We start from the raw sequence: 48767 nt of genomic DNA, 5'->3' as shown, positions 1-48767 counted from the left end.
ATCTGTTAATTTAACTCGCAATGGAGCAGACATCTCGTAGAACCTGTTTTTTAGACCTTCTCTATCTTATATTTAATTATAACCACCTACTTATCTAATTATCAATGGAGCTTCAAACTGAAATTGATAAAGCGATCGCAGCTGTTGATTACCAGAAACTTCAAGCTGAGTTTCAAACTCAGAATGAATTGTTGGTGCTTGAGAACTTTCTCCCTAACTCCATCATCGAGCATTTCTTGGCGCTGTTGCCGTCTTTGCAACCTGCTATCAACCGCAACTATATTCCCAATCATAAAAAAGGCGGTAGTATCAGCCGCTATAGCTTAGACAGCCTTGCTCCGATTTTCGGAGAGTTTTATCAACTCAATACCTTTTTCGAGTTCCTGAACAAAATTACGGCAGAAAAACTCCTTCCCTGTCCTGATACCGATCCCCATACTTACGCGCTGTACTACTATACTGAGCCTGGAGATCACATCCAGTATCATTATGATACCTCTTATTATCACGGGAAACGTTATACAGTGTTGCTTGGTTTGGTTGACGACTCCTCCAGTAAGCTGGAATATCAACTCTACAAGGATATTCCTGAACGGGAAACTCAAACGCGATCGCTCTCTTTAACCCCTGGTACTCTAGTCTTATTCAATGGTGACAAACTTTACCACAGAGTTACTCCTTTGGGTGAAAATGAACAGCGCATTGTCTTAACTTTGGAGTACGTCACCGACACTCGCATGGGTATGCTAAAACGTTTTATCTCGAATATGAAAGATGCGATCGCCTATTTTGGTTTTCGCCAAGTGTTTCGCTCTTAGTACAGCATTTCATTAATTCGTAGCGAATTAAATTTGGCAATATCTTGCAATGCCAATGTTTCCCCTTGCATTGTTAATGTATCTCCCTACAATGCTAATGTTTCCCCTTGCATTGTTAATGCGTCCCCCTACAATGCCAATGCGTCGGCTACATTAAAAGCGCTACGTTTTTACGCAAAACTGTACTTAGCACCACCATATTGCATCTCTTCTTGTTTGATAAAGTGCTGTTAGGGATTTCCAAGAAATAAATTATCCCAAAAAACGAACCACAGAGACGCAGAGAACACAGAGAGAGGAGAGATTAAGAGGATTTTTGCGTCAGTTTTGGAATATTTTTTTATTTGGAAGTCCCTTAGCGGATAGCTAAGGTTAAGCCAGTGCTGAGTAAAAATACTCGTCCCTAGTCCCTAGTTCCTTTTTCATGTATGGCGGTGAAAAATTTTTTATTGGTACACTGCCTTGTTCGCTGTGTTAAGAATTAATTAACAAATATTGTCTTGAGCAAAAAACAGTCATTATAAAATACTGGGAAAATTTCCAGATTTTTTGGTATCTGAGCTACTGTTGGTGACTTGACGATGAAGGCAATTATCTTAGCTGCTGGCGTTGGACGACGCTTAGGTAAAGATGGGCAAATCCAACCCAAATGCTTACTGAAATTTAACGGTAAATCTTTATTAGAGCGCCATTTTAACTATCTCCGTCATTACCAAATTGATCGAGTAGTGATTGCTGTGGGTTATCAAGCACAAAGAATTCAGGATGAAATCAAAGCATTAGGAGCGGAAAATTGGGTCAGTACAGTTTATAATCCTGACTACACTAAAGGCAGTACGATCAGCCTTTGGACTGTACGTCAGCATTTAGTTGCTGGCGATGACATATTATTAATGGATGCAGATGTATTGTGCGATCGCCGCATCATCGAACGACTGGTGAACACAAATATCGCCAACTGCTTCTTACTAGATCGTGATTTTGAACCTGGGGACGAACCCGTGAAGCTTTGTGTCAGAGATAATTATCTAGTAGAGTTTCGCAAACAAGTAGCTCCTGGTTTATCTTACGATTTTGTCGGTGAGTCGGTGGGATTCTTTCGCTTTGGAAGTCCTGTTGCTCACCGTCTTGCTACTCGCACAGAACAGTATGTTGCAGACGGACGCGATAATGAACCTTATGAAGAAGTAATTCGGGATCTGCTTTTAGAAACTCCAGAAACATTTGGCTACGAAAACATCACTGGATTACCTTGGCTCGAAATCGATTTTCCCCAAGATATTCAACGTGCCCAAAACGATATTTTACCTCAGATAGAAGTCGCAGAAAATGTTTGAAAATACAGCAGTTTTCGTTTGGATGAAGTACAAAGTCACTAGTTTTGAGGCAGGAGGCAGGAGGCAGCTATGCTGGAGGGAGAAGAATAATTTAATTTTTGAGTCCTCGGTTTTGTACCTCACGCTTGTTGCAAACTGCTGTATCTTAAGAAAGAATTCAGGAGTCAGGAGTCAGAATTCAGGATGAATTAACGCATTTAAGACCTCAACTAAATATCCGATTTAGTGTTTAACAAGATAGTGGCAGATTTGAATCTTCTACTAACTAATTGATTCTGACTTCTGAATTCTGAATTCTTATTTTTATATAGGTTGAAAAAAGCAGAATAGATGCATCAAATATTTGCACCCATTAATACCGCTGCAAAATTAAATAAATGTGCCCAATTCCGGGTACTACTAGAATCGCCTCAACTCGACTTCATCATGGAAGCTCACAATGGGATTAGCGCCCGGATTGTGGAAGAGGCTGGATTTAAAGGAATTTGGGCGAGTGGACTAGCCCTTTCGGCTCAATATGGCGTTCGAGATAATAATGAAGCCAGTTGGACTCAAGTTGTAGAAATGCTGGAGTTTATGTCTGATGTCACCAGCATCCCGATTTTATTAGACGGGGATACTGGTTATGGCAACTTTAATAATATGCGTCGCCTGGTCAAAAAGTTAGAACAGCGAGGTATTGCTGGAGTCTGTATTGAAGATAAGCTTTTTCCCAAAACCAACAGCTTTATCAACGGGAGTCGCCAAGCTTTGGCTGATATTGATGAATTCTGCGGCAAAATTAAGGCAGGTAAAGATAGTCAGACAGACCCAGATTTTTGCATCGTCGCCCGACTCGAAGCTTTGATAGCCGGATGGGATCTCTCTGAAGCAATGCGCCGAGCTGAAGCTTACCACGCCGCCGGAGCAAACGCCATTCTGGTTCACAGTAAATCATCGCGCCCCGATCAAGTGCTAGCCTTTGCTAAAGAATGGGCGGGTCGTTCCCCGCTAGTGATTATACCGACTAAATATTACAGCACGCCTACTGATGTTTTTCGCAAAGCTGAAGTTAATTTGGTCATTTGGGCAAACCATCTGATTCGAGCTGCTGTTGCTAGTATGCAAGCGATCGCTCGTGAAGTTCAAGCCAGCGAAACTTTAATCAACATTGAAGATGATATTGCTCCCGTAAAAGAAATTTTCCGGCTACAGGGGGCGGATGAACTCCAAGAAGCTGAAAAACGCTATTTTAACAACGGACGACAACATACTCAAGCGATCGTTCTGGCTGCTAGCAGAGGCCAAGAATTAGCAGGATTGACGCAAGATAAACCAAAAGTAATGTTACCCCTTGGAGGTAAACCCCTACTCAGATTGTTGGTGGACAAATTCAAGAAACTTGCCATCAATGATATTACCGTTGTCGCCGGTTACAAAGCAGAAACTATCAATGTTCCGGGGACTAAAGTTATCCGCAACCCAGATTATGAAACAACGGGAGAATTAGCATCCTTAGCCGTAGCTCAAGCCAGCTTTGGCGAAGAAATGCTGGTGCTTTATGGCGATTTACTATTTAGAAGCTATATCCTGCGAGATTTATTAGAATGTCCCGGAGAAATTGTGGCTGTAGTTGATTCTGTGGCGAACAGCAAGTCTGTTAGCGGTTCGCCTGACTACGCCTATTGCTCAATTCCAGACGATCTTTCTCTGTTTGGACAGGATGTCAACCTGTTGAACGTTTCTAAAACAAGACAAACGCAATTTGAAAAGTCTAGCGGACGCTGGATTGGGATGCTGCGGTTGCGGAGTCAAGGTAGACAGTGGGTGAGTGAAGCACTCAATGAATTGCAAAAACGACCAGAATTTAACAGTCTGGGTTTGCCAGAATTATGCAATTATTTAATCGAGCAAGGCAAACCGATCAAGGTGCTTTATATTCGCGGTAACTGGTTAGATGTTAATTCTTTAGATGACCTTGACCTTGCTTTTCAATTAAAACAATAGGAGTGGGGTATTGGACATTGGGCATTGGGCATTGGGCATGGGGAATTGTGAGATTGAAGTTTCGAGTTCTGAAGCTCAGATTTTGAATTTAAAGCTCAAATAATAATCATTCCTCTTTAGTGCCCATGCCCAATGCTCGTCCATCGGTGAGCATATTTTATGCTCAATTCAGTAAATTTACTATTTGAATTTGATAGACTAAAAAATAATTAAGCTTCTAAACGAACTAGGATAATTATGGGTGGTTTAATACAAGATAAGCTAACAAAGCTAGCCTATGGGCGCATATTGAAAAACTCACGAAATAATATAATTTGGTCACAAGATAAGTTAGCTGAAAAGTGTTATATCTGTCGAAGGACTATAGTAGCAATTGAAACGGGAAAAACTCCTCCTAATCAAGCTCTTCGAGAGGCATTTGCCAAAAGTTTATCTAATCCTCTGCTAGAATACTTTCCACAGTACTCTATTAAACAATTTGAGCAGCGTTTAAAAGTAAGATTTAAATATGAGAAAGAAGCTATAAAATACTTTTTAAAAGTGTTACAAGCAAAAGATTTAATTAGTTTTAAAAAGGTTTTTTATTTATATAAAAAAGCATATCAGGAAAAAGATAATTCATTAATGATTGTTTTGGATGAGTATCTTCACACGCGTATTATGAATGCTCATCCTAATGAATATGCAAGAAGGTTAGTAGAACGATATAGACAAGATTATATGGATTTTTTCAAAATTTGGATTCCTCAACTAAAATTTAATATAAAAATTGGACAAAATGCAATTCATTTGGAAATTTTTCAAGCCATACTTGATCTAAACCAAGAAAGATTAAGTAACGCTATTGATTTACACTTAAATAATTCTCTTAATGATATTGAGCAAATTACAACAAAATTGCTTCAAAAAGAATAAAATCCTAGCTCTGAGTAGATTTTATTCTCATTTAAACCTTTTTGAAACTTAAATCATTTATTATTGTAAAAAGGTGAATTAGCTCGGAGTTATTATGAATAATCAAACTCAAAAAACATCAGTAAAATACAATAATAAAATTCAAAACTTTTTAATATTTCTACAAATTATTTTTTATTTAAGTGCAACAGGAAACGCTATATTGCAGATGCGAATTAATGCCAATCAGGATTCTAATGAAAATAGTCCCAAAAGTAGCGAGCCTGTCACCAGCAGCCATACAAGGTTTGAGATTTTTAGTAAGGAAAGGTTACAAAAATAAAATTGAGCTTTGACCTGAAAATCACTGTAAATTTTTAATTATGATCCAGGCAGAAGAATTTGTAGAAGCTGCGCGTCATCTTGGCTTTGGGTGGTACACTGGCGTACCCTGTTCTTTTCTCACGCCTTTTATTAACTACGTCATCAATGACGTTCAACTTAGATATATCTCCGCAGCCAATGAGGGAGATGCTGTGGCGATTGCAGCCGGAGCAGCAATTGCTGGTAAACCAGCTGTAGTAATGATGCAAAACTCTGGTTTGGGTAATGCAGTTAACCCCCTAACCTCCCTCACTTACATCTTTCGGATTCCACTGCTGCTGATTTGTACTTTAAGAGGCGATCGTCTATTGCAAGATGAACCGCAACATCAATTAATGGGGCAAATCACAGATAAATTGCTGCAAACAATGACTATACCTTGGGAATTTTTTCCCACAGACGCAGCAGAAATAGAACCCGTTCTACAAAGAGCCACAGCCTATATGCAACAAGAACGCTGTCCTTATGCTTTAATTATGCGTAAAGGAGCGATATCTTCGATGGGCTACGCCAACGCTCCCCATGCACTCACCCGTTCTTCTATCCCCGAACGAGAAAATAGTGCGATCGCTCATATTCAGCAAAGCTTTTTTTGGGATAACAAAGAACAACGCATTTCTCGCAGCGAAGCATTGGCTCGGATTGTGGAACTTACCGATCCAGAAAACACTGTAGTAATTGCCACCACCGGATACACGGGACGCGAACTCTTCGCCAGTAAAGACAGCGCCAATCATCTTTATATGGTTGGGTCGATGGGTTGCGCTTCCTCAATGGGATTGGGACTATCTTTAGCACGTCCAGACCTCAAGGTAGTAGTAATTGATGGCGATGGCGCAGCACTGATGCGAATGGGTAATTTTGCGACTATTGGCACTTATGGCGGTGCTAACTTGACCCATATTCTTTTAGATAATGAAGTCCACGATTCCACAGGCGCACAAGCCACCGTTTCTGCGGGTATCTCCTTTGCTAAAATTGCCGAAGCGTGCGGTTACGGCGTTACATTAGCCGGAGATGACCCCGCCCTTTTAGATGCCTTATTTACCGCAGATAGCGACACTAGACCTAAATTCGCTCATCTGAAAATCCGTCCCGGAACTTTAGAAAAGCTACCCCGACCCAACCTCACCCCGGAAGAAGTTTTGCAACGCTTCATGAAACACATTGGTAATTCGTAATTCGTAATTAATAAATTTAAAGCAGAAACTCTTAATTTATTAATGACAAATGACAAATGACCAATGACCAATGACAAATGACCAATGACAAATGACAAATGACCAATGACCAATGACAAATGACAAATGACAAATGACAAAATGATTTTACTAAATCCCGGCCCTGTTAATTTGAGCGATCGCGTCAGAAATGCCCTGTTGCGTCCCGATTTGTGTCACCGTGAGGTGGAATTTTCCCAACTTCAAAACAGAATCCGCGAACAATTACTTCAAGTTTATGGTCTTGGAAGCGTAGGCGTAGCCCGCCGTAGGCATCGCTGGGCAGCAGTTCTCCTTACTGGTTCTGGAACCGCAGCAATGGAAGCGATGATCAGCAGTTTAGTACCCACAGATGGGAAATTACTAGTAATTGAAAACGGTGTATATGGCGAACGACTATCTAAAATCGCCAAAATCCACGGCATTGATTACATTACACTTTCCCATCCTTGGAATGCCGAAATAGATATCAACACTTTAATCAAACTCCTGGATGAAAACACCGACATCACCCACCTTGCGATCGTCCATCACGAAACTACTACCGGTCGGCTCAATAATTTAGCGGAACTTGCGCCAATTTGCCAAGAACGCAGTATCAAACTATTAGTAGATGCAGTTAGCAGCTTTGGTGCTGAGGAACTAAATTTTGCAGATTGGGGAATCACCGCTTGCGCTGCGACAGCGAATAAATGTCTGCATGGTGTCCCCGGAGTGTCCTTTGTCATCCTGCAACGGGATGCACTGCCCTCAATAGACACCATCCCCCGCACCTTATATTTAGATTTAGCAACCTATTGCCAGCAACAAGACCGAGGTGGCACACCTTTTACGCAATCAGTACAGACATTTTATGCCCTAACAGAAGCTTTGCAAGAAATGGCAGAAGCCGGAGGTTGGCGTGCTAGACACAGCCATTACAACCAACTTGCTAGCTTAGTTAGAGACGGGTTAGCCTCAATCGGAATTAAACCCCTACTTCCTCTTGGCAGTTCATCCGTTGTCTTGAATGCCTACTATTTGCCAGACGGTTTCAGCTATGAAGAATTTCACGACCAACTGAAAGCACGGGACTATATAATTTATTCTGGACAGGGAAATTTAGCTCAATCTATTTTCCGAGTCTCGACAATGGGAGCTATTACCCAAGCCGACATGGAACGCTTTGTTGGCGTTGTTAAACAAATAATTCGTAATTTGTAATATCGTGTCTGCTTGATTACTTCTGAAGAACCCCACCCCGCCAAAGCTACGCTTTGTCTCCCCTCCCGAAAAGCCTACGGTGTACACACAAGTCTGAAATAGCTGATTATCCAAGGTTTTACCCCACCCTAACCCTCCCCTTAGAAAGGGGAGGGAACTAAATTTCCTATTTCCCCCCAATAAACGGGGGTATTAAGGGGGGTAATTCGACTTGTGTGTACACCGTAGCCCGAAAAGCGGGGAGCGGATTAAGGGGTGGAGTCTAATGACTGTGGTGTGGTCAGCATAACTAAATTATGCGGACATGAACGATATTACGAATTATTTTAACAGGGCATTAAAGCATCAAATCTCCCTAGTACTGCCATATCTTCTTCATCTAACTCCGTCGGAATCCCACTGCGAATTAGTTCCGAAAAGTCTTCATTGGGAATCATCACAGTTAACGTGTACAAGCGAGTGGAACCAGTATTTTTAATCAAATGAGTACCAGTGGGAGGCACTAATAAACTATCTCCAGCTTTGATTGTGGCACTCTTACCGTCACATATAGCGATCGCTTCCCCTTTGAGGACGAAAAACATTTCCACCGCCCACTGATGGCGATTTGGGGGTGTTTGTCCACCAACATCAAAAATTTCTATGCAGCAAGTCAAAGAAGTATTAGCATTTGTCGAATCAAAGATAATTGCTAATCGATTAGAGGCGTCGGGACTGATACGATATACTTGGTAATCTTTGCTAGATTTGATAACCGGAATTACACAACGAGTAGTGTACATTTATTTATCCCCTCTGAAGTTATCGATAGGTATGAAAATTCCTAAAATCCGAGTCCTGAATATTGAATTGTTAGTTGTATCTCTAAATCACAAAATCACTAATTATTTTTAACTCCTCACTTCTCACCATTTTGCAGCGCTGTTAAAATTCCTTGCGAGTTAGTGACAAAACCGAAGCATTGTTTGACATTATACAATGTCGCCTGCCAACAATATTCAGGAGAAGTGGTAGCGGCGCAATCTTTAACCAACACGCAGTCATATCCTAAGAAATTGGCATCACATAAGGTAGCTAGCACACATTGATCGGCATTAACACCAGCAAAAAATAATGTTGTCCTTCCCAAATTCCGCAAGATACTATCTAATGGAGTATCCCAAAACCCACTCATGCGGTATTTATCCACACGAATATCTTCGGGAATTTGTTCTAGTTCGTCTACTACTGCCGCGGCCCAACTACCTGCCATGAGTACTCTAGCACCATTGCTTGGTAGTGGATCGCCCAATCCCACACCTTCTCCTGTGGGATTATAGACATGGCGCGAACTAGCACTAATATTGAGCAAGTCGGGACGATTCCCCCAATTTACCCAAATGACTGGAACACCAACTTCACGCAGTTCGGGAAGTAAGTTGTTCAAAGGTTCAATGGGCTGACGCGCCGGAGTTACATCCACACCGATATGCGCTAACCAGCCATCAGGGTGACAGAAGTCGTTTTGCATATCAATGACGAGGATAGCAGTTTTTGCTAAGTCTAGGCGCAGGGTTTTAGTTTCTGTTGATAAAATAACGGGTTGTGGGGTCTTTTGAGGACGAGTGATATCTGCGATCGCATCATTCACTGTCCACGCATTTGGTGCAACTCCCAATGTCCGTAATGGTAAATTCATAAAATCGCAATACCCAACACCATTTTCTATTTTGTAACTTGAAATTCAGTTGAGAATACAATTACTTAATCAAGGTTAAATATGCTAGATTTCACCATCCAGAATGTTTTGATTGCCGTTGGTGATGATTATGCAACGGTAGATGTACAGATTGTAGATGGTGCGTTAGCGTTCGCGAAGCCTCTCGTAGAGAAGGCATCGCTGCTATTGCCGCCCTGCCATAGATGGCAAAAATAAGCTATTGCTACCTGGCTTTTTCAACGCCCACACCCACTCATCAGAGATGTGGCAGCGAGGAATCATGTCAACGTTACCTTTAGAATTATGGTTGGCAAAACTGTATGATTTTGCTCCCTTCGATCCCGAACAGGTTTATCTCAGTGCTTTGGGTACTGCGGTGGAAACTTTACTTGCCAGCGGAACGAGTGTGGTAGATTGTCTGGTGTTAATCCCCAGACTTGAGTTAAAAGCGATCGCCATTGCAACTCGCGCTTACACAGAAGTGGGAATTCGCGCCTTTATTGCCCCCTTAATTCAAGATGAATCCCTCAGCGCAGGTATCCCATCTGGGGAATCAGTCCAAAATCATGAACCTTCTTTTCGTTCAACTGCGGCAACATTGGAAATTATCGAAGAGGCGGTACGACAATTTTATCGTCCAGATGAGGGTGTAAATATTTTAGTTGCACCAACGGGGATACAATTGTGTACTGATGCTTTATTTGATGCGTTATGTGCCTTTTATATGGCTGTGCTTTTAAAATAATTGGGTATTTGAGCGATGTCTATAACGGGCGTAGCTGTGGCGTAACTTTTTAACTACTTATATATGAATTTATTTGACTTTTTTCAAGCCTAATTTGACCTGCTTAATTTTATTTCTACAGCATTAGCATTTACCTATGTAAAAATAAATCGTACTTTATCTGTCTATCGATATGGACTTTGTACGTAATTTAATTCTGTTTCTGAATCAAAGTGGGTGATGTATCAAAAAAATTATCTGTCATCCAGGTTATGTAAATAATTTTTTCTTACAAGTGATAAATCCGGGTTTATCCAAGCTAAAATTAAATTGCATAGTTTTTGATACCCTATTTTATTAAGTAATATTAATGAGTTATAATCTGCTATAAAAAAGCAATTACGTAGATATCCCGTATAGATGAACTGCATAAGGCAACAAAGAATGGCGAATAAATCTAATGTAAGACTCACGTTCAATTTCACCGATCTAAATTTAGAACCTAGAGAGCAAGATGAGCAGGTTCAATGGTTTATATCTGAACTGAAAGAGATGGATGAAATAGAAAATGTTGCTCGTGTATACGATCCCAATCCTCCAGAAGGCAATAAAGCTTTAGGTGGTTTTTTAATAGGAATGTTAACAGCAGAATTCAATGTAGAGAGTACAAAGAAATTATTCAGGTTTTTGGGCGATCGTCTTGGCGGAAAGTCTATTCAGCTAGAGGTAGAGGCAAATGGTAGAAAATTGAAAGTATCTGCTTCTAGTCGAGAAGAATTAGAACTTGCTATTAAAGCTGCTCAGGAATTTATAGCAGATAAATAAAAGTACTATGGAAATAGCGAAGAATTTTGATTTTTTTACCGCAATATAAAGTTATTAAAATGGCAAAAATAGCATTGCTAATTGGAGTAGATGAATACGAATCTGGGTTAAGCCCTCTTCCAGCAGCTGTGAAAGATATTGAAGCATTGCGTCGGGTTTTACAAGACCCTGACATGGGAGATTTTAACGAGCTAAACAGTTTAAAAAATCCTGATCCCCAAACAATGCAGTACGAAATTGAAGCACTTTTCTCAGAGCGAACTAAAGAAGATTTAATACTTTTCTATTTTTCTGGGCATGGTATTAAGGATGACACTGGTAATTTATACTTTGCAACTCGCGCAACAAAGAAAAACTCAAAGGGAGAATTAGTACGGTCAACTGCTGTCCCTGCAAACTTTATTCATGAAGTAATGAAACGTAGCCGTGCGAAGCGGCAGGTAATCATACTCGACTGCTGTTTTAGTGGAGCATTCGATCCAATTCTATCTGCTAAAAATGACGATTCCGTTGATTTACAAGGACAACTAGGTTCAGAAGGACGAGTAGTTCTGACATCCTCAAGTTCTACTGAGTATTCTTTTGAACAACAAGGTTCAGAACTATCTGTCTATACTCGTTATTTAGTAGAAGGCATCGAAACAGGAGCAGGCGATCTTAATAAAGATGGACAAGTATCAATATTAGAGCTTCATGAGTATGCTACTAGCAAAATCCAAGAAGTGCTTCCTAGTATGACTCCTAAAATCATTGTCCTAAGAGATAAGGGCTTTGAAATCATATTAGCGAAAGCAAAATCTATGCCCATTCCAGTTTTAGAAACGATTCAGACCAAGATTAACATCGGAGAAATTAAATTAGAATATTCTAAAAAGTTAAGTAATACTAGGTACTATAATCCTATCCCAAGCTTATTACAACCTTTTGAATCCTTTATTAGCAGATTAGTAGAACGATTAGGAGAATATTCTGTTAAATTTTTATCTAATAACGCTGGAGATAGAGCAGCTACAGTTAAAAATTTTATTCTTGAAGTTATTAGACAAACTTCAGACGCAGACTTAGTGTTTGTAATGCATCGCGTCGAAAATCAAAATAGTTGGAAGATAAAGGCACAAAGCAATTTCAGTGAAATTATTGATGATGATGCTTATGCCAATATTCTCAAAAACAAAATACTTTCTAATATTCCAATTAATTCTATCTTTACTTCAGATCATCAGGGAATTTACAGGATTCACTATGATGAGCAAGAATCAGCATCTAAAGCTTTTGTATTGATACCTTTAGATACGTTAGATAATGAGTTTATATTAGTTTGTGGTTTGTTAAAAGATTCTTATTTACTTAGTGATGCATACTGTACAATCATATCTAGTTTCTACGAGGCTAGCCAGGATTTATATCTCCAACCTGCAAGAGTTGAGGCAACAATTCTTGACAATTTGAAAAAGAATTATGGTTTTGTACCTTTTTCTTTTTATGAGAAAAGGTTTAATCTTTTTTGTGAGCGTCTAGCTAAAATTATTATATATTTTGAACCTATTCTTGATTTAGATACATTTTCAATTAGTGGTTGGGAAGCTCTTGCTCGTGATCCAGATAGCTTGATAGCTCCTGTTGATCTATTCTATGCTGCTGAGTTATGGGGACGTAAATTTACAATTGAATTAGATCAATTTCTTCTCAATCTTGCAGTAGATAACTATAGACAAGCATTGATTAAAGCAAAACAAAGTAGGTCTCATGAAATACTTCCTCTATCAGTTAATGTGTATCCAGAGTCTTTGATGCGAACCGCCTATTTTGAGACGGTTCGTGAGATTGTTAAAGAAGGAACAAGCAATCATTTTACAGCAAAAAAACTAATTTTAGAAATTTCCGAAAAATCTGATCTGCCAATTTATCAGGATGGAGTGAAGCTTCAATCTCCTTTAGATACATTTAAAATTAGATTGTCTAAATATGCTCAGGAGTTAAAAATTAAATTTGGGATTGATGATTTTGGAGTTGGTTATGCGTCAGTCTCTCGATTAGCAGGACTTAATCCACCTTATGTAAAAATTGACCGTGAAATTCTTTATCACGAACCAGTTAATGTTATTATTCAGTTTGTTCAACAAATAGTTGCAACAACGAATCCATTAAACCCAGCAAGTATAATTGTTGAAGGATTAGATGAAAATTCACCCGTTAGACTAAATCAATTAAAAAAATTAGGTATTAGCTATGTACAAGGCCATATAATTGGAAAAGCAGAACCTACAATTTATCGTTTATCTCAAGAAAAAAGTGAGTTTTTAAGAAAGCAGATATTAGGAGAGTAATTCTGAGATGTGCTGCTTGTAGAGCCAAGATGGAGAAACTGAACCCGATCGCCTAGAAGTTATATTCTGGGTATTCAATATTATCTGCCACCAGTTATCTTGGTCGTTATGTCGTTGTGTGTATCTTTACATAGTGAGTACATTTCAAGATTGGTTCTGGGAAATCAAAGAGTGTGGCCAAGGCCCTCATTACTACTTCAGTGCCACTTTTGCTCCGTCTGATGCTGAACGCCTTGCGGCTTTGGTACGCCAGCATCCACTGTCTGGCTTTGAACACTGCCACTTTGTTGGTAAATTAATCAATGCGCCATGTGGAAACTCCAATACTTCAGGTTCTTACGATTTGTATGTTGACCAGAGCAACTATGCTGAAGTAGTGTCGGGTATACAAAGAGATGAACCTATAGTTAGTGTTGCACACTATGTCTGGCAAATCATTGGTGTTTGCGATCGCAATTTTGGCATCGAGTGTGGTTATGGTGGGATAACTGGCACAGATAACCAAACTGACACCTCACTGATTGTGGCGCTGGCGCAGTCACCAGAACTTACCTTAGTTGATTGGAGAGTCATTTCTGGAGGAGACGGTTATGCATCGGTGTTTTTTAGAACTGGCACATCAGCCGCCCAATTGCTTGCTTATTTGCAGATGCAGCCAGAAAAGCCTGACTTCATACAAATCGAAAGGGAGTTACGTATAGCTTTATCAGATCCAACATTGTCTAAAATTTATCGCTTGGGCGAGTGCAAAATTAATGGTTGGCGGTTGGAAGCGATCGTTTTGCATAATATTGAAAAAACCACAAGCTATGGTGGCGAAGGATGGGACATGACACCACACACCACCAAGCTTTACAAAGTCGCCCAAACTGTTAGCGATAAGTGCAAGGTTCCGGGTTGTGCAGGGGGTGCTGCACACGCGCCAAATGACTTCTACACACTCATTGGCAGCCATCTTAGCTTTGGCTACCCGCGCCAGGAGGGGTAATTTTAAATTGGAATTTGAATCACAAATTCTGTACCCTCTCCCTGTACAGAATTAACCTTTAGAGTGCCGCCATGTTTTTCGACAATAATTTGTCGGGCGATCGCTAATCCTAATCCTGTACCTTTACCTACAGATTTAGTTGTAAATAAATGGTCAAAAATCTTTTGTTTTACTTCATCAGACATTCCCATACCATTATCTTGAATATAAATTAAAACATGATGTTTGTCTTCACTAAAACAAGTTTTAATCTCAATTTTATTATTAATGTCATGAAAATTACGTCCAATATTAGACTCCTCTAAAGCATCAATAGCATTTGCCAATAAATTCATAAATACTTGATTTAGTTGCCCAGGAAAACATTGGAGTAAAGATATATCCCCATATTTTTTCACAACTTTAATCTCTGGATGTAGTTCTGATGCTTTTAAGCGATGCTTCAGAATCAAAATTGCACTGTCGATACCATCGTGAATATTAAAAGCAACTTTGTTTTCTGTATCTGCCCTGGAAAAGGTTCGCAAACTGTTGCTAATACTCCGAATTCGGTCAATACCTAATTTCATCGAAGAAATCATTTTTGGCAAATCTTCTCGGATATATTCTAGGTCAATTTCGGCAATTTCTTCTTCAATTTCTACACCTGGATTTGGAAACTTTTCCTGATAAAGCTCGATGAGGTGAAACAAATCTTCAACTAAATCAACAGCAGGTTGGATATTACCTGCAATAAAGCCTACAGGATTGTTGATTTCGTGAGCTACACCTGCAACTAAATTACCTAATGCTGACATTTTCTCACTTTGCACCAGTTGTAGTTGCATCTGCTTTAAATCTGTAAGTGAGTGTTCTAATTGTTGGGCATTCTCTTGCGATCGCTGATAAAGAGAAGCATTTTCTAAAGATATAGCAGCTTGCGAACATAATAGGTTTATTACTTGCAGTCTATCATGGGTAAATACTCCGGCAATGAGATTATTTTCTAAGTAAAGGATGCCGATTAACTTCCCTTGATGGAGAATGGGGGTACATAATAAACTCTTGGGTTTTTGTTGGATAATGTAGGAGTCGGAGGTGAAGGAATTTTTCACAGTCGCATCATCAAGTACCAATGTTTCTAAAGTGCGTTTTACATAGTTAATTGGAGTTAGAGGAATATCTTGGCTAAACTCAATGGGAATAGATTGCAGAATAGTTGGTACTTTATCAAATGTTGCGTAGGCGTAGCCCGTCGTAGACATCGCTTCGATCGCCCAAATATTATCCTTGAGTAAAATTAAAGCAGATTTTTTCGCTCCGGTATTCTCCATCACCACTTGCATTAATGTAGAGAGCAACTTCTCTAAATGAATTTCGCTAGACAGTGCTTGAGAGGCTTTGAGAACACTTGCTAAATCTAAAGCTTCTGAAATGCTGCTGCTACTGGATGAAATTGTCATACCAGGATTAAAACTAGACAGAGGCATTTTATGGAGAGTAGATGCTATTTCTGTGGGATTGACGCGACTTGTTTCCCATTGGAGAATTGGGGCGAGTAATTGAGGATAACGTTTTTCTAAATCATAAACTTTGGCTTTAGCACCCCAACGAACATAGCAGTAGTAAGCGTTTGTTAGATAGGTTTGGGCGATTTGCTCTTTACCCCATCCCAAATAAAATTTGGCGGCGAGTTCGTTAGCTAGAGCTTCTTCTTGGATATATTCATTTTCTTTGGCTCCCTGAATGGCGCGATCGTACATTTCCATTGCTTGAATATATTCACCCAATATGCGATCGCGTTCAGCCTCCACCAAATAAAACTTATGTAAATGATTCATTGGTGCATGATGCGCCCAGTTCTGCATTTTTTCCTGGTTGGCTATAACCCTTTTCAAAATGAATGCTTGCTCGTCTTCAGCAGCATCATAATATACGGCTAATTGGCTCAGAGAATCATAAAAATGAAATAGAGGAACAATAATACTTCCAATCAGACTATCTAAATAATTCAGTGCTATTTCAGCACTTTTAATCGCATGAGTATACTCACCAAATAAATAATAGAGAACCAATTTATTAAAATACAATGAACAAATCATGCTTTGATCGTGACTTTGGTAATGAAGCGGTAACATGGTTTCTTCATTGTAAGCATCACCGATTATACGGCAAGGATTTTCATTTTTTGAAAGTAAGTTAAGGACTACTTGTCGATACAGTTCATTTCTAAGTAGCGATGGTTCTTGACGAAGCTGCGCGAGTCCTTGACTATAATTTGCTATTATCTGTACTACAGAAGATAATTCTTTACCAGCTAAATATGAATTCAAGGAATAAATAAATGCACAGTAACCAGCAAATTCTAAATCTCCTGTTTCTAGCCCGCTAGAATAGCCTGATTGGATAGGATGCAAAAGTTCTCTAATGTGATTCTTCCAAGAATTCAAAGAGCCATAAACAACCGAATATGTCTTAGCTATGAGTTCTTTAACATTCAATTTATCTAATAACCTGAGAGTCAGTTGACCGAATTGATAACCAGATTCAACATCTCCAATAAAAGTATACAAAATCAATCCATAACATGAATAACCATAGAGAGAATTAGCAGTATTTCCATACTTAAGGGATAAAATAACTTGTTTAAATAATATTAAAGGATAGAGTTCTGGGATAACTAAATAAGCAGCAGCAGCTATATTTGTCAAGATATTCATAGCTGCTAACTTATCTCGCTCAGTCATTATTTTTAACTCTAGTAAGTCTTCAATGGATTTACCCTCTAAAGCTAATTGTGTCTCCTGTAGTCCACGGGAAATATCTTCTGGTCTTGGCTGTTCGGGTAGTTCTATCTCCAATAATTTGAGAACTTTGAGTCCCGTTTTTATCGCCTCCCACATTCTATTTTGTGCTACTTGAGATAAGATTTTGACTTCGTAAGCTTTGACTCGATCGAGCAGTGTTTTGCCATTTTCTAATATTACTTGTACTGATTGCTCCATCTGTTCAAAAGCACCGTTAAGATGAGCTAGCTCGGCAGATGTTGAGTACAGTGCCAAAGCCAACTCATACTGACACTGCCAACAATCTTCTGTGAGTAACTGAATTCCAAAATTTGTGTACTCTATAGCAACTTCATAAGCAGTCGAAATCTTCGCTTTATGACTTGCAGCTAGGTTTAATTTTGCCAGTTCTTCTCGTTCCTCTGGCTGAGTAACTAGTTCAACTCCCAAATTTAAGTGATTGACTAATTTAAAGAGATGTTCTTCGCGCTGCTCAAGGGAAATATTCCTCAAAATTAATCGCCCAATTTTGAGGTGTATTGTCTGTTTTTGATCTTCAGAAATTAAAGAATAAGCAGCTTGCTGAACGCGATCGTGCAAAAACTTGTAGGAACAGGAACCGGAATCCAGCATCCAGGAATCAGAAGCAATCACAGATTCCCCTGACTCCTGTTGATAAAACTTGTAAACTTCAGTTCTAGGTATAACCAAACCTTCTTGCAAAGCTTTCCATAAGTCTGCTGCTGTCTCCGCTAGAGATTTTTCATGGACAATTGCCAGAGTTGCTAAGTCAAATTGATTATCAATAGAAGCTGCAAGCTGCAAAGCTTTTTGAGTTGCTTCTGGTAACTTCTGCAACTGAAGTACCATAAACTCTACCAAATCATCAGTAAATGCTAATGCTCTAATCTGAGCAATATCACATTGCCAATGACCCATATCAAAGTTATAGTTAATTAACTTCTTTTCGTGCAGTGATTTAAGGAATTGATTGGCGAATAAGGGATTTCCTTGAGTTTTCTGATAGATTAAATCTGTGAGATTTTGGACAATTGGTAAGTTACATTTAAGAGTATCAGCGATTAGATGATTTAAGTCTGCATGATTGAGATTAGCTAAAGTAATGGTATTAATAAATGCTTGGTTTTTATAAATTTCTTCTAATGTCAATATTAACGGATGTCCTGGATAAACTTCATTATCGCGATAAGTACCAATAACCAACATATAATGAATTTCAGCTTCATTCATCAGCAATTGCATCAACTTCAATGATGCTGAATCTGCCCATTGTAAATCATCGAGAAACATCACTAAAGGATGCTCTTTAGTTGTAAAAACTTGGATAAATTTCTGAAACAGTAAATTGAAACGGTTTTGTCCAGCAATCCCTGAAAGTTCAGATACTGGCGGTTGTTGCCCAATAATTTTTTCTAGTTCGGGAATAACTTCGATAATTACTTGAGCATTCTCACCCAAAGCTGTGAGAATTGCGGCTTTCCATTGTTCGAGTTGAGTATCGGTTTCACTAAGTAATTGCCCCATTAAATCTCGAAATGCTTGTACAAAAGCTCCCAAGGGAATGTTGCGTTGGAATTGGTCATATTTGCCTTTGATAAAATAACCCCGTTGTCGCACAATGGGTTTATGGACTTCATTAACAACGGCAGTTTTACCAATACCAGAGAAACCTGCTACTAAAATCATTTCTACCCCCCTTAGTCCCCCCTTACCAAGGGGAGATTCAGGGGGGTTAGCTACTCTATCAAATGCTGCGAGTAAGCTTTCTACTTCTGCTTGCCGACCATAGAGTTTTTCTGGGATGATAAAGCGATCGCAAATATCTCGCACTCCTAACTCAAAGACATCAATGCTGCCAGTTTCTCGCCACTGACGCCAGCAAATTTCTAAGTCATACTTCAACCCCAATGCACTCTGATACCTATCTTCGGCGTTTTTTGCCATCAGTTTGCTGATAATTTCAGACAGAATTGGGGGAATGTTGGGATTGAGACTATCTACCTGTGGAGAAAGCTTTGCCAAATGACAATACACCAACTCCATCGGTTCATCAGATTTGAAAGGTAACTCTCCGGTGAGGAGTTCAAAAAAAGTGACACCCAAGGAATAAAAGTCGCTGCGGTAGTCAATTCCCCGATTCATTCGTCCGGTTTGTTCGGGAGAAAGGTATGCTAACGTCCCTTCCAGAATATTTGGATTAGTCAGAGTTTGCGTTTCTCTGGAAAGTAAAGAGGCAATACTAAAATCAATCAGTCTTATATCTTTGGTGGTGGGGTTAATCAAAATATTGGCAGGTTTGATGTCTTTGTGAATCACCCGATTGTGATATAGTCCATCAAGAATTGAGACAATTTGCAAAGCAATGTCAAAAAATGTCTGCAACCCATCAGCAGTTCTGCCCATCCCCTTATCTCCCCACCTGGCCATCTCTTCTTGGAGAGAAATGCCACCCAAGTCTTCCATAACTAAGGCATAGCTGTTTTGATAGTTCTCCAGGCTATAAGTTCTGATAATTCCATCAATATCTAGATTTTTCGCAATGGTGTACTGATTGCGGAACCGCACGAGTTCATAAAATGTGGGATACTCACGCCGTAACAGTTTAATTACTACCGGCTTTTTATCCGATTCTCTAATAGCGCGATGTACTAGGGTTTTAGATCCCGAATAAATTAGCTCATGTATTTGATAACCGGTCAGTGCCACCATAATTCTCTTTTCCCTCCAAGGTTAATTTTTTTCCTGTTTATATTGATTGTTTCTATTAATACAAATGTGCTTAAGATTTGGGAAGACTATATTTGTAACAAGATATGAATGTGCGATCGCTAAATTCTTATTGGCTGCCCTGAATGCACTTTTGGGATAGTTGGGGTCATTTGTGGGCTTACAGCAACTCTCATTGCAGTGGATTTTGTCTTTTCTCATGGCTCCCGTGGCGTGGCTAATGGGCGTACCTTGGGCTGATTGTCGGCAAGTTGGGGCTTTATTGGGTACAAAAACAATTTTGAATGAGTTTATTGCTTTTTTGGATTTAAAGGCACTAATTGAGAGTGGTAAAATCTCCCAACGTGCAGTAATTATTACAACTTATGCATTATGTAACTTTGCAAATATATAGGACTCATATTTGATTGCGTGAAAAAAACTCAGTACACCTTTATTCCTTCTTCCCAGTCCCCAGTCCCCAGTCCCCAGTCCCCAGCCTCTACGAGTAATTCAGGAATCAAATCGGATTGCTATAGGTTCAATTGGCATTACCATTGGCAACATTACTGGCATAGCACCTAATCGCCAGCATGACTTAGCTCGTATGGGTGTAAGGTCAATGATTGGCGGATTGTTAGCGGGTTTTATCACCGCTTGTATTGCTAGGGTGTTGATTTGAAAAAGAATTCTCTAAAATAGATTTTATAAAATGAGCGAACCGACAATAATTTGGCAATGCCTTATATCATGTCCGCTTGATTAGTTATTATTCCAGGCATCTATGCAAAAATCTTAAAACCCTCTTTCCCCCAGCTAAGAGCTCCCAGCAAGAACTGCGCTCTTAATGATAAGTCTTTTACCGAACATGATATTACTCATCTGTAGAGTAGAACTGTTGGGCGTAAAAACGGGCATACCGTCCTTCCTGAGACAGGAGGGAGGTGTGAGTACCAGCTTCAACCACCTGTCCTTGTTCTATTACGAGAATGCAGTCAGCCCGACGAACGCTGCTCAAGCGATGGGCGATAATAAACACGGTACGGTTTTGCATCACTCGTTCCAGTGCTTCTTGAACTAGTGCTTCTGATTCAGAATCTAGGGCAGAGGTAGCCTCATCCAAGATGAGAATTCGAGGATCGTTAGCAACTGCTCTGGCGATCGCTAATCTTTGGCGTTGTCCTCCCGATAAGTTAACTCCACGCTCTCCCACCCAGGTCTGATAACCCTGGGAAAACTGGGTGATAAAGGAGTGAGCGTTGGCAATCTTTGCTGCTGACTGAATCGCTGCTAAATTTAATTCTTCCTGACCGTAACCGATATTTTCAGCGATCGTTCCCGAAAAAAGAGTAACATCTTGGGGAACAATGCCAATTTGATGGCGCAGGCTGGTGAGTGTGACATCACGGATATCAATATCATCAACCAGAATTTGACCCCTCTGAGGGTCATAAAAACGAAGTAAAAGATTAATTAACGTTGATTTGCCTGCTCCAGAAGAACCAACCAAGGCAATGACATCACCAGGAGAAGCGTTCAGGCAGAGATCCTTAAGAACTGGCTGGCTGGGATTGTAGGCGAAATCGACATGACGATACTCTACCTTGCCCATAACTCGTGGCATTGCCTGAGCATTCGATTTTTCGCTGATGCTAGGTTCCTTCGCCATCAGTTCAAAGATGCGTTCAACAGAAGCTTCGGTCTGTTTGTACTCGTTGTAATTGCTAATCATCATGTCGATTGGCTGAATTAGTAGAGCCACAGCAGCTAAGAAACTGATAAACCCTTGAGTGGTCAGTTGCCCCTGAGAAATCTGCCATCCTCCTAATAAAAACAGCAGTATAATACTAACTGCTTCCAAAAAACCGACAACGGGAAACTGAATGGATTTGAGTTGTAGAGCGCGATACTTAGCTTGGCGATTGATTTCTGCTTCTTGATTGAATCGCTTCACTTCATATTCTTGGGCTGCAAAAGCCTGAACAACGCGAATCCCGCTAAATACTTCAGTTAGCATCGCCGACAAATTGGAAACCTGATTTTGGCTCTGGCGAGATAGCACGAGTAATCGCTGACCAAATTGCCCGATCAACCAAGCCATTAAAGGAGCCAAAATCAAACCTGCAAGAGTGAGCGGCCAATTCAGGTAGAGCATATAAATGGGAATTGCAATTAACTGCAATAAATTGGAAAGAAACTGATGGGATAACTTATCCACAATCTCGCCCACGCGATCGATATCTTCGGTCAGGCGATAAGTCAGGTCTCCCGTCTGTGTGGTTTCAAAGTAATCTAATCCGAGTTTGTGCAGGTGAGCATAAACGCGCTTACGCAAGTTTAAAACCATGTTCAGAGTAGCAGCAATCATAAAGACATTCTGCCCGTATTGACAAAGCCCTCGAACCAAAAATACTAAAGTGGCTAGTCCGAGCCAGTAGGCAATCTGGTTAACATTTCCCTGGCCAAGATAAAAAGAGACCTGACCTGCTAAATAGGGCACTGCTAGGGTGAATAACACAAATCCTAAGATACAAGCTAATCCCCGAATTAACAGCGGCCATTGGGGCCACAGATAAGGCAACAGTTGCCAGTAACTAGAGCGGACTTTCATAGTTCAATTCTGTAGTGTTATCAAGTCAGGCAGGAGGCAGGAGGAAGTTGGGTTAAAAAGAATAGTAGGTTGGGTAACGCTTACGCTCAACCCAACAAAGCTTTGATAATGTTGGTGTTGGGTTTCGTTCCTCAAACGCCACTTGCTTCAAGCCGGGAAACCCGTCCAACGCAGTGGCTCCCCAACCTACACCTACACCAGTTTTAGTTTTTAGCTTTAACCAAGCGTATTGGCAGTTAAGTAAGAATTCAGGGGTCAGAATTGAGAATTTAGAATTAAAGTGCATTACGGCGTTAGCCTACCACACCATGTTACCCAACCGTGCTGACTCCTGAATTCTGACGCAATTTCTACTCAGTTTCTCCTAGAGAGTTTAGTAGAAAGCGAGCAATTCTCTCAGATGCGCCGGGTGGCCCAAATCGCTCAGGGCCATTTTCTTTGCACTTAGCGAGGTAGTCTGAATCTTCTAAAGTTTCAACTACTCGTTTAGCTGCTTGCTTGAGAATCTCAGGGGTTGCTGGCTTAGTGCCGATGGTTTGGGCATTTCTGCCCAACAGCCGTGTTTGCGCTTCTGCAAATTGATAGGTATATTGAGGGCCCTCTCCGGGAATCATGATGATAGGTTTCCCGATCGCTACAGCTAAATCCACTGCCAACCCTGCCATGCCAATGACGAGGGTAGAGTAATACAAGATATCACTGAAGGCATCTGAGTAACATCTCACTTCCACAAGCGGCGATTCCTCAGCAGAAGTTCCTGGAGGAGAATAGGTGAGTATGCCTTGATTCAATTGCCAACCTTGACTTTTAGCAATGTCGTCTAATTGCTCCATCAAATTTGGTACTAAGGCGGCACGAAACTGGAATCCTGACTCAGGCATCACTTTGGCGATTTCTACCACCAGTTGCAACTGCAAACAGAAATTTCGTGCGGCTTCCGGCATCCGCGATCCTGGTAAAAGTGCGATCGCAGGAATATCCGGTTTCAGGTACAAGTCTTTGCCAGTGGGGACAAGGCGATCTAAAGCCGGAATCCCACCAAACTGAGCCTTAGCTATACCTTGTCGTTGGAGATCCCAAGCCGTATAGGAATCTCTGGTAAAAACTGCCAGACATTGAGAAGAATTAAGGTCGTGCCACAGCAGTGGATTGAGACGCAATCGCCCTTCATAAAGGGCAGAAAGACAAGAGATAAACGAAACGAAGGGACGCTTTGTTAAGTAAGCAAATGTCTGGGAGACAAAATCCCCAGTAGACATAATTAAATCGCAGTTGGGAGCATACTGCAACACTGCTTGTAATTGTCGCCACGTTAACCCAATCAATCCCGATTGAAAATCTTTGAGCAAATAGAGGCGCTTCATGTAAAAGAATCCCCCGGAGGGCATTGTTTGTGTGGGCCCAATAATGGGAATGTCCAAGCTACGGTAAGCTTTTCCTTCTCCCACAATCGGCATTGCCGCCATCTCAATAGAAGGACACAATTGGCGCAGAGTCTGGATAACATGAGAGGTGTGGTTGTCCTCTCCGTGGCCGTTACTGATAAACAAGATTCGCTTAGAAGGCATCTTGGGTTTGGATAGGTCTAAAATGCTTGTTTGGTGAGATTTTTAACCTACATTGGGTGAGTAGGCTAAGAGATTGATAGTATTTTTACTCTTGAGAGTTTGTAATTTTATAGACAAATCTACAAAGTTACTTTTTCAGGTATAAACCGGAATGGAATTACTGCTAATCCCTGTTTTTGCAAACGCTAATCTATCAGAGAATACAGTATTAGGAGTGCAAGCGCTATGGGTACATTGATCTGAGTTCAATTCCAATATGCAGTCATTGTTGCAACTTCCGCATTATGCAACTTCTTTGCAAATATCGTTTTAACTAATTTTCACTCTTTTAAGTCCCCTGCCTCTATCAAGCAGCACGTTTGGGGTCGGCGTCTAAATCCCCGTCACCAAACGACGTAATTACGAATTACGTTAGCGTAGCGGTAGCGAGTCCGCGAGCATCATTACGAATTACGAATTATTTTAATATTCTGTTTTGTTAAAATTCAAATTTTTTGTAGATATTCAGGTGGCACGCTATCGACTAACCAAACACCATTAGCAGAACAATAGAAGATGTAACCTGCTTGATGCATTGCCGCAGTATTTACAGCAAAAACCACTGGTTTTCCATGCCTTGCACCAACAGTTTGTGCTGTTTCTATATCCTTTGATAAATGGACATGATGTCGCGACATTTTGCAAAGTCCTGTTTGCAAAATTAACTCTACAGATTTGCGTCCTGTGCCGTGATAAAGCTCATCTGGAGGAACAACAGCTTCTAATTGTAAATCGACTTTTACACTATGTCCTTGGTTCGCACGAATAAAATTACCTGTAGAATCAAAAGAAAAGCGCTGTTTCTCGTTGAATTCAACTACCACTTGTAATTCCTGGCGGGTAATCGGAAACTTGTTTTGAGTACAAGCGGTAAGTAAGTCCTCAACAGCAACCCAACCACCAGGAGCAAGTTTAATTCCAATGGCATCCGGTGTATGTCGCAGATATTTGCTGAGATATTTGCTGATTTTGACGAGGCGAGAATCACTCATTTGATGAAGTAGTCATTGGTCATTGGTCATTGGTCATTGGTCATTGGTCATTAGCTAATTCAAACTATCTTAAAGAATTGGTGTAGTATCTTAAGGACTAATGACTCTCGCGTTGCAGTTTAATTATGGTTAGCATTTTTATACTACAAATAGATTTTCTTATATTACATTATAACTTTTATTGATGGTTTTATTTGGTGTAAATTGACAGAATTTGTCTTCCCATAATGGCTAATGCCACTCCAAACATCAAAATGAGTGTCACCTTTCCGCCAGGAACGAGTGGTTGATTTGTGCTATCTGAGTTTTCTTGTTCTTGACGTTGCTTCCAACTCATTAATGCCGGAATAATTCCACCTAGAACTGAAATACTAAATGTTCCAGTGTAATCTAGGGCAGTAAAAAAGATGCTGGGGTTGAGCGTTCCGAGAGTCATCGGCGGGAAAAGAACCAGCGAATAGAGGGGTAAGCGGCTAGAAAGTCGCCACTGTGTAGGCAAGAAAATATCTTTAAACAAATCCAGTAACCCGTACACAAACCCAATGAATGATGTGACGATCGCAAACTCTGAAAAAATGGATACTAGCACTCCTAACCATTGCCCCGCACTACCTCCTCGGAGAATTTGTAGTGGATCGAAAACACTTGTATTATCAGAAGTGCTATGTAGCATATCGGGACTGACGCTTCCTAAAATTACGGCATTCCACGCCAAGAACATAATTAGAGGAATTACAGAACCAATAAAGATGGACTGACGAATTTTGCGGGCATCCCCTTCGAGTTGCTTCACAACTAGCGGCACAACGTTTTGGAAAAACAGCGCCACAGACATCACTGAAATGGCACTGCCGAGGGCACTCCAGTTTTGAAATAATAGTTGGGCACTCTGAATATGTCTTCCTCCCAAAAATAATAGTCCTAAGAAGGAAACGATGACAATTCCGACAAAGGCGCTGTTTAATTTCTCAATAAATTTTTCTCGCCCAAGATACATAATCCCACCAAATAAGAGCGTGAAAGCCATTGTGCCCACCCATGTAGGCAATATCTGCATACCCCAGACTTTTGCCGCCGCCGCTCCTAAAATCTCTCCGCCTTCGGTGATGTATGCCACCAACAGAGCATAGTGCATGAATAAATATGCACCGCCAGCAATTCGCGCTCCCAGCTTACCAAGGATTTTCTCAACAACTCCCAAAAAACCTATACTCGAATGCCCTTCTGTTCGCATCGTGTTTAAGGTAACTTCTGCAACCAATAACCCTGACACTAAAGCGTAGAGCCAAACAGCAATTAGTCCAGATGTGGATGGCACAATACCAGATGGCAGGGTAACGGCTGGTAGGGCGAGAATCCCAGCCCCAACAGTGGTTCCTGCAATCAAAGCAGTACTCCCAAATACACTACCTGGTTGATGATTGAGTTTTTTTCCATCAAATTCGAGATGAGAAAACAACCGAGTAACTTGCTCTGAATCTTGGAGAACAGTCTTTATGGGAACCATAGTGAATATCCACACTTAAACCAAAAAGTTAATATTAACATATGTAAATAATATGTAAATATTCTTTAAGAAAACCCTGATAGGTATCTCGTTTTAAAACCCTCGCTCGTTGATGGCGGCAATGACTGTGAGCCGTTCATGCAGTGGGTGATAGAATGAGTGCGGTTGGATTATGCAGTGGTTCTGCGACCAGAGCAAACCAAGGTCTTTGTGTTGCTTAAAAAAAACGCCCTTGTAGTCGAGCGTACTTATGAGAAAGCTGATGGGGTGTCATCGATTCGTCAGAGACTATAAGTTATTGCCCGAAACATCACCGAAACATCAGAGACCTTTATCTACCTTGCCATGATCCGTCTTATAGTGAGGCGACTGGCATAAAAGTTGACTCCTCAAAACTTTTCTAACACACTTTTATCACTATTTATCCAAGATTTTATGCAACTAGATAGAAAAATAATTCATTCAATATCAATAAATAAATCATTGAAGTTGCAAATAAAAAAGTTTATCCTAATTTTTAGGAGTTATTAAAAAAGTGTATTAACTCACATTGTAAAAAATTTGTTTAATCAATATTAGAGGCTATTTATCAAGTAAATCTATACTTTGTAACTTGCTCTGAGGGTGGCAATACGCACCATCTCAAGGTGTTCAGGGTATTACCCACCATAAAATACTTATATTTTTTTAAAGTTAAACCGAATTTTTACATTAGGTAACTTTGTTATTTTAATCAAAAAAGGACAAATATGTTTGGTTCACGTATAGGCTGGCTGATTACTGCGACCTTAACTATAGTCAGTTTAGGCTCAAATATGCAAAGTGCAAAAGCACAAGATAATTATAATAATTATACGTTTAGTGTTGACTACAATACATTTGTCACTTTTGACCCAACCTTCAGACCAGACTTAGGAATTATTAGAGCAACTATCAAAGGTGAAAGTACCAAAAAGGCTCCTTATGGGTTGGATTTCTTTGTTAGTAATGACTATGGTAAACTTGAGCCTATTGAAAATCCATCGATTAATAAATATACTTTTAACTCAAACCCAAGCGTGTTTGGTTTAGAGGACGAACTCGCGTTTTCTGACAGGTATTATGGTGGTGCTAATGAATTATTTGGCAAAGCAAGTGACAGCGCTGAAATTAATTTTGCCGAAGGCTTTATCAAAGGTGGTGGTACTATTACCATCTTTGGAGGAACAGGTTTATTCCAAAATGCTACAGGCACAATCACTTTTACTGAACAAGACCAAATTAATCCCTCTGGAACCCCTTCTCAAGGTTTAGCCAAACTGAATTTTACCTTGCAAACTCCTCAAGAGGTTCCAGAACCAAGGGCGACTACAAGTTTAATTGGTATCGGTTTAATTGGAGCAAGTTTAGTAATTAGCCAATACTATAAAAAAAGTTCTTTATCCAGGATAATCAATTAAATATGGGACTATTTAGAAGCCCCATCTATCAAATTCACGACAGAACCATACATAATGAACCTGGAAACAATGTTTTTAATTACAATCCTACTGAGAAAATAATTTACAAACTTGCGCCAAATCTACATTTCCACCACTAATGATGACACCAATCCTCGCCTCTGGTGCTGTCACCACACCTTCGAGTAAGGCTGCTGCTGCAAGTACCCCAGTGGGTTCAACTACAATTTTCAGACGTTCCCACAAGAAAAACATGGTGCGAAGAATCGCTTCTTCAGATACCGTCACCATATCATCGACGTAATGTAGCACTAACGGGAAAGTAATTTGACCAAGGCTAGGAGTCCGCGCACCATCAGCGATGGTATCAGGATTTTTGACTGTTTGCAGAATTTTGGTGTGAAAGGAGCAGGTAGCATCGTCGGCAAGGGCTGGTTCTACCCCGATGACTTTACAATTGGGTAAAAGTGCTTTGGCTGCAATCGCACACCCTGAAAGTAATCCGCCACCGCCACAACAAACTAATACCAAGTCCAATTCACCGACTTCTTGGATCAGTTCTAAAGCAGTTGTCCCCTGTCCAGCGACTACATGAGGATGATCGTAAGGAGGAATGAGTGTGAGATTGCGATCGCGTGCTAGATTTTGAGCTAATTCTTCCCGGTTTGTTTCTTGGCGATTGTATAAAATTATCTCTGCACCATAACCACGAGTAGCAATTTGTTTGACAACAGGTGCATCATCAGGCATGACAATGGTGGTGGGAATATTGAGTAATTGTCCAGCTAAAGCGATCGCTTGGGCATGATTTCCTGATGAATAGGTGAGAACGCCTGTTTGTTTTTCTGCTACTGATAGTTGGGCTAGAGCGTTGTACGCACCTCTAAATTTAAATGCCCCCGTGCGTTGAAAGTTTTCGCACTTAAAGAATACTTGGCTATTGGTGCGATCGTCAACAATTCTAGAAGTCAGCACGGGTGTGCGGTGGGCAATCCCCAAAATTCGCTTCTGTGCTGCTTGCACGTCAGTTATATTAACGGAATTATGCTGTGCCATTGATGACGATATTAAATATTCTTGCTCTTGTTTATATAGATACAGTTTTTTATATTTGCGTTTACTATTCTTGATTGCAGCATACTCGTTTCAGGTAGATAGCATCATTTGTTGTCTGCATAGAAATAGCTACAGCGAACATTATATATTGCTGTAGCTAAATTTATAAAACTTAAATTAATTAATTCACGTTCGCCATTTTTTTAGCATGAATAAAACATCTGAAAGTCGGCAAAAAAAAACTGCACTAATTACAGGAGCGGCTAGTGGGATAGGCTATCAATTAACCCAGATTTTTGCTCGTCATAATTATAATCTTGTGTTAGTAGATAAGAATGAACAAAAACTTACTGAAATTATAGATGAATTTCCGCAAAAATATGGCATTTGCGTCAAAACTTTTGTTAAGGATTTATCTATTCCTACATCTCCAGAAGAAATTTTTACAGAACTACAGCAAGCATCCATCAAGATTGATGTGCTAGTTAACAATGCTGGCTTTGGTACTTATGGAGTATTTAGCGAAACAGACCTCAACATTGAACTGAAAATGCTTCAGGTAAATATGGTCAGCCTGACTCATTTAACTAAATTGTTCCTCAAAGATATGGTTGAGCAAAACTATGGAAAAATATTAAATGTGGCCTCAGCAGCTGCTTTTCAACCAGGGCCTCTAATGGCAGTTTATTTTGCTACTAAAGCCTATGTATTATCATTTTCAGAAGCGATCGCTAATGAATTAGAGGGTACAGGTGTCAGCGTGACTGTTCTTTGTCCAGGGCCAACAGCATCGGAATTCCAACAAAATGCTGCAATGGAAGATTCAAAGATTGCTAGCGTTAACAGAATGATGGATACGGAAACCGTCGCTAGGATTGGTTATCGGGGCTTAATGAAAAACAAAACTGTTGTTGTTCCTGGGATGAGAAATAAGATATTGACTGAAAGCGTCAGATTTACGCCCAGAAATTTAGTCACAAAGGTTGTCAGAAGTATGCACGAACTTAAAAGAAATAGGTAGTTCGAGATTTTATACTCTTTTCAAGAAAACCCGACCAACGGATTTTTCAGATGAAAGAATCTGTCGATCGGGTTTAACCATTTGCAAAAAATTGGTTTATAGTCCAATACGCTTGGGTTAAGGGTTATTGGTGTAGATAATTGGTTTTTTAAGACGCGATTTATCGCGTCTCTACAATCAGAGTTTTGTTGCTCATTCTGAACTGTATTGGTTTATAGTCTATCTACTTTGAAAGTTCTGGTGTGAGGAGAATTTGGCTTTCACCAATGCGATCGAATGCAGGTGTAGGCCAGCGATCGACTACTTTGCCCAGAATTGACATTTCTTGAACTAAGCGGTCAAATTTATCAGGGGTGAGAGATTGGGGCCCATCGGATAAAGCTTTAGCCGGATTGGGGTGAACTTCAATCATTAAGGCATCTGTACCAGCTGCTAAGGCAGCCATTGCCATCGATGGAACATATTCAGACCTACCAGTACCATGACTGGGATCGATCATAATCGGTAAATGGGTTAGCGATCGCAATACCGGAAGCACTGATAAATCTAAAGTATTCCTGGCATATTTACCATCAAAGGTTCTGATTCCCCGCTCACAAAGAATTACATTAGGGTTTCCAGATGCCAAAATATATTCTGCTGCCATCAACCACTCGTCAATTGTGGCAGACATTCCCCGCTTCAGCAGCACGGGTTTATCTTGAGCGCCTACCTTTTTCAGCAACGAAAAGTTGTGCATATTCCTAGCTCCGATTTGGATTATGTCAGCTGTTCTCGCCACTGCTGATAAATCAGCAGCATCCATCAATTCTGTGACAATACCCAAACCAGTAGCTTCCCGCGCTGCTGCTAATAAATCTAAAGCGCTTTCACCATAACCTTGAAACGCATAGGGTGAAGTGCGAGGTTTGTAGGCTCCGCCACGCAGAAACTGTGCCCCTGCTGCCTTCACGCGCTTTGCCGTTTCGACAATCATCGCTTCATTTTCAACGGAACAAGGCCCAGCTACCACTACGATCGGATGATGTTCGCCGAAATAGACATCACCGTTAGGTGTCGGTACAACAACCTCGCTAGCTTCTCCATCTCGGAATTCTCGACTTACCCGCTTGAAAGGTTGTTGCACCCGTAATACTTGCTCAATCCAAGGGCTGAACTCTTGAACCTGTAACTTATCGATGCTAGTGGTATCACCAATTAGCCCTAGCACAATTTTATGAGTGCCAATGCTTTTTTCTACCGTAACTTTCCAAGTTTCACTCAGTTCTTGACTGATGCGAGTAATTTCCTCAACAGGTGTACCGCTTTTAAGTATGATAATCATTTATTTTTCCTTGTGTATAGTTCGTCATGACCCCTCTCCAAACCTCTCCCCGAAGCGGAGAGAGGCTTAAAAACTTTATTTTTTCATTGCTCTTCCCTCTCCTCGTAGGAGAGGTTCGTCTAGCGCAAAAATTCAGCAAGTTGTTCTAGTTTTGTCCAAGCAGCACCGCTTTGCAGAATTTTCTTGGCAAGGACAATACCTTTAACACAACCTGCTAAAATATCCGTTTCCCCATGAATGGCTTCACCAACTTGCAGTGCTAGGGCTGTATTTAAAGCGACTACATCCTGCTGCGCTTGCGTGCCTTTACCTTGGAGAACTGCCTTCAAGATTTCGGCATTTTCTTGAACATCTCCACCGTGTAGCGCCACAGTAGGTGCAAAACTCAAACCAAGTTCTTGAGGATTCAGCGTTAGAGAATGGACTTTTTTATCTTGGAGTACAGCCAAATCAGTGACATCTGCTAAACCAGCTTCATCTAAACGTTCGCGTCCGTGGAGGGCGATCGCTTGCTGACATCCCAATTGCGATAAAGCTTGAACAATCTCTTCCAGTAAAAGCGGGTCATTCACACCAATAATTTGCCCTGTCGGCCGCATGGGATTTACTAGCGGGCCGAGCAAGTTAAAAACAGTCCGCACCTTCAAAGTTTTTCGCAAAGTTGCGATCGCTTTGAGTGCAGGATGCCAACCGGGAGCAAACAAAAAGGTAATTCCAACTTCGCCAACTGCGGCTTGTACTTTTTCAGGAGTGGCATTGAGATTTATCCCCAAAGCTTCCAGCACATCAGCAGAACCAGTCTTGCTGGATGCCGAGCGATTGCCATGTTTGGCAACCTTTACCCCGGCGGCGGCGGCAACAAAGGCGACAGCGGTAGAAATATTAAAGGTTGAAGCACCATCTCCACCAGTTCCACAGGTGTCAATTAGAGTGCTGAGTGGTGTTAGCGGTAGCGGGGCGTTTAGCCCGTGCTGAGTGCTGAGTGTGGAACTTAGGGATTGTAAAACAGTGGCCATGCCGACTAATTCTTCGGCAGATACGCCTTTAGCTTGAATTGCGGCTAAAATCGCTCCTGAGAGGACATCGGGAATGGCATCTGTGAGCCAACCTTGCATCAGATCCGCAGCTTGGGAAACCGTCAACGATTGCCGATTTAGCAACTGTTGTAATAAAGCTGGCCAGTTGTATAAATCAGAAGGGATGGAGATGTTTTCAGGTGGAGTTTGAGTTAAAGCTATCATAATTTGTCATTGGGCATTGGGCATTGGGCATGGGGCATTGGGCATTGGGCATTGGGCATTGGTTATCGATCACTTGTACTGAGAGAACGCGAACAGCCCCTCGTAAAGAAGCCGTAAAGCCTGCGGCATAGCTACGCTTAGGGCGCAGCCTCTCCAAGAGTTGTATTGGTCATTGGTCAACCAATTTTAGATTTTGGATTTACGATTTTGGATTAACCTCTCCTTATAAAGAAGAGGCTTAAATATTGAAAACTTTTGAATTTTCTTCCCGACTGAAGTCTGGGGCTTGAAACATGCATTTAGATTCTAGACTTTCCTGCGGAACGCTACGCGAACGGCTTCGCTCAGTCAAATGATTTCGATTTAATCCAAAATCCAAAATCTAAAATCTAAAATTGTCTCGGTCATTTACAAAGGACAAATGACAAATGACAGATGACAAATTAAGGAATTAGGACTTTGGCGACGGTTTGGACGTCTTTGTCACCTCTGCCGGAACAATTGATGACGATGCGGAGATTGCCTGTTAACTGGGGACAAAGGGTTTCTAGATAAGCGATCGCATGAGCTGTTTCTAAAGCTGGAATAATCCCCTCTAATTGCGAAAGCCTTTGAAATGCATCTAAAGCCTGTTTATCGGTAACACTGTAATACTCGGCGCGACTAAGATCCTTTAAATAACTATGCTCAGGGCCAACACCGGGATAATCCAATCCGGCACTAATTGAATGAGCTTCGATTACTTGACCGTCATCATCTTGCAGTAAATAGCTCATTGCACCGTGCAATACACCTATTTTTCCTTTTGTCAAGGTAGCAGCGTGTTTTTCTGTATTTACACCTTCACCTGCCGCCTCGACTCCGATTAGACGCACCGAAGGTTCATGCACAAACTCATTGAATAAGCCGATCGCGTTGGAACCTCCACCTACGCAAGCCAGTAAAATATCTGGTAGTCCTCCCCATTTTTCTTGGCATTGAGCGCGAGTTTCTACACCAATTACCGCGTGGAAGTCACGCACAATCATCGGGTAGGGATGAGGCCCAGCAACTGAACCCAGGATGTAATGAGTTGTTTCTACATTCGTCACCCAATCTCGAATTGCTTCAGAAGTCGCATCCTTGAGAGTTCCTGTACCTGCTTCCACTGGTCGAACTTCTGCACCCATTAATTTCATGCGAAACACATTCAGGGCTTGGCGTTCCATATCCTGGACGCCCATGTAAATCACACATTTCAAACCAAATCGCGCACACACAGTTGCAGTTGCTACGCCATGTTGACCTGCACCTGTCTCAGCAATAATCCGTTGCTTACCCATGCGCTTGGCTAGCAAAACCTGAGCCAAAGCATTATTAATTTTGTGAGCGCCTGTATGATTTAAATCTTCGCGCTTTAAATAAATTTGCGCTCCCGTGCCATCTGGTCTAGCGTAATTTGCTGTCAGGCGTTCAGCAAAATATAATGGGCTGGGTCGTCCTACATAATCACGCATTAAGTTTTGCAGTTCTGCTTGAAAACTCGGCTCATTGCAATATTGGTGATACGCCGCTTCCAATTCACTTAATGCAGGCATTAAGGTTTCCGGGACATATTTACCGCCGAATTTTCCAAATCTGCCCAAAGAATCTGGTTGCACAGTTGCAGTTTGGATGTTTAGTATGTTTACCACTGGTTAAAATCCTTTCATGTTCAAGTATTTTTTACTTTCGTTCTATTCAAGATGACTCTTAAAATCTCTGCGTTCTCTGTGCCTCTGCGGTTTAAAAGTATTTTATTGAACCACAGAGGCAAGGCAGCGCGGTCTTGGGGGTTTCCCCCATGAGCGACTGCCGCGCAGAGAGCACAGAGAAAAGAGGAATTATCTTTGCGTTTTCCTTTCCCAGGTTTCGTAGGTATAGCCCAGGTTTCTGTGATTCAAAACGTCTATAGGGCGCACCAAATCGTCAGAGTTAAATTTTGGTAATAGGGCTAGTAAATCTCCTAACGCCGTAGCTTTGGGGGTAGACATCCCGCCGTCCCAAGGCCACATTAGGTCTTTAAGGTTGTGTCCGTAAGGCTGACTATGACCATCGGGAGGATAAAAATTGCTACCTTGATGACCGTTTTCTTGCCATTCAGCCCAGAGGCGGTCTACGTTCGCATGATGTAACCAAAATACTGGGTCATAGGGCGAACTTGGTATATTGCCCATCGTACCCAAACCCTTAAACTTTATGGGTGTTGTACTTGCGTCTATTTGTACCCCACCGACTAAGCCATGAATGTAATTATGGATGAATCCTCCGGGGGTGACTTTACCCTGCTCATCTACAGAGATAAATCCTTCCAAAGCAGCGCGAAATAGAGAATAGTTATTAAGAGCAAGGGCACGCTCAACATCTTTTTTGGGCACAGGATAATCACTGGCAGGAGGTAGTCTTAGAAAGCGGACAAGTGATGTACCTAAGGATTTGCCAGTATCTGGGTCAATGTTTAATGCTGGATTCATCACCCAGCCATTTGCAGCAGAGAAAGCCCCAGGCACAGCGCCGCCTGTAAAATTTCCCTGATTGGGAATTTTGATGGTTACTCCTTGACCGTTAGAACCAAGAAAGTCATCGTTAAAAACCACATCAATTGATTTGGGGTCTGTCCAATCCCAGTATGGCAGAGTAACAGTTGGGTCTACTGCTTGCAGAGCTTGTTCAAATCTGCGGATATATTCTCGATGCCAAGGGAAAAATGCGGCATTTTCATGAGCAAGTTCTTGGACGGAACCATTGGAATGTCCTTTATGGTTATGAATTAAGCGTGTTGCTCCTAGATGTATGGCAACGAATTGGTCGTAAATACTGAGCTTGCTACCTGCGGGTATTACAGTTTTTAAGGTTTTGATAGCATTGACAAAGGCTGTTTTCTCTCTTTGTGTTAGGTCAGTTACGTTCTTTCTTACAGCTAATTGAGCGTATTGCCCTGGAAAATTATAATGCCAATGGTATTTGTATTGTCCGTGGTCAACGCGATCGTGGGCAAAGACTGTAAGCGCACAGCTGCTAACTATAAGTACGCTATAAATTAATATTTTGACAGATTTCAGCAGTGATTTCATTATCTTAATGGAAGCAGAGGGGCAATACGCTTGGGTTAGCGCCAAAAATCTTAAACTGTGTAGGTTGGGTTGAGGAACGAAACCCAACATTTCCTGGGCTTTGTTGGGTTGCGCTTTGCTTAACCCAACCTACAATTTTTCTTAACTGAACTGTATTGGATTAAGGGAGGTAATTTGACTTGTGTATATACCCTAGAGCAGAGGGGCGGGGGGAAGAAAGAGAAATAATTGATACTGATTGCCTATTCCCCACTCCCTAAATTTGCAAGTGAATTTATCGCACTTCTTGAAGAGATGGACTTTCGTGCCGACTTTCTGTAATGGCTGTTTTAAGTTCTCGACAAAATTCTTCTACAGCTTGCAATCCTTCAGTTGGGCTACCTTCAGCTAAACGTTTAACAAAGGCGCTACCAACAATCACTGCATCTGCTCCCCATTCCATGACTTGATGTGCTTGTTCTGGTGCTGAGATGCCAAAACCAACGCCAATGGGTTTATTGGTGACGCTTCGCAACTCGGTAATTAAATGCTCTACGCGGTCTTGGATTTGAGCGCGGATACCTGTAACGCCTGTAACGCTAACCAGGTAGATAAAACCTTGAGATTGACGAGCGATCGCTTCAATCCTATCTTGAGAACTGGTAGGAGCTACGAGTAAAATTACCTCAATTCCGAAAGATGCAGCAGTCTGGATTAATTCTTCTGCTTCTTCTAAGGGTAAGTCTGGTACTACCAACCCTTGCACCCCAGCAGTGGCAATTTGCGCCAAAAACGACTTAATACCCCGGTACAAAATGGGATTGTAGTAAGTAAATAGAATTATCGGCGCTTTTAGGCTAGGAATCACCATATGCAACATCTCTAGCACTTGCTCTAATTTAGTGCCTTTTTGCAAAGCGCGGGTTGCTGCTGCTTGAATCACAGGCCCATCTGCGAGAGGATCGGAGTAGGGAATGCCCAACTCGATAAAGTCAGCACCGTTGCGATCTAAGATGCGTAAAGCTTCGGCGGTGGTTTCTAAGTTAGGGTCGCCTGCTGTGATAAAGGGGATTAAAGCACACTGTTGGCGATCGCGTAAAATTTGAAAGGAATCGGAGATAGAGGTCATGCTGAAAAATAGTTAATGATTGGTTAATAGTTTTGGAATAATTAACACTTAGCAATTAACGATGCCCATGCTAAATTTTTTGTTAACGAGTCTTAGATACTCGTGAATGAGTCTTTTATCTCCGTTAATGAGTCTTTTATCTCCGTCAACGAGTCTTTGAACTCCGTCAACGAGTCTTTGAACTCCGTTAACGAGTCTTTGAACTCCGTCAACGAGTCTTTGAACTCCGTCAACGAGTCTTTGATACTCGTGAATGAGGCTTTTAGCTCCGTTAACGAGTATCAGAGCTTCTTTTTTTAGATTTACGAATTACGAATTAGTAAAATCTCCCGTACAGCTTGTTCTACATTGCTTTGTTTAACTAAAGACTCTCCAATCAAAACCGCACGCGCACCAGCCTCAGCGACAAGAGATAAATCAGCAGGTGTATACAGTCCAGATTCGCTAACAACGGTGATATTTAAGCTTTGTAATTGTTGTTGACGCTCTGCTAAAAGTTGCTGGGTTGTTCCTAAATCAAGAGTAAAATCTTCTAGATTGCGATTGTTGATTCCTACTAAATGTAAGTTGTCAAGCTTTAGCACTCGATCCAGTTCAGCTAAGGTATGGACTTCTACCAGTGCATTCATGCCCAAATCGTGAATTACTTGCAAAAAATCTTGGAGTTCTCGATCTGATAAAATGGCGGCAATCAACAAGACTGCATCTGCACCTGCTGTTCGTGCTAAATAAATTTGATACCGATCGATGATAAACTCCTTGCACAGTAGCGGTAATGCTACTTTTAATCGCACGCTCCGCAGATTATCAAAACTGCCCTGAAAGAACTTTTGGTCAGTCAGGACTGATAAACAAGCTGCACCGCCTCGTTCATAAGCTTGAGCAACAGCTATTGGGTCAAAATCTGCGCGGATAATCCCACGGCTAGGTGATGCTTTTTTTACCTCGGCAATTAAGCTCGGTTGATTGGTATTTGACTGCAAAGCAGTCAAGAAATTTCGCACAGTCGGGGCTGCATTTAACTGTTGTCGCAACGAGGCTAAAGGCAATTCTTGCTGCATTCGTGCGACTTCTTGCCTTTTATGCAACACAATCTCTTCGAGAATATGGCGGGGAGGGGCAACTCGGTTAGTCATAATCTGTTATGAAGCAGGGGGCAGGGGGGAGGGGGAGCAGGGGGCAGGGGGCAGGGGGCAGGGAGCAGGGGGGGCAGGGGGGGCAGGGGGAGAATAATTAATAACCAATACCCAATGACCAATGACCAATGACCAATGACCAGTGACCAATGACTAATGACTAATGACTAATGACCAATGACTAATGACTCTTTGGTTTGCGTATATGTATGCACAACATTTTTAATGATTTCCAAACCGACTTCTCCGGCTAAAGTCATGATTGATTCTGGATGAAATTGAACGGCGGCGATGGGAAGTGTCTGGTGTTCAATGGCCATAATTACGTTGTCATCAGAAATCGCTGTTACTTTCAGTTCTTTTGGCAAACGTTGCGGTAGGGCAAACAATGAGTGGTATCTACCCACTGTAAAGGATTCCGGTAAGTTTTTGAAGGTGACAGAATTGGAATCGGTAACGAAAATCCGTGAAGATTTACCATGTTGAGGATAGTTGAGAACTCCCAACTCGCCATCAAAAGCTTCAACGATGCCTTGCAATCCTAAACAAACTCCGAAAATAGGAATTTGGCGATGCAGAAGGGCGCCAACAGTCTGGGGAACTCCAAAATCACTTGGTCTACCAGGCCCAGGAGATAAAACAACTAAGTCAGGACGTTCTGTATCGAATAGCGATTCCGAGAAACCATGACGGAGTGTGGTGACGCTTGCACCAGTTTGGCGAATGTAATTAGCTAAGGTATGAACAAATGAGTCTTCGTAGTCTATTAATAAGATGCGTTTGCCAGATTTTACACCTGGAACGTGTTTACTTAATTTTAGAGAACTAGACTCATCAATTTTCTGACTCGTTTGCTTTACACGCCGAATCGTCTCAAATAAAGCAGCAGCTTTGGTAATTGTTTCTTGTTCTTCTGCTTGGGGTATGGAGTCATAAAGGACAGTAGCCCCAACTCGCACTTCGGCGATGCAGTCTTTTAATCGGATTGTCCGCAGAATTAAGCCAGTATTTAAATTCCCGTTGAAATTTAAATAGCCGACTGCTCCACCATACCAACGTCGGGCGCTCTTTTCGTGCTGTTCAATAAAATCTATTGCTGCTCTTTTGGGTGCGCCGGTGACTGTAACTGCCCATGTATGCGATAGAAAAGCATCTAAAGCATCAAATTGCGATCGCAGTGTACCCTCAACATGATCTACTGTATGTATCAGGTGGCTGTATAATTCAATTTGGCGACGACCAATGACTCGTACCGAACCAGGTTCGCAGATTCGGGATTTGTCATTGCGATCGACATCAGTACACATGGTCAACTCGGCTTCATCTTTGTGAGAGTTGAGTAACTGACGAATTTGCACCGCATCATCAAGAGCATCTTGTCCCCGGCTAATAGTGCCACTGATTGGACAAGTTTCAACCCGCCTACCTTCAACCCGCACAAACATTTCTGGAGATGCACCAATTAGATATTCGCCACCTAAATTAAAAATAAATCCATAAGGACTAGGATTGATTTCCTTTAAAGTGTTAAATAGTTTGCTGGGTTCGTCTTCATAGCCTTCAAAAAAGTTTTGACTAGGAACAACTTCAAACAAATCGCCTCGGCGGAAATAATCGAGTGCAACCTCAACTTTTTTCGCATATTCGCCTACTTTATGGTCAGCAGTTTGATGCGGTAGAAGATGTTTGCCGCGATAATCTACAGACTCACCTGTTCTAGGAAGATTCTTCGTGCTGCCATGCGCTGTTTCAAATTCATATTGGAGACGAAATGCACGTTGCTGATAGTAGTCAACAACAATCAATTCATCAGGCAGATAAAGCACTAAATCCCGTTGATCTGTTGGACGTTCCAGACGTTGGGTAATTGGTTCAAACTGAAAAACTAAGTCATAACCAAAAGCACCATACAAGCCTAAATGCTCATCTTCTTGACTAGAGAAAGTATATAGAATTTCGCGGACAACTGTAAATGATGAAGGCTGTTTACTGCGTTCTTCCTCAGTAAATAGTTTTTTTGAAGGTTTAATAAAGCCGACAATATTGTTATTATCTTGGGTGACTTTCTCAAGTTGCTCTGACTGGGATAGGCGCTCTAACAGAAATGGTAAAAGTACTTGACCGCGTTCATTCAACGCTATCAAAGTAAAAGCGTTTTCCTGTGTAGTCAATTCTAACGGTGGATTGACAAATCCGATCGCCCATCTTTTGTATCTGCCTGGATATTCGTAGCTACTCCTTAGCAAGCCTCCACGCTGAGAATTTAAATGGAACAGAATATCTTCGAGGGCAGTGTCCATCTTAACTTCAGTGATGGAGCGAGAAACACCTACACCGCTAATGGTTTTGTAAGAACGGGAATCAAAAATCATGATTAATTTCTCTGAAATAGTTATTAGTCAATTATCAATAAGCAACCATTGGTTATTAGTAATTATTTTTAAAGCAGTAGCAAACTTAGATAATGTGCTGTCAATCTAAGTCAACTTATTTTAATTCCTGTATTCTGTCTAAAAAATGTCATAAACAACTTTTTGCTTCTTATTTAACAGTACTAGATGTCAAGCAAATAATACATTGAATAATTTTTCGATTGGGTGTCAATTTATTCGCTTTTTATACTGCTTTTCTAGTACATTTACCAACAACCCTATTTAAAAATCTCTGCCTCCCCCAAAAGTAGTAAATAATCTCATAACACCTCTGCGTTTCTACCCTACGGGAAGGCGAAGCGCCTATGCGCTTCCAATACGGTTCGGTTAACGTGTTTATTCCTCGAAGATCCCCCCAACCCCCCTTAAAAAGGCTTGCTCACAACCCTCTTTTACCCCCTTTTTAAGGGGGTCGCCGTAGGCGGGGGGATCTTAACCGAACTGTATTGTATGCGCTTCCCTCAGCCTTCTTTGCGTTTAATTCCCCCTCGCCTCCCGCAACAGCGAAATTGCTTGCTTATACAAAGACAAATTCACCTCATGAACCTCAATACTTTTTCCAATCCTTTGTAACAGTGTCAGAGTCAACTCTCCCCCCAAATGTTCGCGAAATTCAATCAAACCCCAAAACAAACAATGAGGATCTTCCAATTCTGATAAATTCTTAGCTAGTTCTGGCACATACAACGTGAAACCCAAAGCCAATAAAGTATTTAATATCCGTTGCCACTCCGAACAATCCAGCAGCCCTACCAAATAAGAATAGGTGCTATCCAAAGCGATACCGATCGCAACTGCTTCACCATGACGCAAGCGATAATTTGTTAAATGCTCCAGTTTATGAGCCGCCCAATGTCCAAAATCCAGGGGACGAGACGAACCCATTTCAAAAGGATCGCCGCCATTGGCAATATGTTCTAAATGCAACTGGGCGCAACGGTAGATAACCTGTTGCATAGTGTCCATATCTCGCCGCTTCAGGGCTGCGGTGTGAGAGTGGATCAAATCAAAAAAGCTAGCATCCTTAATCAGCGCCACTTTGACTGCTTCTGCGATTCCAGAACGCCAATCGCGATCGTCTAAAGTTGTCAAGAACGCAGAGTCATTTATAACTGCATAAGGTGGCGCAAATGTGCCGAGAAAGTTCTTTTTACCAAAAGCGTTGATGCCGTTTTTTACGCCAACCCCAGAATCATTTTGCGCCAACACCGTTGTCGGAACCCGAATTAGACGAATTCCCCGGTGAGCAGTTGCGGCTGCATATCCTACTAAATCCAACACCGCCCCGCCCCCGATCGCTAATATGTAGGAGTGACGACATAATCCGGCAGCTTCAATTACTTGCTGGATTTGCTCTACTAAAGTGGGATCGTTTTTGGCAGCTTCTCCTCCTGAAATTATCATTGGTTGGGCTGCGATCGCTAGTACCTCTCCATAAAACTTGGTATACGCGACTAATTGTTTCACCAATTCAGGTTGATACTTTAATATTCCTGCGTCTACCACTGCAACTACTTTCTTCGGCTTAGTCTCCCCATCTGCTGCAATCACTTGCGCTAGTGTGGGATTTTTCAACTCAAATAAATTTTGGGTGAAGTAAACCTCGTAGTCGAAAGTAACCGAAACACGTTGATGAATTAATCTACTTTTTTGCTTGATGTTAACGATCATATTTTTTATTTATGTGCATCTTTGGTTGAAAATCTCGTTAGATAGCCGCTTTAACAGTTGTGTTTAAAGGCTGTAGAAAAGTGTTAATTTTCTCTTCCAAAAAGCTTTGAGCATTTTCAAATTCTTGAATTAATGCGTCTCTGTCTTTCATTGCTACCAGTTTTGCCAAACGGCTGTAAGTATCAGCTAAAAAGCTAATTGCATCACACCTTTCTTCTGTAGCTAGCATAATATCCACACATAAGTGAGGGTTTTGGTAAAACAAACGTTTAACAATATCAATTTCTTGACGGTAGTTAGGAGTTGACATTGTTAAACTCTGCTCTATGTCAATTTTTGCTTCTGCTAAGAAAACGCCAAGACTAAATCTACAGAAATGTTGGGTTGCTTGAATAATCACCATCATTTGATCGTGTTCTTCAGGTGTGCAAACAATTAACTCTCCACCTTGACTTTTAAAAAAGTCTAAAAACCATTTAAATGAATCATCGTTTCGACCTGGACACACCACTACTTTTTGTCCAAAAAACGATTTTATGTTTGGCCCAAACATTGGATGTAAACCCATGACTGGCCCGGAATGATGTTCGAGCATCGCCTGAATTGGCTGTACTTTAATACTCGTGATGTCACACAAAGCGGTAGTTGGGGCGAGGTATTTAGCTACACGCTTGATAACATCAACTGTATGTTCAATAGGAACGCTTACTAATACTAATTCTGCCTGACTTAACAGTTGCTCTGCATATTCCCAATCATCATGTTCCAGAACGCTAACATTGTTACCTACTAACGAAAGTTGCTCTTTAAATAATCTTCCCATCCTGCCGCATCCACCGACGATCGTAATTTTTCGGGGACTGAGATGATTTGTTTCAGATTTAGGAATTAGAGTAGCATAACAACTATTTACTACACCTGCCCAAACAGACTCAGGAATACCAGCTTTGGCGAGTAGGGGAGCGACATCAGCCAATTGTTCATCTAAAGAAGGTTGTTCTGATGCTGCTAATAATGATATGCGATCGCTCAACAAGGCAATCAACCTTTGGTCAGTTTTTTTCAGCCGATCTGAATAAGAGGATTTCAAAGGCATTTTTCCTGTCCCCAATTTTCAAATATCAACAAATGATTCTTTAGAACTCATTTCGGGCAAGATATCCAAAGTTGTTGCTTCTTTGGCAATCACATCAGAAAATAACTCTTCATACCGATCTAGCGCTTGCTCAAAGGAATAGTTTTCTACCGCAAACTTTCTTCCTTTGCTGCCTAATTGCGCTGCTAATTCAGGCTGATTATATAGATATAATACCGCAACGGCCAAAGCATCTGCTGACTCTGGCTCAACGATAATGCCGCCACCACTTTCTTTGATAGCTTTGGCAGCAGTACCAGCGGCGGGAACTGAACCGACAATTGGGCGACCACTAGCTAACAGCAGTGGTATTTTAGAAGGCATATTGAAAGAAATCACATTGCTCTTTTGCACAATCAACCCCACATCTGCGCCTGCCAACATTTGCGGTAGTTTTTCTCGCGGTTGCAATGGTAAAAGCAAAACGTTATCTGCACCACAAGCAAGACAATGTTTTTGCAACCTTTCCAGAGCTTGAGATTCACCTGCTATGACAAAGACAATTTCTTTTAGATGACACAACCGAGCTGCTGCTTCTATTACTGTCTCCAAACCTTGCGTCAGAGCAATATTACCTGAATAAAACACTACAAATTTATCATCAAGTTGATGGCTAGCTCTCCACGAGTTATTCTCCTTGGGTAAAGGGCGGATAAAATTTAGATTTACCCAATTTGGAATGCAGGCAATTTTATTAGCCGGTACATCTTTATTTATTAAATTATCTACAAAGCCATCGGCAATCACGCTAATGGTATGTGCAGTTCGGTAGGCAAATTTCTCTAAAGCCTCCAGAGCTTGAATCATCAACTTATTTTTAATTAGCCCAACACGCACGGCAGCTTCCGGGAGAATATCTTGCACATTCAGCACTACTGGGCAATTGTATAGCCAAGCTATTAAGGTTGCAGGTAAGCAAACTAGTAGCGGCGGCACTGTTAAGAGAATTACATCAGGTCGCTCACCTTTAAGAGCTTGTGGCAAACTCGTAAAGACAAAGCTCAACTCTAGCAGTAGCCTGTCTACAAGGTTAGGTTTGGACTTAATCCGCAGGTAACTACGCTGAATTTTGACACCATTTTTCTGTTCAGTAACGTATAACTTCCCTCGATACCCATCGTAAATCTGACGCTGAGGATAGTTTGGCATACCTGTGATTACCCGCACTTGATGCCCTCGCTTTACCAGCCCTTCTGCTAGTTCAGTCATCAAAGGTGCAATACCAATTGGCTCTGGATGATAATTGTATGAATAAATTAGAATGTGCATGAGCTGTTAATGTCCTGGAAGCACCTTGATAATGTTGGCTTTGTTGTGTTATCCAGTTTTTATCTCCCTTGTTTTGGATTTAATAACCTGAAATTTTCGTAGGGGAGCCAGTGCGTTGCGAAGAGAAGTCTGAGCGGAGGCTTCCTTTGATTAGAACTTCGGGAGGTTCCCGACGCTTGAGTACTCGCTCTAAGCGAAGCTATGCCGAAGGCTTTACGCTGCGCTATCCGTTGTAGCAACTGGCGTTGTGTTACCGCGAAGCGTAACGTACCAAAATTTTTGAGATGGTGCATTATGCCCTTGGCTAACACACCCTACCAAACTGTTACTCAAGCATCAGAACTTAGCACTGTTTTTGTAATTCCTTCTCTAAACTGAAGACAGGCTTTTGTTGTCCGCGTTTGCGCAATGTGACGGTAGCAGCTCCAAATCCAAGCAATGCTAAACCCAATGCTGAACTAGGTTCTGGTACTTTCCTTGTGCCTTGTACGTTTAACACTTGGACGCGACCTTGGAAGAAATCGCCCACATAAAGCTTGCCATCTTTGAGGCTTGTACCACCCGTCCAGTTAAATCTGCCTGGTGTGAGGTCGAGGGGATTGCCAAATGGGGGGTCAGTTAATCCTGGAGGCGGGACTAAATTGCCTGATGCATCTAGGGCTGGTTGACCGTAGGAAGTCAAGAAGTTACCGTTTTTATCAAATACCTGAACGCGGCTGTTGATAGAATCAGCTACATAAACATTCTCTTGGTCGTCCACTTCGATGCCAATTGGCTGAAGAAGCTGTCCAGGTCCGCTACCTGCTGAACCAAATGCGTACAGAGCTTTACCATTTGGATCGAGTACTTGAACGCGGTTGTTATACTGGTCAGCTAGAAAGATATTTCCACTGACTGGCGAAATTCTTATACCTGCTACACCTTGAGTTTCTCCAAGCGCAGTGCCCAGAGTGCCACCAATGACACCAATTTGCTTTCCGTCAGGTGTAAATTTAAGGATTCTTTCGCCGTTAAAATCACCTACGTAAACGTTGCCAGTTTTGTCAAAAGTCACACCAGATGGTCCAAAGAAAATCCTATCATTTACACGAGGGGTAAAATCTCCGTTTGCAAAGGATCTAATAAAGTTACCCTGAGGATCGAATTGATTGATGCGGTTGTTGTAAACATCACCTGCATACAAATCCCCTGTTACGGGATTAAAGTCTACAGTTGTTGGCTCGTCAAACTGTCCGGGTCCTGTGCCGCCGGAGCCAATTGCTCCAATATACTCACCGCTTGGACTAAATTTTTCAATTTTGTCACCGAGGTTGTAGTTAGGAGTACCATCCGGGTTAACACCGCGTCCGTTAGATATAAGGGTATTCCCTTGGCTATCCACTGCTATGCCTTGGGGAACAAACAGTTGCCCAGGGCCGAAGCCAGGACTACCGATACTTCTGTCGTAAGTTAATGTTACAGCCTTGGCTTGGGCTGCTGTTGCCAACACCATGAATCCAGTACCGAGAATGCCGATTGACAAATTTTTGACTAATCCCATGAGTTTGAAGTCCTGGTTGTATGAGTTATACTCTTTCCTAGACTAATATTTGTTCCCAGTCCCAATTTGGGAACCCGGTAATTTAGGCTGCTGCCTCTTGTTTGAAATGCAACTTTCGGTGTGAGGCAGCAGCCTATTCTGTAAGCATTCGTCGATAGAGCCAGTTAAAGAGGAATCAGACAGTCTCTGCTTTGGCTAGCAACTCTTCACCCAACTTTGCTGGACGTTTGCGCTTGGCGATCGCAGTAGTTGCGCCTACACCAGCAAGTGCTAATAAGCCGACTATTGAACCAGGTTCGGGGACTCTTTGTGTAACGATACCATCCACCCGAACAACCTCCCCTCGTCCTGGACCGACACCGCGATTGGTAATATAAATCTTGCCATCAGGACCAATATCAATTCCATCAGCCGAATCTAGCCCTTGACCTGCGGCAACGAGTGTTGTGCGAGTGCCGTCAGGAGCAATTTGGATCAGAGAACCAGGTAGATTTGTGATGTCACCCCCTAACTGGGAGGTGTCGCTGAACTGTAAAACCAGCAAATCGCCTTTCTTATCAAAGGTTAGGTCGGTGATATGCGTAAATCCATCTAGAAAAACTTCTGGTTTGAGATCATCGCCAATACGGAAAATCCGTGATTTACCTTCTGGATAAGGGAAACCCGTATATTCACCAACATATAAAGCTCCATCGGGGCCAATTGCGCCACCTGTAGGTACTGATTGAATTGCTGTTTTTCCTCCTGGAAGCTGTTCTAATAGCCCAGGAGGTAATTGTAATCCTGGTGGCAAGTCGGAGTTACTAATGATGTTTTTCGGAATTGGGATCGCCTCAGACTTACTTCCATCAAGTTTAATTTTGTAAGCAGTGTTCCCACCCCCATCAACCACATAAGCACTATCGCCATTAATAGTCAGGTCATAGGGATTGGTAACTACATCCCCTTTATCTGGATTTTTGGTGATTTCATTCTTGGCAAAGTCAAAAATACTGGTGAGAGATCCGGTGTTCAAGTCAACTTGGTACAGTTGTGCTAGAAGCGGTGTATTCAAAACTTTATCGGGTGTTGATGGCGGGAAAGTCGCAAGTTGCTGTGGTGGGAGTGAGGATTGCGAACCAAGATTAAGTGTTGCTAGATCGCGGTTTCCTGGATAACCAGCAAAGCCAGTCAGCAGATAAGCATTCCCTTTAGAGTCAAATTGTATGTCTTGAATACCAGCACCTTGGTTGCCAGTGGGTTGCTCTGCTAAAGACTGAAAGTTATTAAGTATACGCTGTTTGGTACCGTTTGGTGAAACTTTCACCAGTGAGCCGCTATTACCAGCACAAATAGGCTGAAACAACGTACTCGGAGATGGTTGACAATTTCCGTTACCGCCGATACCTGGCTCTGCTACGTAGAGACTGCCGTCAGGGCCAAAGCTAGAACCTCGTGCATTACTAACTCCATCGACAATTGTCGTTAGCGTTGCAGCTTGTGCAGATAGTGTTCCACAAATAGCGGTAAAACAAAATGTAACAGATGTAAGAGCAAATGACTTGAGTTTCATACCTTTGGAGATTGAGAGTTAAATAATTTGTTTGTGGAAACTTTTATGGTTTTAAAGACAACGAATCGCAGTCTTTGAGGAACGCAGGATTGGTTTGAAACTCTTTATTTGAGGGCCACGGCTCCATTTATGGGAGGTTTGGTAGCTCTCTCTTCTTGTGCAACCAACCAAAACCCAAGGCAGCGATCGCTAATACACCTAAAGCAGAATCAGGTTCAGGAATAGACTTGGTATTTTCAATTCTGAGAACTTGTCCTTGACCAGGGCGATCGCCTCGGTTTGTGACGTATACTGCACCATCAGAACCAATAGTCAGGGCGCTAGGCGACTCTAATCCATTGCCACTTAGAAGAGTTGTGCGTGTGCCATCGGGAGCTATTTTGATTACAGAACCATCAAAATTACCCTTCCAGGCTGACTGATTGGCGTACTGCAAAGCATATAAATTGCCCGCAGAATCAAATTGCAAGTCTGTGAGTTGGGTAAAACCATCGGCGAAGACTGTTGGTGTTCCATCAGCACCGACTCGATAGATTTTTGCGCCACCTTCAGCGAAAGGAAACCCGGTAAATTGGCTGACGTAATAAGCGCCATCAGGGCCTTTTGCCACACTTGAGGGTACTGCTTGAGTTGCAAACTGCGATCGCACCGCTTCACCTTGAGATGGAACCTGTGCCGGTTCATTGGATGGGGTATCAGAAGGTGGAAAGATGGGATTAGTTAATATGTCTTGGGGAAAAGTAGTAATAGCTTGCAAGTTACTACCAGCAGTATTCACACGGAATAAGTCGTTTGCACCTGCATCAACTGCAACTAAATTATTCCCATCTATGACAAAACCCAAGGGATTGCTACCGACATCACCACCATCGGGATTTTTAGCGAGTTCATAGTTAGCTATATCAGCAACACTCGTCCAGGAATTGGTATTAAAGTCGGGAGCAATGATTTTACCAAGGTCAGTGTTACCCAAATTGCGATCGCGAAAGGCTGGATTCGCCCCATACCCAATCAGAACATAAGGTTTACCTTTCAAATCAAATTGGATATCACGAGGGCCACCCGCTCCAGTACCATCTGGTAATGCTATAGAAGGAAGTCCTGTAAGTATGCGCTCGGTTTTACCATTCTCAATTT

35 protein-coding genes and 2 pseudogenes (1 of these 37 only partly in view) are annotated in these 48767 nt (G+C 41.6%); 14 read left to right on the top strand and 23 right to left on the bottom strand.

Going from position 1 to position 48767, the window contains the following annotated elements:
• Positions 1-104 precede the first annotated feature (104 nt).
• The 7 genes from V7K41_RS30770 to V7K41_RS30740 all read left to right on the top strand — a co-directional run bounded on the left by V7K41_RS30770 (position 105) and on the right by V7K41_RS30740 (position 7842).
• Positions 105-818, top strand: coding sequence for a 2OG-Fe(II) oxygenase (locus V7K41_RS30770; RefSeq protein ID WP_334854299.1), 714 nt, complete (start codon positions 105-107; stop codon positions 816-818).
• A gap of 581 nt (positions 819-1399) precedes the next feature.
• Positions 1400-2155, top strand: a complete 756-nt coding sequence (locus V7K41_RS30765) for a phosphocholine cytidylyltransferase family protein (protein WP_334854298.1) — start codon at positions 1400-1402, stop codon at positions 2153-2155.
• Positions 2156-2485: 330 nt separating this feature from the next.
• A complete protein-coding gene (gene aepX / locus V7K41_RS30760) occupies positions 2486-4141 on the top strand; it encodes a phosphoenolpyruvate mutase (RefSeq protein ID WP_334854297.1) in 1656 nt (551 codons plus the stop codon).
• A gap of 237 nt (positions 4142-4378) precedes the next feature.
• A complete protein-coding gene (locus V7K41_RS30755; RefSeq protein ID WP_334854296.1) occupies positions 4379-5056 on the top strand; it encodes an FCD domain-containing protein in 678 nt (225 codons plus the stop codon).
• Positions 5057-5150: 94 nt separating this feature from the next.
• Positions 5151-5378 (top strand): hypothetical protein, encoded by a 228-nt coding sequence (locus V7K41_RS30750; RefSeq protein WP_334854295.1) that lies wholly within the window; start codon positions 5151-5153, stop codon positions 5376-5378.
• Positions 5379-5418: 40 nt separating this feature from the next.
• Positions 5419-6600 (top strand): phosphonopyruvate decarboxylase, encoded by a 1182-nt coding sequence (gene aepY / locus V7K41_RS30745; protein WP_334854294.1) that lies wholly within the window; start codon positions 5419-5421, stop codon positions 6598-6600.
• A gap of 126 nt (positions 6601-6726) precedes the next feature.
• Complete coding sequence (locus V7K41_RS30740; protein WP_334854293.1) at positions 6727-7842, top strand: 2-aminoethylphosphonate aminotransferase; 1116 nt, start codon at positions 6727-6729, stop codon at positions 7840-7842.
• Positions 7843-8168: 326 nt separating this feature from the next.
• On the opposite strand, the gene V7K41_RS30735 is transcribed toward V7K41_RS30740, so the two are convergent.
• Together V7K41_RS30735 and V7K41_RS30730 are read right to left on the bottom strand one after the other, a co-directional pair.
• The gene (locus V7K41_RS30735) at positions 8169-8624 is read right to left on the bottom strand and encodes a cupin domain-containing protein (protein WP_334854292.1); all 456 of its coding nucleotides are present in this window, start codon (positions 8622-8624) and stop codon (positions 8169-8171) included.
• A 116-nt stretch (positions 8625-8740) separates the two neighbouring features.
• Entirely contained in the window at positions 8741-9520 is a 780-nt protein-coding gene (locus V7K41_RS30730; RefSeq protein ID WP_334854291.1) for a cysteine hydrolase family protein, read from the bottom strand.
• An 81-nt stretch (positions 9521-9601) separates the two neighbouring features.
• On the opposite strand from V7K41_RS30730, the pseudogene V7K41_RS30725 reads away from it, so the two are divergent.
• The 4 genes and pseudogenes from V7K41_RS30725 to V7K41_RS30710 all read left to right on the top strand — a co-directional run.
• Positions 9602-10247: pseudogene (locus V7K41_RS30725) on the top strand (amidohydrolase family protein); the annotation flags it as partial.
• A gap of 462 nt (positions 10248-10709) precedes the next feature.
• Positions 10710-11090, top strand: a complete 381-nt coding sequence (locus V7K41_RS30720) for a hypothetical protein (RefSeq protein ID WP_334854290.1) — start codon at positions 10710-10712, stop codon at positions 11088-11090.
• 59 nt (positions 11091-11149) lie between these two features.
• Positions 11150-13417, top strand: coding sequence for a caspase, EACC1-associated type (locus V7K41_RS30715; protein ID WP_334854289.1), 2268 nt, complete (start codon positions 11150-11152; stop codon positions 13415-13417).
• Positions 13418-13550: 133 nt separating this feature from the next.
• Positions 13551-14405 carry a hypothetical protein gene (locus tag V7K41_RS30710; RefSeq protein WP_334854288.1) on the top strand — a complete coding sequence of 285 codons (855 nt, stop codon included), beginning with the start codon at positions 13551-13553 and terminating at the stop codon, positions 14403-14405.
• A 2-nt stretch (positions 14406-14407) separates the two neighbouring features.
• Here the strand turns inward: V7K41_RS30710 and V7K41_RS30705 are convergent, their stop codons facing one another.
• Positions 14408-19900, bottom strand: coding sequence for a trifunctional serine/threonine-protein kinase/ATP-binding protein/sensor histidine kinase (locus V7K41_RS30705; protein ID WP_334854287.1), 5493 nt, complete (start codon positions 19898-19900; stop codon positions 14408-14410).
• Between the two features lie 160 nt (positions 19901-20060).
• Between V7K41_RS30705 and V7K41_RS33065 the strand changes: the two are divergent.
• Positions 20061-20579 (top strand): annotated as a pseudogene (locus tag V7K41_RS33065) (nucleoside transporter C-terminal domain-containing protein); the annotation flags it as partial.
• A 192-nt stretch (positions 20580-20771) separates the two neighbouring features.
• Here V7K41_RS33065 and V7K41_RS30690 read toward each other — a convergent pair.
• From V7K41_RS30690 to V7K41_RS30670, 5 genes are all read right to left on the bottom strand, one after another.
• Positions 20772-22508 (bottom strand): ABC transporter ATP-binding protein, encoded by a 1737-nt coding sequence (locus V7K41_RS30690; protein ID WP_334854286.1) that lies wholly within the window; start codon positions 22506-22508, stop codon positions 20772-20774.
• 52 nt (positions 22509-22560) lie between these two features.
• The gene (locus V7K41_RS30685) at positions 22561-22794 is read right to left on the bottom strand and encodes a hypothetical protein (RefSeq protein WP_334854285.1); all 234 of its coding nucleotides are present in this window, start codon (positions 22792-22794) and stop codon (positions 22561-22563) included.
• Between the two features lie 64 nt (positions 22795-22858).
• A complete protein-coding gene (locus tag V7K41_RS30680) occupies positions 22859-24076 on the bottom strand; it encodes a lipid-A-disaccharide synthase-related protein (RefSeq protein WP_334854284.1) in 1218 nt (405 codons plus the stop codon).
• A gap of 485 nt (positions 24077-24561) precedes the next feature.
• Positions 24562-25107, bottom strand: coding sequence for an RNA 2'-phosphotransferase (locus V7K41_RS30675; RefSeq protein WP_334854283.1), 546 nt, complete (start codon positions 25105-25107; stop codon positions 24562-24564).
• Positions 25108-25297: 190 nt separating this feature from the next.
• A complete protein-coding gene (locus V7K41_RS30670; RefSeq protein WP_334854282.1) occupies positions 25298-26614 on the bottom strand; it encodes an amino acid permease in 1317 nt (438 codons plus the stop codon).
• Positions 26615-27363: 749 nt separating this feature from the next.
• Here V7K41_RS30670 and V7K41_RS30665 point away from each other — a divergent pair.
• Positions 27364-28053 carry a hypothetical protein gene (locus tag V7K41_RS30665; protein ID WP_334854281.1) on the top strand — a complete coding sequence of 230 codons (690 nt, stop codon included), beginning with the start codon at positions 27364-27366 and terminating at the stop codon, positions 28051-28053.
• An 87-nt stretch (positions 28054-28140) separates the two neighbouring features.
• Here V7K41_RS30665 and V7K41_RS30660 read toward each other — a convergent pair whose 3' ends face one another.
• Entirely contained in the window at positions 28141-29109 is a 969-nt protein-coding gene (locus tag V7K41_RS30660; protein WP_334854280.1) for a threo-3-hydroxy-L-aspartate ammonia-lyase, read from the bottom strand.
• Between the two features lie 208 nt (positions 29110-29317).
• Here V7K41_RS30660 and V7K41_RS30655 point away from each other — a divergent pair, with 208 nt between their 5' ends.
• Positions 29318-30130, top strand: coding sequence for an SDR family NAD(P)-dependent oxidoreductase (locus V7K41_RS30655; protein WP_334854279.1), 813 nt, complete (start codon positions 29318-29320; stop codon positions 30128-30130).
• Between the two features lie 223 nt (positions 30131-30353).
• Here the strand turns inward: V7K41_RS30655 and aroF are convergent, their stop codons facing one another.
• From aroF to V7K41_RS30590, 14 genes are all read right to left on the bottom strand, one after another.
• A complete protein-coding gene (gene aroF / locus V7K41_RS30650) occupies positions 30354-31454 on the bottom strand; it encodes a 3-deoxy-7-phosphoheptulonate synthase (RefSeq protein ID WP_334854278.1) in 1101 nt (366 codons plus the stop codon).
• A gap of 119 nt (positions 31455-31573) precedes the next feature.
• On the bottom strand, positions 31574-32695 hold the full coding sequence (gene trpD / locus V7K41_RS30645; protein WP_334854277.1) for an anthranilate phosphoribosyltransferase: 1122 nt from the start codon (positions 32693-32695) through the stop codon (positions 31574-31576).
• 443 nt (positions 32696-33138) lie between these two features.
• Positions 33139-34368, bottom strand: a complete 1230-nt coding sequence (gene trpB, locus V7K41_RS30640) for a tryptophan synthase subunit beta (protein ID WP_334854276.1) — start codon at positions 34366-34368, stop codon at positions 33139-33141.
• Positions 34369-34557: 189 nt separating this feature from the next.
• Positions 34558-35787, bottom strand: a complete 1230-nt coding sequence (locus V7K41_RS30635) for a tyrosinase family protein (RefSeq protein WP_334854275.1) — start codon at positions 35785-35787, stop codon at positions 34558-34560.
• A 274-nt stretch (positions 35788-36061) separates the two neighbouring features.
• A complete protein-coding gene (gene trpA / locus V7K41_RS30630; protein ID WP_334854274.1) occupies positions 36062-36895 on the bottom strand; it encodes a tryptophan synthase subunit alpha in 834 nt (277 codons plus the stop codon).
• A gap of 48 nt (positions 36896-36943) precedes the next feature.
• Entirely contained in the window at positions 36944-37150 is a 207-nt protein-coding gene (locus V7K41_RS33060) for a hypothetical protein (protein WP_442943315.1), read from the bottom strand.
• A gap of 47 nt (positions 37151-37197) precedes the next feature.
• Positions 37198-38031 carry an indole-3-glycerol phosphate synthase TrpC gene (trpC, locus tag V7K41_RS30625; protein WP_334854273.1) on the bottom strand — a complete coding sequence of 278 codons (834 nt, stop codon included), beginning with the start codon at positions 38029-38031 and terminating at the stop codon, positions 37198-37200.
• 167 nt (positions 38032-38198) lie between these two features.
• On the bottom strand, positions 38199-40403 hold the full coding sequence (locus tag V7K41_RS30620; protein WP_334854272.1) for an anthranilate synthase: 2205 nt from the start codon (positions 40401-40403) through the stop codon (positions 38199-38201).
• A gap of 537 nt (positions 40404-40940) precedes the next feature.
• A complete protein-coding gene (locus V7K41_RS30615; RefSeq protein WP_334854271.1) occupies positions 40941-42134 on the bottom strand; it encodes a 3-dehydroquinate synthase in 1194 nt (397 codons plus the stop codon).
• A gap of 37 nt (positions 42135-42171) precedes the next feature.
• Positions 42172-43230, bottom strand: a complete 1059-nt coding sequence (gene tyrA, locus V7K41_RS30610; protein ID WP_334854270.1) for a bifunctional chorismate mutase/prephenate dehydrogenase — start codon at positions 43228-43230, stop codon at positions 42172-42174.
• An 18-nt stretch (positions 43231-43248) separates the two neighbouring features.
• Positions 43249-44538, bottom strand: a complete 1290-nt coding sequence (locus V7K41_RS30605; protein WP_334854269.1) for a glycosyltransferase family 4 protein — start codon at positions 44536-44538, stop codon at positions 43249-43251.
• A 343-nt stretch (positions 44539-44881) separates the two neighbouring features.
• Positions 44882-46078, bottom strand: coding sequence for a scytonemin biosynthesis PEP-CTERM protein ScyF (scyF, locus tag V7K41_RS30600; RefSeq protein WP_334854268.1), 1197 nt, complete (start codon positions 46076-46078; stop codon positions 44882-44884).
• Between the two features lie 175 nt (positions 46079-46253).
• Complete coding sequence (locus V7K41_RS30595; protein WP_334854267.1) at positions 46254-47630, bottom strand: ScyD/ScyE family protein; 1377 nt, start codon at positions 47628-47630, stop codon at positions 46254-46256.
• A gap of 127 nt (positions 47631-47757) precedes the next feature.
• Positions 47758-48767 carry the 3' portion of a ScyD/ScyE family protein gene (locus V7K41_RS30590; protein WP_334854266.1) on the bottom strand. 250 nt of this gene lie beyond the right edge of the window, so only the last 1010 of its 1260 coding nucleotides appear in the window; the start codon falls outside the window, past its right edge; the stop codon is at positions 47758-47760.

Origin of the sequence: Nostoc sp. (genome assembly GCF_036917415.1) — a bacterium.
GTDB lineage: Bacteria > Cyanobacteriota > Cyanobacteriia > Cyanobacteriales > Nostocaceae > Nostoc.
The sequence above is the reverse complement of the archived record's forward strand: the minus strand, read 5'-3'. Positions and strand labels throughout refer to the sequence as shown.

Coding starts and splice junctions, on each gene's coding strand:
- aroF (WP_334854278.1), bottom strand. CDS start 31,454: ATGATTATCATACTTAAAAGCGGTACACCTGTTGAGGAAATTACTCGC.
- V7K41_RS30635 (WP_334854275.1), bottom strand. CDS start 35,787: ATGAAATCACTGCTGAAATCTGTCAAAATATTAATTTATAGCGTACTT.
- trpC (WP_334854273.1), bottom strand. CDS start 38,031: ATGACTAACCGAGTTGCCCCTCCCCGCCATATTCTCGAAGAGATTGTG.
- V7K41_RS30670 (WP_334854282.1), bottom strand. CDS start 26,614: ATGGTTCCCATAAAGACTGTTCTCCAAGATTCAGAGCAAGTTACTCGG.
- V7K41_RS30705 (WP_334854287.1), bottom strand. CDS start 19,900: ATGGTGGCACTGACCGGTTATCAAATACATGAGCTAATTTATTCGGGA.
- aepY (WP_334854294.1), top strand. CDS start 5,419: ATGATCCAGGCAGAAGAATTTGTAGAAGCTGCGCGTCATCTTGGCTTT.
- V7K41_RS30690 (WP_334854286.1), bottom strand. CDS start 22,508: ATGAAAGTCCGCTCTAGTTACTGGCAACTGTTGCCTTATCTGTGGCCC.
- V7K41_RS30735 (WP_334854292.1), bottom strand. CDS start 8,624: ATGTACACTACTCGTTGTGTAATTCCGGTTATCAAATCTAGCAAAGAT.
- trpA (WP_334854274.1), bottom strand. CDS start 36,895: ATGACCTCTATCTCCGATTCCTTTCAAATTTTACGCGATCGCCAACAG.
- aepX (WP_334854297.1), top strand. CDS start 2,486: ATGCATCAAATATTTGCACCCATTAATACCGCTGCAAAATTAAATAAA.
- V7K41_RS30685 (WP_334854285.1), bottom strand. CDS start 22,794: ATGCACTTTAATTCTAAATTCTCAATTCTGACCCCTGAATTCTTACTT.
- V7K41_RS30750 (WP_334854295.1), top strand. CDS start 5,151: ATGAATAATCAAACTCAAAAAACATCAGTAAAATACAATAATAAAATT.
- V7K41_RS30615 (WP_334854271.1), bottom strand. CDS start 42,134: ATGATCGTTAACATCAAGCAAAAAAGTAGATTAATTCATCAACGTGTT.
- V7K41_RS30770 (WP_334854299.1), top strand. CDS start 105: ATGGAGCTTCAAACTGAAATTGATAAAGCGATCGCAGCTGTTGATTAC.
- V7K41_RS30680 (WP_334854284.1), bottom strand. CDS start 24,076: ATGCCTTCTAAGCGAATCTTGTTTATCAGTAACGGCCACGGAGAGGAC.
- V7K41_RS30765 (WP_334854298.1), top strand. CDS start 1,400: ATGAAGGCAATTATCTTAGCTGCTGGCGTTGGACGACGCTTAGGTAAA.
- V7K41_RS30620 (WP_334854272.1), bottom strand. CDS start 40,403: ATGATTTTTGATTCCCGTTCTTACAAAACCATTAGCGGTGTAGGTGTT.
- V7K41_RS30730 (WP_334854291.1), bottom strand. CDS start 9,520: ATGAATTTACCATTACGGACATTGGGAGTTGCACCAAATGCGTGGACA.
- V7K41_RS30605 (WP_334854269.1), bottom strand. CDS start 44,538: ATGCACATTCTAATTTATTCATACAATTATCATCCAGAGCCAATTGGT.
- scyF (WP_334854268.1), bottom strand. CDS start 46,078: ATGGGATTAGTCAAAAATTTGTCAATCGGCATTCTCGGTACTGGATTC.
- V7K41_RS30675 (WP_334854283.1), bottom strand. CDS start 25,107: ATGAGTGATTCTCGCCTCGTCAAAATCAGCAAATATCTCAGCAAATAT.
- trpD (WP_334854277.1), bottom strand. CDS start 32,695: ATGATAGCTTTAACTCAAACTCCACCTGAAAACATCTCCATCCCTTCT.
- V7K41_RS30740 (WP_334854293.1), top strand. CDS start 6,727: ATGACAAATGACAAAATGATTTTACTAAATCCCGGCCCTGTTAATTTG.
- V7K41_RS30655 (WP_334854279.1), top strand. CDS start 29,318: ATGAATAAAACATCTGAAAGTCGGCAAAAAAAAACTGCACTAATTACA.
- V7K41_RS30595 (WP_334854267.1), bottom strand. CDS start 47,630: ATGAAACTCAAGTCATTTGCTCTTACATCTGTTACATTTTGTTTTACC.
- V7K41_RS30720 (WP_334854290.1), top strand. CDS start 10,710: ATGGCGAATAAATCTAATGTAAGACTCACGTTCAATTTCACCGATCTA.
- V7K41_RS30755 (WP_334854296.1), top strand. CDS start 4,379: ATGGGTGGTTTAATACAAGATAAGCTAACAAAGCTAGCCTATGGGCGC.
- V7K41_RS30660 (WP_334854280.1), bottom strand. CDS start 29,109: ATGGCACAGCATAATTCCGTTAATATAACTGACGTGCAAGCAGCACAG.
- tyrA (WP_334854270.1), bottom strand. CDS start 43,230: ATGCCTTTGAAATCCTCTTATTCAGATCGGCTGAAAAAAACTGACCAA.
- V7K41_RS30715 (WP_334854289.1), top strand. CDS start 11,150: ATGGCAAAAATAGCATTGCTAATTGGAGTAGATGAATACGAATCTGGG.
- V7K41_RS30665 (WP_334854281.1), top strand. CDS start 27,364: ATGTTTGGTTCACGTATAGGCTGGCTGATTACTGCGACCTTAACTATA.